This window comes from Mesorhizobium sp. B2-3-13 (assembly GCF_006442195.1).
Taxonomy (GTDB): domain Bacteria; phylum Pseudomonadota; class Alphaproteobacteria; order Rhizobiales; family Rhizobiaceae; genus Mesorhizobium; species Mesorhizobium salmacidum.
Genome location: NZ_VFVQ01000008.1, coordinates 171807 through 229477 on the forward strand (window position 1 = coordinate 171807; position 57671 = coordinate 229477).

General features: G+C 60.8%; 54 protein-coding genes. 35 read left to right on the top strand and 19 right to left on the bottom strand.

The features are described 5' to 3' along the window. The first annotated feature begins 326 nt into the window (after window positions 1-326). Window positions 327-1610: an FAD-binding oxidoreductase gene (locus FJ941_RS12180; protein ID WP_140505796.1), complete on the top strand. Its 1284-nt coding sequence runs from the start codon at window positions 327-329 to the stop codon at window positions 1608-1610. 16 nt (window positions 1611-1626) lie between these two features. Here FJ941_RS12180 and fghA read toward each other — a convergent pair whose 3' ends face one another. Further along, a complete protein-coding gene (gene fghA, locus FJ941_RS12185) occupies window positions 1627-2490 on the bottom strand; it encodes an S-formylglutathione hydrolase (RefSeq protein ID WP_181169768.1) in 864 nt (287 codons plus the stop codon). On the opposite strand from fghA, the gene FJ941_RS29415 reads away from it, so the two are divergent. From FJ941_RS29415 to FJ941_RS12225, 8 genes are all read left to right on the top strand, one after another. Continuing rightward, window positions 2449-3096 carry a hypothetical protein gene (locus FJ941_RS29415; protein ID WP_246673777.1) on the top strand — a complete coding sequence of 216 codons (648 nt, stop codon included), beginning with the start codon at window positions 2449-2451 and terminating at the stop codon, window positions 3094-3096. The two genes, fghA and FJ941_RS29415, sit on opposite strands and share 42 nt — an antisense overlap. Window positions 3097-3174: 78 nt before the next feature. Then, window positions 3175-4146: an SDR family oxidoreductase gene (locus FJ941_RS12195; protein ID WP_140505800.1), complete on the top strand. Its 972-nt coding sequence runs from the start codon at window positions 3175-3177 to the stop codon at window positions 4144-4146. Window positions 4147-4156: 10 nt separating this feature from the next. Next, window positions 4157-5869 (top strand): HAD-IIB family hydrolase, encoded by a 1713-nt coding sequence (locus FJ941_RS12200; RefSeq protein ID WP_140505802.1) that lies wholly within the window; start codon window positions 4157-4159, stop codon window positions 5867-5869. A 109-nt stretch (window positions 5870-5978) separates the two neighbouring features. Further along, on the top strand, window positions 5979-6296 hold the full coding sequence (locus FJ941_RS12205) for a plasmid stabilization protein (protein WP_140505910.1): 318 nt from the start codon (window positions 5979-5981) through the stop codon (window positions 6294-6296). 26 nt (window positions 6297-6322) lie between these two features. Continuing rightward, window positions 6323-6766, top strand: a complete 444-nt coding sequence (locus FJ941_RS12210) for a PPC domain-containing DNA-binding protein (RefSeq protein ID WP_140505803.1) — start codon at window positions 6323-6325, stop codon at window positions 6764-6766. 60 nt (window positions 6767-6826) lie between these two features. Continuing rightward, window positions 6827-7828, top strand: a complete 1002-nt coding sequence (locus tag FJ941_RS12215; RefSeq protein ID WP_140505805.1) for an ATP-dependent DNA ligase — start codon at window positions 6827-6829, stop codon at window positions 7826-7828. 152 nt (window positions 7829-7980) lie between these two features. Beyond that, a complete protein-coding gene (locus FJ941_RS12220; RefSeq protein WP_140505807.1) occupies window positions 7981-8499 on the top strand; it encodes a ferritin-like domain-containing protein in 519 nt (172 codons plus the stop codon). Window positions 8500-8564: 65 nt separating this feature from the next. Continuing rightward, window positions 8565-8858, top strand: a complete 294-nt coding sequence (locus FJ941_RS12225; protein ID WP_140505808.1) for a hypothetical protein — start codon at window positions 8565-8567, stop codon at window positions 8856-8858. A 308-nt stretch (window positions 8859-9166) separates the two neighbouring features. Here the strand turns inward: FJ941_RS12225 and FJ941_RS12235 are convergent, their stop codons facing one another. The 6 genes from FJ941_RS12235 to FJ941_RS12260 all read right to left on the bottom strand — a co-directional run bounded on the left by FJ941_RS12235 (window position 9167) and on the right by FJ941_RS12260 (window position 14018). Beyond that, window positions 9167-9364, bottom strand: coding sequence for a hypothetical protein (locus FJ941_RS12235; protein WP_140505812.1), 198 nt, complete (start codon window positions 9362-9364; stop codon window positions 9167-9169). A 193-nt stretch (window positions 9365-9557) separates the two neighbouring features. Next, window positions 9558-10097, bottom strand: coding sequence for a prepilin peptidase (locus tag FJ941_RS12240; RefSeq protein ID WP_140505813.1), 540 nt, complete (start codon window positions 10095-10097; stop codon window positions 9558-9560). 2 nt (window positions 10098-10099) lie between these two features. Continuing rightward, window positions 10100-10639: a tetratricopeptide repeat protein gene (locus tag FJ941_RS12245; protein ID WP_140505815.1), complete on the bottom strand. Its 540-nt coding sequence runs from the start codon at window positions 10637-10639 to the stop codon at window positions 10100-10102. A gap of 53 nt (window positions 10640-10692) precedes the next feature. After that, complete coding sequence (locus FJ941_RS12250) at window positions 10693-11643, bottom strand: type II secretion system F family protein (RefSeq protein WP_140505816.1); 951 nt, start codon at window positions 11641-11643, stop codon at window positions 10693-10695. Between the two features lie 18 nt (window positions 11644-11661). Continuing rightward, window positions 11662-12630, bottom strand: coding sequence for a type II secretion system F family protein (locus FJ941_RS12255; protein WP_140505818.1), 969 nt, complete (start codon window positions 12628-12630; stop codon window positions 11662-11664). Beyond that, on the bottom strand, window positions 12630-14018 hold the full coding sequence (locus FJ941_RS12260; RefSeq protein ID WP_140505820.1) for a CpaF family protein: 1389 nt from the start codon (window positions 14016-14018) through the stop codon (window positions 12630-12632). The genes FJ941_RS12255 and FJ941_RS12260 overlap by 1 nt, the downstream gene beginning before the upstream one ends. Window positions 14019-14558: 540 nt before the next feature. Between FJ941_RS12260 and FJ941_RS12265 the strand changes: the two genes are divergently transcribed. The 10 genes from FJ941_RS12265 to FJ941_RS12310 all read left to right on the top strand — a co-directional run bounded on the left by FJ941_RS12265 (window position 14559) and on the right by FJ941_RS12310 (window position 22683). Next, window positions 14559-14777 (top strand): Flp family type IVb pilin, encoded by a 219-nt coding sequence (locus tag FJ941_RS12265; RefSeq protein WP_140505822.1) that lies wholly within the window; start codon window positions 14559-14561, stop codon window positions 14775-14777. A 92-nt stretch (window positions 14778-14869) separates the two neighbouring features. Next, entirely contained in the window at window positions 14870-15910 is a 1041-nt protein-coding gene (cpaB, locus tag FJ941_RS12270; RefSeq protein ID WP_140505823.1) for a Flp pilus assembly protein CpaB, read from the top strand. Window positions 15911-15973: 63 nt separating this feature from the next. Then, the gene (locus FJ941_RS12275; protein ID WP_140505825.1) at window positions 15974-17419 is read left to right on the top strand and encodes a type II and III secretion system protein family protein; all 1446 of its coding nucleotides are present in this window, start codon (window positions 15974-15976) and stop codon (window positions 17417-17419) included. 4 nt (window positions 17420-17423) lie between these two features. Beyond that, window positions 17424-17699, top strand: a complete 276-nt coding sequence (locus tag FJ941_RS12280; RefSeq protein WP_246673778.1) for a hypothetical protein — start codon at window positions 17424-17426, stop codon at window positions 17697-17699. Window positions 17700-17770: 71 nt separating this feature from the next. Continuing rightward, window positions 17771-19279 (top strand): pilus assembly protein TadG-related protein, encoded by a 1509-nt coding sequence (locus tag FJ941_RS12285; RefSeq protein ID WP_140505826.1) that lies wholly within the window; start codon window positions 17771-17773, stop codon window positions 19277-19279. A 7-nt stretch (window positions 19280-19286) separates the two neighbouring features. Beyond that, window positions 19287-19781, top strand: a complete 495-nt coding sequence (locus FJ941_RS12290) for a TadE/TadG family type IV pilus assembly protein (RefSeq protein WP_140505828.1) — start codon at window positions 19287-19289, stop codon at window positions 19779-19781. Next, window positions 19775-20410: a TadE/TadG family type IV pilus assembly protein gene (locus FJ941_RS12295; RefSeq protein WP_140505830.1), complete on the top strand. Its 636-nt coding sequence runs from the start codon at window positions 19775-19777 to the stop codon at window positions 20408-20410. Before FJ941_RS12290 ends, FJ941_RS12295 begins: the two co-directional genes overlap by 7 nt. Further along, complete coding sequence (locus FJ941_RS12300; protein ID WP_140505832.1) at window positions 20407-21567, top strand: AAA family ATPase; 1161 nt, start codon at window positions 20407-20409, stop codon at window positions 21565-21567. The genes FJ941_RS12295 and FJ941_RS12300 overlap by 4 nt, the downstream gene beginning before the upstream one ends. Continuing rightward, the gene (locus FJ941_RS12305) at window positions 21557-22126 is read left to right on the top strand and encodes a L,D-transpeptidase (protein WP_140505834.1); all 570 of its coding nucleotides are present in this window, start codon (window positions 21557-21559) and stop codon (window positions 22124-22126) included. The genes FJ941_RS12300 and FJ941_RS12305 overlap by 11 nt, the downstream gene beginning before the upstream one ends. After that, a complete protein-coding gene (locus FJ941_RS12310; RefSeq protein WP_140505835.1) occupies window positions 22123-22683 on the top strand; it encodes a hypothetical protein in 561 nt (186 codons plus the stop codon). The genes FJ941_RS12305 and FJ941_RS12310 overlap by 4 nt, the downstream gene beginning before the upstream one ends. A gap of 22 nt (window positions 22684-22705) precedes the next feature. Here the strand turns inward: FJ941_RS12310 and FJ941_RS12315 are convergent, their stop codons facing one another. From FJ941_RS12315 to FJ941_RS12330, 4 genes are all read right to left on the bottom strand, one after another. Then, a complete protein-coding gene (locus FJ941_RS12315; protein ID WP_246673780.1) occupies window positions 22706-23224 on the bottom strand; it encodes a hypothetical protein in 519 nt (172 codons plus the stop codon). 200 nt (window positions 23225-23424) lie between these two features. Beyond that, complete coding sequence (locus FJ941_RS12320; protein ID WP_140505837.1) at window positions 23425-24234, bottom strand: alpha/beta hydrolase; 810 nt, start codon at window positions 24232-24234, stop codon at window positions 23425-23427. A gap of 9 nt (window positions 24235-24243) precedes the next feature. Beyond that, the gene (locus tag FJ941_RS12325) at window positions 24244-25731 is read right to left on the bottom strand and encodes an NAD-dependent succinate-semialdehyde dehydrogenase (protein WP_140505839.1); all 1488 of its coding nucleotides are present in this window, start codon (window positions 25729-25731) and stop codon (window positions 24244-24246) included. Between the two features lie 17 nt (window positions 25732-25748). After that, window positions 25749-26975 (bottom strand): iron-containing alcohol dehydrogenase, encoded by a 1227-nt coding sequence (locus FJ941_RS12330; protein WP_140505840.1) that lies wholly within the window; start codon window positions 26973-26975, stop codon window positions 25749-25751. 155 nt (window positions 26976-27130) lie between these two features. Here FJ941_RS12330 and FJ941_RS12335 point away from each other — a divergent pair, with 155 nt between their 5' ends. Both FJ941_RS12335 and FJ941_RS12340 read left to right on the top strand, forming a co-directional pair. Beyond that, entirely contained in the window at window positions 27131-27832 is a 702-nt protein-coding gene (locus tag FJ941_RS12335) for a GntR family transcriptional regulator (protein WP_140505842.1), read from the top strand. A gap of 147 nt (window positions 27833-27979) precedes the next feature. Continuing rightward, the gene (locus FJ941_RS12340) at window positions 27980-28573 is read left to right on the top strand and encodes a DJ-1/PfpI family protein (RefSeq protein ID WP_140505914.1); all 594 of its coding nucleotides are present in this window, start codon (window positions 27980-27982) and stop codon (window positions 28571-28573) included. 136 nt (window positions 28574-28709) lie between these two features. Here FJ941_RS12340 and FJ941_RS12345 read toward each other — a convergent pair whose 3' ends face one another. The 5 genes from FJ941_RS12345 to FJ941_RS12365 all read right to left on the bottom strand — a co-directional run bounded on the left by FJ941_RS12345 (window position 28710) and on the right by FJ941_RS12365 (window position 33694). Continuing rightward, window positions 28710-29909 (bottom strand): mandelate racemase/muconate lactonizing enzyme family protein, encoded by a 1200-nt coding sequence (locus FJ941_RS12345; protein ID WP_140505844.1) that lies wholly within the window; start codon window positions 29907-29909, stop codon window positions 28710-28712. 9 nt (window positions 29910-29918) lie between these two features. Continuing rightward, a complete protein-coding gene (locus tag FJ941_RS12350; RefSeq protein ID WP_140505846.1) occupies window positions 29919-30245 on the bottom strand; it encodes an NIPSNAP family protein in 327 nt (108 codons plus the stop codon). Between the two features lie 100 nt (window positions 30246-30345). Further along, window positions 30346-31704, bottom strand: coding sequence for a mandelate racemase/muconate lactonizing enzyme family protein (locus FJ941_RS12355; protein WP_140505848.1), 1359 nt, complete (start codon window positions 31702-31704; stop codon window positions 30346-30348). A 56-nt stretch (window positions 31705-31760) separates the two neighbouring features. Next, on the bottom strand, window positions 31761-32927 hold the full coding sequence (locus tag FJ941_RS12360) for a mandelate racemase/muconate lactonizing enzyme family protein (protein ID WP_140505849.1): 1167 nt from the start codon (window positions 32925-32927) through the stop codon (window positions 31761-31763). Window positions 32928-32983: 56 nt separating this feature from the next. After that, window positions 32984-33694, bottom strand: coding sequence for a GntR family transcriptional regulator (locus tag FJ941_RS12365; RefSeq protein WP_140505851.1), 711 nt, complete (start codon window positions 33692-33694; stop codon window positions 32984-32986). Window positions 33695-33878: 184 nt separating this feature from the next. On the opposite strand from FJ941_RS12365, the gene FJ941_RS12370 reads away from it, so the two are divergent. The 6 genes from FJ941_RS12370 (at window position 33879) to FJ941_RS12395 (ending at window position 40348) form a co-directional block, all read left to right on the top strand. Then, the gene (locus tag FJ941_RS12370; RefSeq protein WP_140505853.1) at window positions 33879-35357 is read left to right on the top strand and encodes a sugar ABC transporter substrate-binding protein; all 1479 of its coding nucleotides are present in this window, start codon (window positions 33879-33881) and stop codon (window positions 35355-35357) included. 77 nt (window positions 35358-35434) lie between these two features. Further along, window positions 35435-36394: a sugar ABC transporter permease gene (locus tag FJ941_RS12375; RefSeq protein WP_140505855.1), complete on the top strand. Its 960-nt coding sequence runs from the start codon at window positions 35435-35437 to the stop codon at window positions 36392-36394. After that, the gene (locus FJ941_RS12380) at window positions 36391-37281 is read left to right on the top strand and encodes a carbohydrate ABC transporter permease (RefSeq protein ID WP_140505857.1); all 891 of its coding nucleotides are present in this window, start codon (window positions 36391-36393) and stop codon (window positions 37279-37281) included. The genes FJ941_RS12375 and FJ941_RS12380 overlap by 4 nt, the downstream gene beginning before the upstream one ends. Before the next feature lie 10 nt (window positions 37282-37291). Beyond that, entirely contained in the window at window positions 37292-38389 is a 1098-nt protein-coding gene (locus FJ941_RS12385; protein ID WP_140505858.1) for an ABC transporter ATP-binding protein, read from the top strand. 31 nt (window positions 38390-38420) lie between these two features. Continuing rightward, window positions 38421-39584, top strand: coding sequence for a mandelate racemase/muconate lactonizing enzyme family protein (locus FJ941_RS12390; protein ID WP_140505860.1), 1164 nt, complete (start codon window positions 38421-38423; stop codon window positions 39582-39584). A gap of 23 nt (window positions 39585-39607) precedes the next feature. Further along, a complete protein-coding gene (locus FJ941_RS12395; RefSeq protein WP_140505861.1) occupies window positions 39608-40348 on the top strand; it encodes a ribonuclease activity regulator RraA in 741 nt (246 codons plus the stop codon). A gap of 138 nt (window positions 40349-40486) precedes the next feature. Here the strand turns inward: FJ941_RS12395 and FJ941_RS12400 are convergent, their stop codons facing one another. The 3 genes from FJ941_RS12400 to FJ941_RS12410 all read right to left on the bottom strand — a co-directional run bounded on the left by FJ941_RS12400 (window position 40487) and on the right by FJ941_RS12410 (window position 43461). Further along, window positions 40487-40921 carry a hypothetical protein gene (locus FJ941_RS12400; RefSeq protein ID WP_140505863.1) on the bottom strand — a complete coding sequence of 145 codons (435 nt, stop codon included), beginning with the start codon at window positions 40919-40921 and terminating at the stop codon, window positions 40487-40489. 723 nt (window positions 40922-41644) lie between these two features. Further along, window positions 41645-42352 (bottom strand): Crp/Fnr family transcriptional regulator, encoded by a 708-nt coding sequence (locus tag FJ941_RS12405; protein WP_140505864.1) that lies wholly within the window; start codon window positions 42350-42352, stop codon window positions 41645-41647. A gap of 518 nt (window positions 42353-42870) precedes the next feature. After that, window positions 42871-43461, bottom strand: coding sequence for a hypothetical protein (locus tag FJ941_RS12410; protein ID WP_140505866.1), 591 nt, complete (start codon window positions 43459-43461; stop codon window positions 42871-42873). A gap of 412 nt (window positions 43462-43873) precedes the next feature. On the opposite strand from FJ941_RS12410, the gene FJ941_RS12415 reads away from it, so the two are divergent. From FJ941_RS12415 to FJ941_RS12450, 8 genes are all read left to right on the top strand, one after another. Beyond that, window positions 43874-45970 carry a polysaccharide biosynthesis tyrosine autokinase gene (locus FJ941_RS12415; RefSeq protein ID WP_140505867.1) on the top strand — a complete coding sequence of 699 codons (2097 nt, stop codon included), beginning with the start codon at window positions 43874-43876 and terminating at the stop codon, window positions 45968-45970. A 14-nt stretch (window positions 45971-45984) separates the two neighbouring features. Then, entirely contained in the window at window positions 45985-46545 is a 561-nt protein-coding gene (locus FJ941_RS12420) for a transcription termination/antitermination NusG family protein (protein ID WP_140505869.1), read from the top strand. Window positions 46546-46930: 385 nt separating this feature from the next. Further along, on the top strand, window positions 46931-48562 hold the full coding sequence (locus FJ941_RS12425) for a hypothetical protein (RefSeq protein WP_140505871.1): 1632 nt from the start codon (window positions 46931-46933) through the stop codon (window positions 48560-48562). 190 nt (window positions 48563-48752) lie between these two features. Further along, a complete protein-coding gene (locus FJ941_RS12430) occupies window positions 48753-49973 on the top strand; it encodes a glycosyltransferase (RefSeq protein WP_140505872.1) in 1221 nt (406 codons plus the stop codon). Between the two features lie 128 nt (window positions 49974-50101). Further along, window positions 50102-51472, top strand: a complete 1371-nt coding sequence (locus FJ941_RS12435; RefSeq protein WP_246673782.1) for a polysaccharide biosynthesis/export family protein — start codon at window positions 50102-50104, stop codon at window positions 51470-51472. 198 nt (window positions 51473-51670) lie between these two features. Next, window positions 51671-52549 (top strand): sulfotransferase, encoded by an 879-nt coding sequence (locus tag FJ941_RS12440; protein WP_140505874.1) that lies wholly within the window; start codon window positions 51671-51673, stop codon window positions 52547-52549. A 250-nt stretch (window positions 52550-52799) separates the two neighbouring features. Then, window positions 52800-54305 (top strand): lipopolysaccharide biosynthesis protein, encoded by a 1506-nt coding sequence (locus FJ941_RS12445; RefSeq protein WP_246673783.1) that lies wholly within the window; start codon window positions 52800-52802, stop codon window positions 54303-54305. A gap of 126 nt (window positions 54306-54431) precedes the next feature. Beyond that, the gene (locus tag FJ941_RS12450; protein WP_181169770.1) at window positions 54432-57488 is read left to right on the top strand and encodes a putative Ig domain-containing protein; all 3057 of its coding nucleotides are present in this window, start codon (window positions 54432-54434) and stop codon (window positions 57486-57488) included. Window positions 57489-57671: the final 183 nt, after the last annotated feature.

The window sequence follows — 57671 nt, forward strand, 5'->3', positions numbered from 1 at the left end:
AGACTATCAGATCGACTTGCATATACAAGCATGTACAAACAGCCTCGAGTGAGATTGAGGGTGACGTTATCCGCCGCACGCGCGATCACAAAGTTAGCTCGTTCATACGAGATGCCACGGGCGGCGATTGTTCGAGGTTTGTCCAAGACGATAATAGGCCGGCGATGGGGGAGACCAACATGTCCAAAGCTGTGATTTCCGAAAGCCCTGCAGAATTGCCTGGCGTATCCGACAAAAAAGTCTGGGTCTGCCGTGCGTGCCGGATATCGGGCAGTTGAAAGCCGGTTGCCCGTCAAGCCCGCCGCCCTATCGTGAGAGCCTGTCATATGCTGGAAAGCAGCCCGCCCAGGAGCCTCTATCGCGAAACGGCTGGCGGCGCCGGCAATTACCCCGCCCTTGCCGGTCCGCAGCAGGCAAGTGTCGCCATCGTTGGCGGTGGCTTCACGGGCCTTTCCACCGCCTTGCATCTGGCGGAAGCCGGCGAAGACGTCTGCGTGATCGAGACCCATCAGCCGGGATGGGGAGCGTCGGGCAGAAATGGCGGCCAGGTCAATCCCGGCCTCAAATACGGTCCGGACACCATCGAGGCGATGTTCGGCCCGGAGCTTGGGCCGCGGATGATCGAGTTCTCCTACGGCGCGCCGGATTTCACCTTCGGTCTCATCAGGCGCCTGTCGATCGATTGCGAGGCCCGGCAGAACGGCACCATACGCGCGGCGATCCGGCCGAAGCCGGCAGCCTCCGTGCGGGCCGCGGCAACGCAATGCGAGCGGCGGGGAATGCCGGTTGAAATGCTCGACGCAAGGGCGATGGCGGCGCGTATCGGCACGGATAGGTATATATCCGGCATGTTCGATGCCCGCGGCGGCGACCTCCATCCCTTGAAATACGCGCTTGGCCTGGCAGCCGCCGCGCAGAAGGCCGGCGCGCGGATCTTCGGCGGCAGCGAGGTGCTCTCGCTGAGCAGGCAGGCCGGACGCTGGGTCCTCGAGACGGCAGGCGGTTCCGTCAGCGCCGAGAACGTCCTGATCGCGACCAACGGCTATACCGGAAACCTGTGGCCGGGCCTGGAGCAGTCGCTCGTCCCGGTGTTCAGCGCCATCGCGGCGACCGAGCCGCTTGCGCCGGCAGCCGCGGCGGCAATTCTCCCCGAAAGGCCCGTCATCTACGAAGCCGGCAACATCACCGTGTACTATCGCATCGACGCCCAGAACCGGCTTCTCATGGGCGGCCGGGGCCCGATGAGCCCGATCGGCGATGCTTCCGCCATCCGCTACCTCACCCACCATGCGCTACGGCTCTGGCCGTCGCTTGCTGGAGCCGGGTGGACACATGGCTGGAACGGCCGGGTCGCGATCACCAAAGACCATCTCCTGCACGTTCACGAGCCGGAAGACGGGATCTTGATCTGTCTTGGCTACAATGGCCGCGGTGTTGCCATGGCCTCGGCGATGGGCGCTGCCCTGGCGCGGCGCCTGCGGGGCGACGAGACATCGCCGTTTCCGATGCCGATATCGCCGCTCAAGCCAATCCGGTTCCATCGCTTTTGGCCGCTTGGCGTCAAGGCGGCGATCCTTTCTGGCCGGATGAAGGACCGGTTCGGGCTTTGATGAGAAGAGCCCGCCGCTATGCTCCGGCCTCAGCGCCGGACAATCTTCGGGCGTGCCATCTCAGATGATCGTCCATGAATGTCGAGATGAAGAAATACGAGTGATCGTAGCCGTCCTGCATGCGCAGCGTCAGCGCAATGCCGGCCTTGGCGCATGCCGCTTCCAAAAGCCAGGGCCTCAGCCCATCATCGAGAAATCCGTCCGATGTCCCTTGGTCGACGAAAAGCTCCGGGAAGCGGTGGCCATCCTCGATGAGCAAGGTGGCATCGTAGCCCCGCCATGATTTCTCGTCCGCACCGAGATATTTTTCGAAGGCCGGCTTCGACCAGCCGGCGGTGCTGGGTTGCACGATCGGCGCGAAGGCCGAGCAGCTCTTGAAGCATTCAGGATTCTTCAGCGCGATGGTCAATGCGCCATGTCCACCCATCGAGTGGCCGAAGATCGCCTGACGCGTCATGTCGGCCGGAAACTCCCGCGCGATCAGCGCTGGTAATTCCTCGGTGACATAGGAATACATGCGATAATTACTGGCATAGGGTTCCTGCGTGGCATCTACGTAGAATCCGGCGCCGCTGCCGAACTGCCAATTGTCCTTCTCGTCGGGAATGCCGGCGCCGCGGGGGCTGGTATCGGGACAGATTACGATCAGGCCAAGCTCGGCCGCCATGCGCCTGTACTCCCCCTTGTCCATGACATTGGCGTGGGTGCAGGTGAGACCGGATAGGTACCATATGACGGGGCAAGGTCTTTCACGGGCCTGTGGCGGCACGAAGACGGCAAAGGTCATGTCGCAGGCGCAGACATCCGAAGCGTGAGAATAGACGCCCTGGACGCCGCCATGCGACTTGGCAGCGGAGATGATTTTCATCCGATCCGACATGTGTTTCTTCTCCGCCAATGTGATTCACCGCCGCTTGTCTACGGCATCGGCCGGGACTACGGCAACCTCGACGGATTGGGCTTTGGATATCGGGCCAGGTCCGATCGGGCGTCGGCCATCGCCATCGAAATCGGCACGCCATCCTTGAAAAAGGAGCATGGCTTGGCGAGCGTGCGGGTTGCGGCCGTCGCACGCGAGGGCCGATGCGACCGCTGGAAAAAGGGACGACCATCACCGTTTGTTCGGAACCTGATCGGCCCGCGGCTGTTTTCCGTTCAGGCAAACACGGAGGCGGCCATGGCACGCGAGAGGACCGAATACGAAACCGGCGCACGGAAATATCCGGCGAGGACCGGCTCGGATCCGAGCGATGATTTCTCGCCCGATGCAGCGGGCAACAAGCCGCCGGCAGGCGGAATGGGGCTCACGCGACCAGCGGATCAGACAAAGGAAGAAACACATCAGTCCGGGGGCCAGCCCGGCAAGGCGACACCCAGCCCGGCAACCGAAAAGACATCCGGCGCGGGCCCGACGATCTCTGAACACTCGAAGGACGCGAAGTCTCCAAGATCGGGCCGCCAACCCGGAGCCTATGTCAAGGACTGACGCGGACGACAAGCTTTGGCATCGCGCAAACCTTTCGGTCCGCCGCGCGTTGAACTTTCTTCAGCCGAGGAGACAACCATGGAGACGAAATCCCAGACCGCCGGTGAAGCCGCCAAGCAACGCCATATCCAGCGCGGCATCGGCGCCAAGGACAAATCGAAGCGCAACGGAAAGGCTGAGCACGCCATGCAGGCAGGCGCGCGCACCTATCCCGAGCCGCCCTTCCCCAAGCAACATCAGGCGAAACCCGGATATGAAGCGGCGATCGAACCTGCCCCGTTCTACGATGCACCCTATTATCTCGGATCAAGGAAACTCGAGGAGAAGGTGGCACTCATCACAGGCGGCGATTCCGGCATCGGTCGCGCGGTGGCGGTATTGTTCGCCCGCGAAGGCGCCGATATCGCGATCGTCTACCTGGCCGAGGACAGGGACGCCGAAGAGACAAAATCCGCCGTCGAAAAAGAAGGTCGACGCTGCATCCTCATAAAGGCCGACGTCAGCGAACGGCAGGATTGCCACGATGCCGTGGCGGCAGCGGTCGAAACATTCGGCCGCATCGACGTGCTGGTCAACAATGCCGCCTTCCAGATCCACTCCAGCGACTTCGGCGACCTGACCGAAGAACATTTCGACACTACGCTCAAGACCAATCTCTACGGCTACTTCCATATGGCACAGGAAGCGGTGCCGCACATGAAGCCGGGCTCGGCGATCGTCAACACCGGCTCGGTTACCGGCATAGACGGCTCCAAGCAACTGGTCGACTATTCGATGACCAAGGGCGGCATCCACGCCTTCACGCGCGCGCTTTCGGGCAACCTCATCGCCAAGGGCATCAGGGTGAACGCGGTCGCGCCTGGCCCGGTGTGGACGCCGCTCAATCCGTCCGACAAGGAAGCCGACGACGTCTCGAAATTCGGCGCGGACACGCCGATGAAACGGCCAGCACAGCCGGAGGAAGTGGCTCCGGCCTATGTGTTCCTCGCCTCCCCGCACTGCTCGAGTTACATCACCGGCGAGATCCTGCCGATCGTCGGCGGCTACTGAGGTCATCGCAATGTATTTCATTGCCTTGGCGACCGACTATGACGGAACGCTCGCACATGACGGAGTTGTCTCCAAGAAAACCCTCGCCGCACTGGAGCGGTTCAAGAAAAGTGGCCGCAAACTGCTTCTGGTCACCGGACGCGAGCTGCCGGACCTCAAGCGCGTGTTTCCCGACATCGGCATGTTCGACAAGGTCGTCGCCGAGAACGGCGCCCTGATCTACACCCCGGCGAGTGAGGAGGAGCGGGCGATCTCGCCATCGCCGGAGCCCAAATTCATCGCCATGCTGAAAAAACAGGGGGTAAAGCCACTTTCGTCGGGACGGTCGATCGTCGCTACCTGGGAGCCACATCAGGCGACTGTGCTCGAGGTCATCAAGAAGATGGGGCTCGAGCTCGAGATCATCTTCAACAAGGGCGCGGTGATGATCCTGCCGAGCGGCGTCAACAAAGCCACCGGGCTGGCGGCCGCACTCGAGGACCTTCACCTGTCGCCGCACAATGTGGTGGGTATCGGCGACGCCGAGAACGATCATGCCTTCCTGCAGGCCTGCGGCTGCAGCGTTGCGGTCGACAATGCCATTCCCGCGGTCAAAGGCACCGCAAACCTGGTCACGCGCGGCGCACGCGGCAAAGGCGTCGAGGAACTGATCGCCAAGCTGATCGAACGCGACCACGGGATCGTGCCGAAACGTCATGACGGCATTGTTCTGGGATCGTCCGGTGGCGACGACATCTATCTGTCGCCGACCGAAAGCGTGCTCATCGCCGGCAGTTCGGGCATCGGCAAATCCACCCTGGCCACCGCGCTGACGGAACGCTTTGTCGAGAGCCGATTTCAGTTTTGCGTCTTCGACCCTGAGGGTGACTATGACGGCCTCGAGGGCGCCGTTCGGCTCGGGGATGGGTCGAGCGCGCCAACAAAGGCGCAGGTGCTGGATCTGATGGCCAAGGCCGACAGCAATATCGTCGTCAATGGCCTGGCGCTTCGTGTCGATGAACGGCCTGACTTCTTTGCCGACCTGCTGCCTGGCCTCGGCAGTTTTCGCCGCCGCACCGCAAGACCGCATTGGCTGGTCATCGACGAAGCGCACCATCTTCTTCCGAAGCGGCGCGACGATACGCGCTCCGTGCTCTCGCTGGAACTGCCGGGCACGATCCTGATCACCGTCCATCCCGAGGCGATTTCGACCGACGCCCTGCGCCTGGTTACGGCCGTCATCGCCCTTGGCCCCAAGGCGAAGGACGTGGTGAAGACCTTCTGCCACGAGACGGGCATCGAGCCGCCGAAAGACATTCCCACGCCCAAGGGCGACCGGGTTCTGTTCTGGCGGCCGCAAGCGCGCAAAAAACTCACGACGGTCAAGGTCATCGAACCTCGTCAGTCTCTCAAGCGCCACAGCCGCAAATATGCCGAGGGCCACCTCGATGAGACCGGCAGCTTCTATTTCCGCGGTCCCGACGACGCGATGAACCTCAGGGCCCATAATCTGATGATCTTTGCCCAGATGGCCGAAGGCATAGACGACAAGACCTGGGAGTTCCATCTGCGCGCGGGCGACTATTCGAAATGGTTCCGCCAGCAGATCAGGGACAAGGATCTCGCCCGCGAAACCACCGAGGCGGAAAAGGACAGGAAGCTTTCGGCGGAGGAGAGCCGCAAACGGGTTCTCGATGCCGTTCGGCGGCGCTACACCGCACCGGCGACGGCGCCTGAGGAATAGCAGCCCGGAGGCGGTCATGAACGATGTCGGGAACGGCCGGTTCGCCGACCGCGATTGGAACTTGGGCGCCGACTTGACGTTCAACCTCTATCGAGAAGGAGAAACGATCATGCCACGAGGCGAGAAATCCAAATACACCGACAAGCAGGAACGAAAGGCCGACCATATTGCCGAAGGCTATGAGAAGCGTGGCGTCTCCGACAAGGAAGCCGAGCGACGCGCATGGGCGACGGTCAACAAGGACGATGGTGGCGGCAAGAAGGAAGGCGGCTCCGGGCGCGGCAAGCACACGGGTCATCCGGCGGCGCACAAGGGCGGCAAGAGCGGCGGAAAGGCGTCCGCTTCCCGATCGGCCGCCAGCCGGTCCGAATCGGCAAGGAAGGCGGCGGCGACCCGCAAGAGGAACGCCGAACACCACGCCCACTGAACGGCCTCGAAGATCGGAACACCGGCATGAAATCGCGACTGGTCAACGAGGCCAACGGCCAACGGACATTTGTCGTGGTGCTCGACCCGGGTGAGGAAGCGTTCGCGGCACTGACCAGCTTCGCGGTCGAGCAGACGATCGGCAGCGCTTCCCTGACGGCGATCGGCGCGTTCCAACGGGCCACTGTCGGCTGGTTCGACCTGGAGGCGAAGTGCTATCGAAAAATCCCGGTCGACGAGCAATGCGAGGTCCTGAGCGCGATCGGTGATGTCGCGACGGGCGATGATGGCAAGCCAAGTCTCCATGTCCACGCGGTGCTTGGCTTGAGCGACGGCACGACCAGGGGCGGCCATCTGCTCGAAGGCACCGTTCGGCCGACATTGGAAGTCACCGTGGTGGAAGCGCCGGGTCACCTGCGTCGCCGCAAGCGCGCCGAGTTCGGTGTGGCTTTGATCGATCTCGGCGGCTGAGGTGTCTTTGCGGGCGCTTCGCCGAGGGGCGCGACGCCCCGGAGAGCGATGATACAGGCAATGACGGACAGGTTTGCCCTTCCCCTGGACACGCCTCCGATGGAGGCCAAAGCGGCCGACGCCCTGCCGGAGGGAGAAGGCCTTTGGCAATACGAGCCCAAATGGGACGGGTTTCGCTGCCTCGCCTTCAAGGGCGACACGGATGTCGACTTGCGCGCCAAATCCGGCAAACCTCTTGGCCGTTACTTCCCGGAACTCGTCGCCATGCTGCAGCAGGTGGAGGCCCGTAACTTCGTCGTCGATGGCGAAATCGTCATCGAGCTCGAAGGCCAGCTTTCCTTCGACGCGCTGCAGATGCGGCTTCACCCGGCCGAAAGCCGCATCCGCAAGCTGAGCGCGCAAACGCCTGCCCGGCTGATCCTGTTCGACATGCCGGCCGCGCCGGGCGGGACGATCCTGCTTGGCGCGCCGTTGTCGCGACGCCGCCGGGCGGTCGAGGACTTCGTTCGCGATTGCGCCAAACCCGGCTTGCGGCTCTCGCCCAGCGCGACCGATCCGGCGGCCGCCAGGCGCTGGCTGGAAGGGGCCGGCCATGGTCCCACCGACGGCGTCGTCGCCAAATTGCTGGCCGACCCCTACCGGCCGGGCGAACGCGCGATGGTCAAGGTCAAACGGTTGCGCACGGCCGACTGCGTGGTTGGCGGATTTCGCTATCTGACCGGAAGCAGGGAGGTCGGCTCGCTGCTGCTCGGCCTTTATGATGAGAGCGGCAAACTCGACCATGTCGGCTTTACCTCGACCATCGGCAGGGATGACCGGGCCCGTGTCACCCGAGAGCTGGAAAAGCTGCGTGGCGGACCCGGCTTCACCGGCAAGGCGCCGGGCGGACCGAGCCGCTGGAGCACGCAGCGCAGCGGCGAATGGGAGCCCCTGCGGCCGGAGCTGGTGGTCGAGGTCCGCTTCGATCATGTCACCGGCGACAGGTTCCGGCATGGCACCAAACTGTTGCGCTGGCGTCCGGACAAGGCGCCGCGCCAGTGCACCATGCGGCAGATCGAGTGACGCAGTTCGCGCCACGGGCGCGCTCGCTGGCCGGAGGCGCCCTCCAGGTCGCCTCTTCGCGAAAGGGCTGGAACAACCGTCCCGATGGCAAGTTGTGTCCCAGCTACACCGCTGGTGGGCTTCACGATAATTGATAATTGGAGATGACAATCATGGCGACTGCGAAGAAAGCGGCACCGAAGGGCCTTGAAGCCCTGTTCCTCGACGGGCTGAAGGACATTTATTATGCCGAGAAGAAAATCCTGAAGGCGCTGCCGAAAATGGCGAAGGGCGCCGAATCCGAAGATGTTTCGGCGGCGTTCGAGAAACATCTGCAGGAGACCGAGAACCAGGTCGACCGCCTCGAACAGATTTTCGAGCTTCTCGACAAGCCGGCCCGAGGCAAGACCTGTCCGGCCATCGACGGCATCATCGAAGAGGGTTCGGAAGTCCTCCAGGAATATAAGGGCGACCCCGCGCTGGATGCTGGGCTGGTCGGGGCGGCGCAGGCCGTCGAACACTACGAGATCGCGCGCTACGGCACGCTCATCGCCTGGGCCGAACAGCTCGGCAAGAGCGACGTGGTCAAACTCCTCAACGAGACCCTTGAGGAAGAGACGGCGACCGACAAGGCACTTTCCAGCCTTGGCGAGGGCGGCGTCAACGAACGTGCCCTGGAACAGGCCGCCTAGCAAGCGAGCTATTGCCCCGGGCGCAAGGCGATCCGGGGCAACTCCCCGGATTTCGGAGAACGACGATGGACCCCCGCAAAACAAAGCAACCCGCAGTGCAGCCCGAAGACGCAGTGCAGGCCGAAGACGCGGCAGAAACCGAAGGTCCCGTGATCGAGCAGCAGGACTGGGACGCGCTCGCAGGCGCGAAAATCCTTCCCGACGACGCCGAGGTGGAAGACGAGGCTGAGGGCGACTTGCCCGAGGAAGATGACGACAATGCCTACCAGGAAAGCGACGAGGCATTGCCCGACGACGTCGAGGAGGCGGCCATCTCACGCGATCCTTCAAGGGAAGGCGGCCACGCCGACGACGAGTGACCGAACGACGTCCGCAATCGGGTCAGCCGACCGCATGCAACGGGGGCTCTTCATTCTCATCAGGATTGGGTAACGGCGCCTCATCGGGCAATCCGTCCGGCTCCGGTTCTCCGATCGGCTTGGGCTTCCAGTTGGGAGCGGGCATGGGCACGTCGCGGTTGGGGTCGGGTTCTCTCGGATCGGGCATCAAATCTGTCTCTCTTTCGGCGGCCTCTCTTTCGCCGGACCGGGCGGGTTGACCGCAGCACCTATCACCATGCAGAGCCCGTCCCGAGCGCTCGGGACGGGCTCGATGCCACAGGGGTTGGCTAGCGATTCTTGTGGCTTTGCTCGCCAGCTCTCACATGCTGTTCATGGGTCCCGCCGCGCATATTGCCGGAGCTGTCGCCTTGCTGGCGCTGGTTGCCACCGGCCGCCTGCTGCTGACGGTTCTTGTCATCCATGTTCTTGTGGCTCTGCTGGCCTGCTTTCACATGTTGCTCATGGCTACCGCCTTTATTGGGCATTCTTCTTCTCCTTTGAGTTACCGAGGCGAACGGCCGCCTCGAGGGCCAAAGAAACTGGCGGCCCGGACGTTCCGTCACATAATATTTCGTGAACCGCGGTGATTCCCGAGCCCGCTTGCTGCGTTCAGGGCAACGACGAGCAGCACGATTGTCAGACCGTTGCGCTGAACAGTATCTACACAGCGACGAGGTGCTAGTTGAGCTGGCCCAGGATTCCAGAGCTGTTGGCCAAGACAAAACTCCAGTAGACTTGGAGCGCTATCGTACAGATCGCGGCCGCGGAGATCGGCACGCCGAAAGGCACCACGCCCCGCTGATCGAGATGCTGGACGTAGACGCGGAAGGCACTTTGAGGCAGCAGGAGCGGGTTCTTCACGACCAGGGCCGTGGCGAGCGCGAAAACCATCAGCAGCAGCGAAAATACCGTCAGGCCACTACCGCCGATCAGAAGCGGCACGACCGCCAGCAGCTTGACATCGCCGGCGCCGATCTTGCGCAGCAACCAGAATGGGAAGAGCGCCAGAAACAGCAACAGCCCTGCAAGCGCGCTCAAACCCATATCCCACCAGGACCCGGCCTTGAGCGACAGAAGCAGCAGCGATCCGAGCCCGAGGCAGAGCAGCAACAGCACGTCGCGGTTGGATATTTTCTGAGTGGTAAAGTCGAGCCAGCCAGTCCGTGCGAGCAGGGCCGCAGCCAGTACCTTCAGCAGTATGGCTTCGATCAGCAGCACGTTCAGCGCTCGATGTTCTGCACGCTGGACGAGAGCAGCTTCAGATTGTTGGCCACGGTAGGATCGTTGGGCGCCAGTTCATAGGCCTTGAGGAAATTGCTGCGCGCGTCCTGCAGCTTGCCGCGCAGCAGATGGGAATAGCCGACATTGTTGTAATATTCGGGCGATGGCCCCATCAGCTTGAACGCGCGGCCATAGGCGCGGTCGGCAAGGTCGAAGCGGTGGATGCGGTCGCAGGAAGCGGCAAGTCCCATCCAGGCACCACCGTCGTTGGGCGCCAGCTGCGTCGCCTTGAAGAACAAGGCGCCGGCATTGCCGTAATTCTCGGCGCGGAACTGGTTCTTGGCTTCGGCAACAGCCTGGTCCGAGGCGTAGTATTCGACGTCGCCGACCGTCTTCAGCCCGTCGAAAGCATCGCCGAATGAGGTCACATCCCCCTTCGACGGCTCGTTGGTACGGACGACACCGTTGGTGGCGTCCGTCTGGCAGCCGGCAAGGACAACCGTCAACAGACAAGCTGCGACAGCGATAACCCTTTTCATATAGTTCCCCTCGAGGATCCCCGACTCACATTAGGACCAAAGCATACATGTAACTAGAAGAAAATGCCCCTCATGCGGATGATCACCGGCAACATAATGACCATCATCACGACAGGGAAGATGCACAACCCCAACGGGATCATCATTTTAACGGGAAGAGAATTGGCCCGTTCCTCGGCACTCAGGATTCGTTGCCCACGCATCTCGGCGCTATAAACACGCAAGGCATCGGTGAGGCTGGTGCCGAGTTCTTCCGATTGACGGAACAGGACGGCCAGTGCCCGCGCCTCGTCAAGTCCGATGCGATCTGAAAGTTCGCGTAGCGCTTCCCGCAACGGCTTGCCAGCACGCAACTGCAAATTCATGATCGACAGCTGTATTCCCAGCCATTTGTGGGTGGCGGCCATTTCATGGCTGACGCGTTCGACTGCCCCCTCCAGGCTCATGCCCGCGTCGGCGCAGGTGATCATCATGTCCATGAAGTCGGGGAAGGCTCGACGATAGATCTGTTTCTGGCCGTTCTCGAAACGGTCGAGCAGAATGGCGGGAATCACGATGCAGGCCAACCCGAACAGGGCAGAACCAGCAAGGGTGATGAAACCTGGCAGGTGCGGCGGCAGAACCCGCGACAGGAGTGCATACATTGCCAGAAAACCGACGCAGACCGCGACAAGGCGGGACAGCGTATAAATCAGTGGTGCGCTTGATTGATAAAAGCCGGCGCGAAACAGCTTTGCCTCCAGGGCATTTGGCTCATCGCGCTCTCTCTCGACCGACTTGAAGTAGGCATCGACCGGCCGTTGCGCCGCAAGCTTGGCAAGCTGGTCTTGTCCGAGCATCGATCGGCGGTCTGTAATTCCTTCGCCCATCAGGCTCTGCGCGACGAGCTTTCGTGTCTGCAGAGCCGGCAGGAAGACAAGCGCACCGAACAGGAAGAAGGACACGGCCGCCACAAAGACGGCAATAGACACCAAGAAGCCCAGGTCCTGAATGTTCGAAAACAATTTCTTTCGTCGCCCCAGTCAGAAATCGAAAGTAACCATCCGGTACATGATGAAGTCGCCAAGCAGTGCCCACAACCCGAAAAGCAGAAATATCTGGAAGACGAGCGGGTTGCCCCAGACGCCGCCGTAATAGCCTGGGGCAAGGATTTGAAGTGTGAAGAACATCACAATAGGAAACAAGGAGATGATCCACGCGGAGACACGGCCTTCGGCCGAAAGCGCCCTGATTTTCATTCGCAGTTTCTGCCGTTCACGCAGAACCGAGGAAAGATTGGCCAGAATTTCGGTCAAATTGCCGCCCGTCTTGGACTGGATCGACAGCGATACCGACAGCAGCTGAAGGCCCTCGAAGCCGACACGCTGCGAAAGCTTTCGCACGGCCTGCTCGATGCTGAGGCCAAAGGTGATTTCATCGGAGACGATGCCGAACTCGGTGCCGAGCGGATCCGGCATTTCGCGCGCGACCAGACCGATCGCGACCGAAGCCGGGTGTCCGGCGCGCAGCGAGCGAACAATCATGTCCAGCGCATCCGGCAGCTGTTTGGCGAATTTCCGGATTCGCTTGTTGCGGGCACGCCGGAGGACGAGAAGCGGCAGGACAAGCCCTATGACCAGAAAGACAATGAGCGATGCCAAAGCGGAAAAATTGAAGAGTACCAGCAGCAACGCCATCGCCAGCCCTGCAAGTTGAAATGTTGCGGCGAAGGTCAACGGATTTCCGGTGATACCGGACTGGGTATAGAGCCTGTTCAACCAGACCATACCGAAAAGAAAATCGCCCGAGTCCGTGAGCCCGCGCTCTCGCAGCAATCCCTGTAACGTTTGTTCGGCCGGGGCGTCGCCAGCGAGCCGCTTCAATCGGCGATTAACTGCTAGAGACCGGGAGCGGCGACCGGCAAATGAAAGATACAGGGCTTCACCGGCGAGAATGACCGAAGCTGCCGCCAGCATGTAGATGAAGTACAGCAGAGCTTGACCGGTCGGCATTAGAGGGCGACCTGCGGGTTGAAGGCGTCCTTGGCAAAATGGTGCCCCAGGGTTGCGGCCTCCGGAGCGAACCGCGGACGGACGCCGGTTGCGCGAAAGTCTCCGATGACCTTGCCCTCGGCTGTGACCTCACGGCGGACGAAATGATAGATTTCCTGAAGCTGGACGACATTACCCTCCATGCCAGTCAGCTCCGATATGGAGGTGACACGCCGGCCGCCGTCCGAAAGACGCTGTGTCTGGACGATGATGTCAATGGCGGAGGCAATCTGCGCCCGGATTGAATCATGCGTCATCGGCATGCCGGCCATGCCGACCATCTGTTCGAGCCGCGAGATCGCGTCGCGCGGCGTGTTGGCATGGATTGTGGTCATCGAGCCTTCGTGGCCAGTGTTCATCGCCTGCAGCATGTCGAAAGCTTCCTCGCCGCGCACCTCGCCGACGATGATGCGGTCCGGCCGCATGCGCAACGCGTTCTTCAGCAATTCGCGCTGGCGCACCTCGCCCTTGCCCTCGACATTGGGTGGGCGCGTTTCAAGCCTGCCGACATGAGGCTGCTGCAACTGCAGTTCGGCCGCATCCTCGATGGTGATCAGGCGCTCTTTCGAGGGGATGTAGCTCGACAGCGCGTTGAGCAGCGTAGTCTTGCCACTGCCGGTGCCGCCCGAAACGAGGATCGATTTGCGCGCCTGCACCGCGATGCGCAGCAGATCGACCATCGGCTGGCGAATGGAGTTGAACGCCATCAACCGTTCGAGCGAATACGGGTTCCTGGAGAACTTCCGGATCGATACCAGAGGACCATCGACCGAGATCGGTCGCACCGCGATGTTGACGCGTGAGCCGTCATCCAGGCGGGCATCGACCATCGGCGAGGATTCATCGACACGCCTGCCGATCGCCGAAACGATCTTGTTGATGACGCGCAGCAGATGCGCCTCATCCCGAAACCGGATTGCCGTTTCTTCGACGATGCCACGCCGCTCTATGAAAACGCGCTTGTGGGTGTTGATCAAAATATCCGTAATAGAATCGTCCTTGAGCAGCGGTTCGATCGGCCCGAGACCCAGCATCTCGTCGGCGGTGTCGCTGGTCAATTGATCGAGTTCGCGCGCGTTCAACGGCACGTTCCGATTTCGAACGAACTCGCGCACGATCGGACGGATCTCGTTCAGGATCTCATCCTTGGAAGCACTTTCAAGCGCCGTCAGGTTGAACCGATCGATAAGATGGCGATGAATCTCGACCTTGAGCGTCAGAAAATTGTCGCCATGCGATTCAATATCAGCGGCGGTCGAAAGGGGCTGGGCAACAGGCGAAACCGCCGGCGGCTCGACCTTTGTCACTGCCTGCTGTTCGCTTGCCCCCTTGATGAACCGCCCCAGCATAATCGCCTATGCTCCCCTAACCCTGCATTAGCGGAAACTAAACGTTAACCAAACAGGGCACAAGCGCCGTGGTGCCTCGCGCCTGGTCAATACTCTCAACATAGTTAAGGAGCGCACCAGAAAAATATCGTTTTTATTTCCGGTCTCCATACTCTCAAACATGAGTGCTGCACTAAGCTTTGCAGCGGCCCTGCCCCCTTGCGTGCTCCGCCGTGGAAGCCACTCCATATCTGGCTATAACCCATTAGATATAAAGGAATATGCCATATGGCTAAAGTAGTTATCACTCCATTAGTGGGTAGGCATAATTGTGAACGAATGGTTAAGGACGCTTGAAAAATTAGGCGAATCAAGCTCTTGCTGAAAATCAAAGCCGCGCTCAAATCGAAAGTTCATGTATTGGAAAGTTAAGGAACCGTTAATCCCATTTGACTCTGCAATTTCTCGGGACCTAGGATTGAGATGACGGGGGATGCTTGGGTATGGAGTTCATCCTTGGCTCTGTCTCGTCGGGTTCAAACCTCCAAGGGAGAAATTGACATGAAGAAGCTCATGACGATGACCCGGCAGTTCCGCGACGATGAAAACGGCGCTGCCATGGTCGAGTATTCCATCCTTATCGGCATTATCGCCGTTGCATCGATCATGACTGTCCTCGCCATCGGCGGATGGGTGAACGGTCGTTTCTCGGGGCTCTGCACCGCCCTCGAAGCAGCGACAGTTGGTTCGTGTAACGCGACGACTGGCATCGGCACCTGATCGCCTGACTACACTCAGGCCCGGATCGCTCGAGCCGGGCCTGAATCCGATCGCAGCGGGCGAATCCCGCATTGGGGCTTGGGGCTTGGGGCATGCGCGCCAATACGCTTATCATGATCGTTCTCGCCGGCGTGTTCGGCGTTCTGGCAGTTGTGCTGGTCAATATTTGGCTGGCCGGCCAGCGTAGCGCCATGGCGCAAACGGGCCTCGTTCAAGGCAGCACAGTCGTCGTAGCGGCAATGCCGCTGAAGTTCGGCGACGCGCTCACCGCAGATAAATTGCGCGAAGTCGCGTGGCCGGCAGGCGCGGTTCCAACCGGCGCCTTCAAGACAACGAAAGATGCGCTGGCCGGCGAAGGTACAAGGCAGGCGCTGCAGACCATTAGCGCTAACGAGCCTGTACTCGCCAGCAAGATCACTGGGCCAGGCCAGCGTGCCACGCTTTCGGCGGTGCTCGGCGAAGGCATGAAGGCCGTTTCCATCAGGGTCAACGACGTGCTGGGCGTCGCGGGATTCGTCTTCCCGGGCGACCGGGTCGATGTGTTGCTGACGCGCTCGGTGCGTACCGACGATGGCGCGGACAAAAGTTTTGTCGACGTGCTGCTACAGGGCATGAAGGTGCTGGCCATCGACCAGGTGGCCGATGTGAGCAAGGACAGCCCAACCGTGGTCAAGTCCGTTACGCTGGAAGCCAGCACGAAAGATGCGCAAAAGCTGACACTGGCGGCAGGTGCCGGGCAATTGTCGCTGGCGCTTCGCCAGGCCGCCGCCAGCAAAGGCGAAACCACCGAACGGGTAACACTTTCCGATCTGACCGGCGAAACGCCGGCCGATGTCGCCGCTCGACAGGCAGAACTCGACAAGAAGGCTGCAGCGGAAGCCTTGGCGGCAGCTGAGCGCAAGCGGGCCGACGACAAGCTGGCCGGGCTGGCTCAGGCGGTGGAGCGGGTGGGAAGCCGGCTTGACGAGATGGGCAAGGTCAAACCCGCTCCGGCCGTGACATCTGCGCCTGAAGTGCGCGAGGTCGTCAAGGAAGTGGTCAAATACGTGCAGCCGGAACCGCCGAAGAACGTGACCGTGGGCGTATTTCGTGGCGTGAAGCTCGAGACATATGACGTACCGCGACAACCATGATAATAGTGCGGCATAATACCGCGCAACACGGTGGCTGTCTCAAGCAGCATTTAGGAGACGGGGATGCAGGGGTCTTGGTTAAGGATGGCGGCGGCCGCGCTGCCCTGTCTGGCGGCGCTGTTGCTGTCGGGCTTTGGCGCCAATGCCGCCGACCGCTTCATCGACGTGTCGAACCCGAGCGTCCATCGTATCTTCCTGCCGATGTCGCAATCGGTGACGCTCCAGGTGAATGCCAATCTCGGTGACATCGTCGTTGGCGACGAGAAGATCGCCGATGCGCAGCCAATGACTGACCGCACGCTCTACGTCATCGGCAAGGGCGCCGGCACCACCACGGTCAACCTGTTCTCGCCCGACAAGCGTTCGCTCGGCGTTATCCAGATCGAGGTCGGCGTCGACGTCAGCGATATGGCGGCGGCGATCCGGCAGGTTTCGCCAAGGTCGCGCATAGAAATCGGCTCGGTCAACGGCAGGGTGCGGCTTGGCGGTCATGTCAAGGACGGCGCCACTCTGGCGGCCATCATGGAAGTCGCCCAGCAATATGGTCCCGACGCCATCATCAATGCAGTCACTGTCGACGACAGCCAGCAAGTCAATCTCGAAGTGCGCGTGCTGGAAGCCAAGCGCAACGCCGGCCGCGATCTCGGCGTGTCCATCCGGAGCACGAACAACAGAGGCACAACCCGGACTGGAACAGGTATTGCCACGGTCGATGCGGACGGAGCAGTGCTCGGTACGGGTGATCTGGTCAGTGGCCTGTTGTCGAACAGCAATCCCTTCGCAGCCTTGATCACTCGCGTCATCGACAGCAACATCAAGGTCGATCTGATCATCGAGGCGCTGGAGGCCAAGGGCGTCGTGCGCACGCTGGCCGAGCCAAACCTCACCACGCTTTCCGGCGAACCGGCCAGCTTCAACGCGGGCGGCCAGGTTCCGATCCGCAGCGTCGACAAGAACGGCGAGGTCCAGATCGAGTACAAGCAATTCGGCGTCAATCTTCTGTTCACGCCGGTCGTGCTCGCCGACGACAAGATCCACATCCAGCTGGCGCCGGAGGTCAGCGACCTGACCGGCTTCACCACCGCCGGCGACCCGATCTTCACCAACCGCAAGCTGGAAACCGTGGTCGAACTGCGCGACGGCCAGAGCTTCGCGGTCGGCGGGCTGCTGTCGAGCAAAACCACCAAGCTGCAGAACCAGGTGCCGTGGCTGGCCCAGGTGCCTGTCATCGGCACACTGTTCCGCAATTCGAGCAGCCAGAAGGAAGAGACCGAACTGGTCGTCGTCGTCACGCCGCATATCGTGCGGCCGGTGAAGCCCGGCGAGCAGCTGGCGACGCCGTTCGACAAGACGCGGCCCGCGAACGATCCGGAGTTCTTCGTGCTCGGTCAGCTCGAAGTGAACAAGGACATGATCCGCAAGTATGAAACGGGCGACGGCGTCACCGGCCCCTATGGCCACATGCTGGACTTCAAATCGAAGGACAAGATGCTCTATGTCAAGAAATAGCGCCTTGATCCTCATTCTGTGCGCCGGATCGCTTTCGGGCTGTGCCGCGGACTATTTGAACCATTACGACTCGGTGACCTTGGCCGCCGGCGACACCCAGAAATACAATTCGCTGCTGCAGACGGTCGACCCGCTCAACCCGGCCTCCAGGAACACGCATATCGAGGGCGACGGCACGCGCGCCGCACTTGTTGCGCACAATTACAAATATCCGCCACCACCGCCGCCACCGCCAGCCATCACGGTCAATGTCGGCGGGTCGGGAGTGACGACACCGTGAACTGAACGGAAGGATGCGGAGGGCGCCGGGCATGCGAGGGGCCCTTGCGCAAGAGAGCAGAGAGTAAGGTCATGTTGGGGACCATTCGTGCCTTCTGGAACGATCAACGCGGCGTAGCGATGATCCTCGTCGCGATCATGCTGCCGGTCCTTATCGGCTTCGCCTTGCTGGCCATCGATATGAGTCGGGCTAACGGACTGCATAACGATCTGCAGAAAGGTGTCGATGCGCTTGCGCTTGCGACGGCCGCGGAACTGGATGGCAGATCGGATTCGATCACCCGAGCCGAACTGGCCAAGACGACACTTCTCACCAACAAAACAAAGTTTTCAACGTCAGGCGATCATACACTCGCCTTGGCTGATGTGACCGTTAAATATTTGACTGGGATACCTGCCGACGACAGCATCCGGTTAAATGCCGCCGGTGTCGACACTAATGGCCATGACTGGTCAAGCACCGATCCCAAAGCCGTGACATTCTCCCTAGTGACAGTAAACCCGTCCGGTGACGCGGATGGTGCCGGTGCTTTCGCGGCAATTTTTCCGGCAAGCTTTCTAGGCGGCAGCGACACCATGGATTTAAGGCCACAGGCTGTGGCCGGATTTGTCCAGTCGATCTGCGAAACGGTGCCAATCTTCATGTGCAATCCGTTCGAGACGACCGACCCGTTGACCAGCAAAACCATCCAGCAGGCGTTCGCTGCCGGGCTCACCTATAGCCGCGAATACCGTATCCTCAAGGTTGACTCGAACCCCGGCCCAGGCAATTTCGGACTGATCGACAACAATCTCACGTCACTGCGGGACGCGCTCGCTATCGGAACCGCCGGCACCTGCTATCAACGCGATAAGCTCACCACTAAGACCGGCGTCACCCTGGGCCAGGTCAACGCTGGTCTCAATGTACGCTTCGACATCTACAGCACTTCGCTGAAGAGCCATGACACCGATTGGCAATATCGGCCGGCGAGCAATGTTCGCAAGGGGGTAGATAAAACCTCTAACTGTAATAAATACACACCCAATACGGACGGGACGGCCATGGCGCTGCCGCCGGGCAATAGCTTCGATTCCGCCACGGGGATGACGAATTCGACCTGGGATCGCAGCAATTACTGGCTGATCAACCACGGTGCCGCATACCCCTCCGTCCCGAGCACCACAAACCCGACCGGCGCCGCTGTGCCGGCGTCGAGATATGACGTCTATAAGTACGAGATTGCGAACGGGCTCGTCGGGGACAAGTCCAAGGCGCCGACAAAGGAAACCGGCGTTCCGGCCTGCTTCAAAGGCACGACGCCGACAGCTGACCCCGATCGGCGGTTGCTCAACATGGCGATCGTCGACTGCATCGCCAACCAAGCCAAGATCAATGGCCATGTCCAGCTCAAGCCTGATGGCTATGCCAGCGTCTTTATAAACAGCCCCATCCAGAAGCAGGATAACACCAAAGACCCCGAAGATCCTTCGGCTGGCGAAAAGCCGATCAGCCTTGAGATCGTCGACGTCGATGGAGGGTTTGCGAACAACACCCTTCTAGACAAAGCATTCCGCAACGAAGCCCAACTGTATCGGTAGAGTCGACATGACCAGATTCGGCAAAATCATCGGGCGGTTTCAAGGCGACGAAAGTGGCGCCGCTTTGGTGGAAGCCGCGATCACTATACCACTCGTGTTGTTGTTATCGGCTGGTGTGTTTGAGTTCTCCAACATCCTGAACACGCGCCTGCTTCTCGAAGCCGGCGTTGAGGATGCGGGTCGCTACATGGCACGATGCAGCAGTGACTGGGAGACCTGCAAGGGGCGGGCTCAAAACCTTGCTGCCAATGGGGCGGTCGCCAACGGCAGCGCCAGGGTGACCGGATGGCTGCCGGCGGCAGTTGACATCACCATGGCGCGCTCGCTGGACGCGGTTGATGTGGCCACGGGCACGCAGCTTTATCTTAGCAGCAAGAGCACTGTCGATGTCGTGGACGTCAGTACCACCTATTCTTATTCCGACGTCGGCTTCTGGTCGTCTCTCGGCTTTGGTGCTCTCACGCTGAGCGTGTCCCATCAGGAACGAGTCATTGGATGGTGACGGAGCGCATCAAGTTTTGGGCCAACCAGTCCGGAGCGACTATGGTCGAAATGGCCATAGTGATGCCGCTACTGTTGACGCTTCTGCTTGGCTTCGTCGATTTCGGCTACGCCTTTTACCAATGGAATGCAGGGAACAAAGCGGTGCAAGCCGGCGCAAGGTTGGCGCAGATTTCTACACCTGTCGCCAGCGGGCTCCTGGTGGAGACGATAACGCAGAGCGATGTAACCAAAGTCGGCACCGCGGTGGCTGCAAACACCTACAACTATATCTGCACTGCCAATACCGCGGGAAGCGTCACTTGCACTTGTGGCGTGGGCGCTACGTGTCAGAACCTCAATGTAAGCCAAGCCGCTTTTGATTTCATTTTCAGCGGCAACAGCAGCCGGGCCGGAATGCAGACTTTCCTGCCAATGCTGGCGAAGTCCGAGGTGCGGATCCAATATCAGGCCTCCGGCCTCGGCTACTGGACGCGCCCCAGCGGCCCGGTGCCAACGATCACCGTCAGCATCACCAATCATCCCTTCCAGTTCTTTTTTCTGGGCGGATTGCTCGGGTTCGGAAACATCACCATGCCCTCCATGCTGAGCACGGTCACGGGCGAAGACATGAAGAGTACCTGGCCATGAACGCCATCAACACCAAGGTTTTGCCGACCAAGCGAAAGCAGATCGCGCTGTTTTCCTCCGATCCGAATTTCAAGCGCGATGTGGCGACGCGGCTCGATGCGCTGGCGATCTATGATGTGCGGGTTGCCGAGACGGGTGATTTTCTCAAGGGGCCGCCCGCCGATACGCGCCCGGGCATCGTCATCCTCGATCTCGGCAATGGTGAATTGCTTGGCAATCCGGGCATCGTCGAGGCGCGCGCGCTGTGGGCGACCGTGCCGCTGATCGCGGTTTCCGACGAGCTGACCTCGGAGCAGACGCGCGTTCTGGTGCGCATGAATGCCTCGGACTGGCTGCACAAGCCGCTCGACGGCAAGGAGCTGCTCAACGCCGTCACCTTCCACGACAGCGGCAACCAGGGCGCCAAAAGCCGCATCATCACCTTCATCAGCGCCAGCGGCGGCGCCGGCGCCACGACGCTGGCGCTGTCGGCGGCCGAGTTCCTGGCCTCGAAATCGACCGAGCGCGCGGCCTCGACCTGCCTGGTCGACCTCGACTTCCAGAGCGCCAATTGCGGCGCCTATCTCAACCTGTTCAACCAGTTCGACCTTGCCGGCATCATCGGCCAGCCGGAACGGCTCGATGTCGAATTGATGGATGTCATCAAGCTGTCGCGGCCGTCCGGCCTGACGCTCTATGCCTTCGAGCGGCCGCAATTGCCGTTCGAGCCGCATGGCGCCGATTTCGTCTTCCGGCTGCTCGACCTCGTCGCCTACCGTTTCGACGACATCGTCATCGACCTGCCGAACATCGAAACGCCCTGGCACAATTCCGTGCTGTCGACGAGCGACGAGATCTTCATCGTCTTCGAGCTCAACGTCGCCTCGCTGCGGCAAGGCAAACGGCTCTACAAGAAGATCCGTGAGCTGCGCGGCAATGCCGTCTCAATCACACTGGTGGCCAACAAGCACAAGCGCAAATGGTTCGGCAACCACTTCTCGCGTAGCGAGCTGGAGAAGATCTTCAAGGCGCCGCACATCAAGTCGGTCGGCCTCGACAACGCCCTGCTGGCCGACGCGCTGAACCGCGCCATGCTGCCGTCGGAAGTGGATGGGCGGGCGCGCTTCAACAAGGATCTGAAGAAGATGTTCCGCGAGCGGCTCGACGATGCGCGCTAGCGGCCATCGCTTGCGGCTGACAGCCGCCTGCCTCCTCGGCCTGGCGCTGGCGCCCGCGGCCGGACAGACCGCATTGGCTGACAGCCGCCCGCCTCTGCCAGCCATGGGGCCCAGCCTGCGCAAGACAGTGGCGTTTTCCACCGCCGAGAAGGTTGGGACCATCATCATCCGCAAGCAGGAAAAAGCGCTTTACCTGGTGACCGGCAAGGGCGAGGCCCTGCGCTACCGGATCAGTGTCGGACGCGATGGATTTGGCTGGACGGGTACGGTCCAGGTGGGGGCGAAGACGGAGTGGCCGGCGTGGCGCCCACCCCGGGAAATGCGCGCCCGGCGGCCGGAATTGCCTGACATGGTTCCCTCGGGGCCGTACAACCCGCTCGGCGCAAGGGCGCTCTATCTGCTTCGGGACGGTCGCGACACGCTCTATCGAATCCATGGCACCAACGACCCTTCGGGCGTGGGTTTCGACGGCACGTCGGGCTGTTTTCGGCTGACCAATACCGATGTCATCGATCTTTTCAGGCGCGTGCCTGTCGGCACCAAGGTGGTGGTCCAATGACGACGATCAGCGACCCCGACGAACTGGTGGCGGCGGCCGAACCGCTATTGCTCGATAAGGAGAAGAGCCGGTTCAGATTAGCCGTTGCCGTCTGTGTCGGCCTGACGCTGTTTGCCCTTCTGAATGCCACCGCGGCCGTCTATCTCTACCGTGGCATCAACGACCTGCGCGCGATCGAGGCGCGACTGGAAGACCTTGGCCAGTTCGAGCAGCGAATGAGCGCGCGGCTGGACACCGTCAACAATGGATTCCAAAGCCGGTTCGAGGCGCTGGACGACCGGCTGCGGGCGAGCTTCGGCGAGGTCAACGCCACCCTCGCCCGGCAGGCACCGGACATGTCGGGAAATCACGGTGGCGACATGCCGCGCGTCGTGGAACTCCCCTCGCCCGCCGAAGATACGGCAGCGGTTGCCAGCGCCGCCGACGAGTCTGCCGTCGAGGAAATGCCGCGCGTGACGCGAAGGAGGTCGGCTCCGGCAGCGCCTCCCGCGCCAAGCTCCAACTACCAGCGGAGCGTATCCCCGGAAGGCAAGGTCACCTATCACAAGATAAACTAGCTCTGGCCTCGGGCGCGCTGCGCTAGAAAACTCGCTGCAGTGCCATCATCAGGACACGCCGCGATTCAACACGCATGCCGAGTTCACGGATATAGGCAAAATGGCAATAGGTGCACGCCGTCACCCCGATGACCGCCAGCATGCAGTTCAGCCAGGTGAAGTCCATCATTAGTGAGAACTGAAAGCCGCTCGGCGCCGTGAACGCGGCAATGGTGCTGGCGGTCTGCGGGCGGCCGCCGATCAAAATCATCGACGCCGCGAGGATCAGTGTGCCATGGTTGGCAAGAAAGAAAGCGGCCGACCTTCTGGCCTGACATGCCATCCAGCAGATACCCAGTGCTGCGCCTAGCAACGCGAAATCCAGGACCATCGACCCTCCCAGATAGACATCGACCTGCTGCCAGACCATCCCGGACGAGGGGTGCAAGGCGAGCCAGATCTTCCACATGTCGGGGCTTGCGGGATAGGTTCCGAGCAGGATGGTGGCCATTCGCTCCGCCGCCAGGATCAGCAGGACAAAGGCCGGGAAGGCGAAAAGCAAGAGTGGTTTGCGCTTCATGGTGCCTCGCAATCTGGCGGGCAGACTAGGCCGCATAGATTGCGCGAAGCTTAACGGGGCGTTTTTGCGTCTGCCCATCGGGACCAGTGTCGGATTACACCCGTGTCGCGATGAGTCGAGGCCTGAACTCTCGAGCCGATGAGACAAGCATCGTGCGGCCGCCGTACCGAAGCGGGTCGAATCTATCCGGCCACGACGACGTCGTGAAGCCAGTCGCCCGCGACTGTCCCGCGCAGTCCCAAATCACGTACGCTATCCATGTGGTTGCGATCCTTGAGCACGCCTTTCGACACACTTAGGCCCTGTCCCGTCAGGCGGTCAGCAAACAAGCTGGCCTGCTGGTGAAAAGGTTCCGTCTCCCGCTCGCCGACCAACACCGTGACTTTCGTCCGGGGAGAGTGGGATTTGCTCAGCGGCGAAAATGCCTCAACTTCCGTGTCGGTGAGACCTATCAAAGGCTCGAGGAAGGAATGCTGAAGGGGCTTCAAATCGTAAAGCCCGCCGAGCAGGAGTGCCGCCGAAGGGGCCGAACCCTCGTTGAACAAAAAGGTCGCCAGATGCGCCCCGGCGGAATGGCCGCTGACGCTTAGCCGGCCGGGATCGCCGCCATGGCCGGCGATATTATCCAGCACCCATTGCCTCGCGCGCCGGACCTGGTCGACGATTGCCGCCATCCTGACGGCAGGCATCAGCGCATAGTCGATCACGACCGCGATTGCCCCCGCGCTCGTCACCGTTTCGGCAATGTAGGAATAGTCGTTTCTGGTGAACATGCGCCAGTAGCCGCCATGGATGAAGATGTGCACAGGAAGGTCCTTACGCGGTCCCTCCGGAAAGAACAGGTCGAGGCGCTCGGCGTCGTGCGGGCCATAGGCGACATCCGCCAGCATGGGCAGCGCTGCCCGCGTCGCGGCGCTGCGGGCGACGATCTCGGCCACGATGTCATCGAAATCGGCAACGTGGTCGCGGGTGCGAAAAGGATCCTTCGACATGGTGTCCGCTCAGAAGCTTACAGCGATGTATTTGGCCTCCATGAACTCGGCGATGCCGTGATGCTGGCCCCCTTCCCGCCCGAGGCCGCTCTGCTTTACCCCGCCGAAGGGCGCGGCGGGATCCGACATCAAGCCGCGGTTGAGGCCGATCATGCCGGCCTCGATCTCCGAGGCCACCCGCATGCCGCGGGCCACATCGCGCGTGTAGAGATAGGCGGCGAGGCCGTATTCGGTGTTGTTGGCGTGGAGGATGGCTTGCGCCTCGCTTTCGAAGCGGGTGATGGGCGCCACCGGGCCGAAGATCTCCTCATGCGCCATATCGGCGTCCGGCGAGACTTCGGACAGGACGGTCGGAGGATAGAAAAAGCCATCTCCTTCAAGCACCGAGCCGCCGCACAACACTTTGGCACCCCGATTGACCGCATCCTTGACCAGCCGGTCGATCTTGTCGACCGCCTTCCTGGTGATCATTGGTCCACATTCCGTCTCTGCCCTGGTGCCGGCGCCGATCTTGAGCGCGGCCATGCGCCGGGATAGGCCGCCGGCGAACGCATCGTGGATGCCCGACTGGACGTAAATGCGGTTGGCGGCGGTACAGGCTTCGCCGGCATTGCGCATTTTGGCGATCATGGCGCCATCGAGGGCCGCATCGAGATCGGCGTCGTCGAAGACGATGAAGGGCGCGTTGCCGCCAAGCTCCATGGAACAGGAGATCACATGCTTGGCGGCCTCGGCGAGCAAGGCCCGGCCGATCCCGGTCGAGCCGGTGAAGGAGAGCTTCCTGACGCGCGGATCGGCCAGCATGGCCGACGTCAGGGGGCCGGGTGTCGACGTCGTCAGCACGTTCACGACGCCGTCCGGGACGCCGGCTTCGCTGTAGAGCGCGGCGAGTGCATAGGCGGTCAGCGGCGTCTCGCTGGCCGGCTTCAGAATGACCGTGCAGCCTGCCGCGAGGGCCGGTGCGATCTTGCGTGTTGCCATCGCGGCGGGGAAATTCCACGGCGTGATGAGGACGCAGATGCCGATCGGCTGATAGTCGACCACGATCCGGTTGGTTCCGGATGGAGCGATGCCGAACTCGCCGGTGATGCGAACAGCTTCCTCGGCGTTCCAGCGGAAGAATTCGGCTGCATAGGCGACCTCGCCGCGCGCGTCGCGCAGGGCCTTGCCGTTCTCCAGCGAGATCAGCATGGCAAGCGTCTCCGACCGCTCGACCATCAGCTCGAAACAGCGCCTGAGAATTTCCGAGCGCTTGCGCGGCGCTGTCTCGCGCCACCCCTTGGCGGCCTTGGCCGCTGCCCCGACCGCGGCGGCGGCATCCTCCAGGGTCGCATCGGGGACCGCCGCGATCACCGCGCCGGAGGATGGATCGGTGACCTCAATGAGCCCGCCGTCGGACGACGGCAGCCATTGTCCGCCAATGTAGAGCCGGTGCGGGAAACCCCGCACATCGTAGAGGTCCTGGTCGAGCTGGAAGGCATTGTGGGGAAGGTTCATCGTCTTGGTCCTGACATTCACATGGCGCAAGCGGTGAGATCGCCGTCATAGGCCGCCTGGACAAGGCGGCGCATGGCGGCGAGGTCGAACGGGCGCGGGTTGTTCTTGATCAGGCGATCGATGCCGAGCGCCTGCTCGGCGGTCCAGTCGAGCTTGTCGGCCGGAAGCCCCAGACCGGCCAGCGTCGGAGTGATGCCGACCGCCGCGAACAAGCGCCTAATCTCCTCGATGGTCGCGCCGGCCATTTCGTCGATGCCACGACCGTTCGGCTCGAGGCCAAGAGCAATCCCTATCTCGGCGATCTCAGCCGCGGCCACACGCCTGTTGTAGCTCATGACATAAGGCATCATCGTCGCCACCCCTAGCCCATGCGGCGTTTGTGTGAGCGCGCCGGCCGGGTATTGCACCGCGTGCGCCGCCGCGGTGCCGGCGGTGCCGAACGCGCAACCCGCCGCCAGCGCGCCCATCATCACGTCAGAGCGCGCCTCGGGATCGCCGCCGTCAGTGCACGCCTTCTCCAGGCCCCGGCTGAGAAGTTTGACGGCAAGCAGCGCGAAATGGTCGGTCAGCGGCGTCTTGCCGATGAACACGTGGCGCTGCGGCAGGCTGAAATCCCCGTCCCGGCGCATGGCCGTGAAGGCCTCGATCGCATGCGTGAGCGCGTCGGCACCGGCAATCGCGGTCAGGCCCGGCGGACAAGTCATTGTCAATTCGGGGTCGCAGACGGCAACGGCAGCGATAAGATAGGGGCTCGATATGCCGACTTTGAGCGTCCGGTCCGGATCCGATATCACCGCGACGGGCGTCACCTCTGATCCTGTGCCAGCCGTGGTCGGCACGGCGATCAAAGGCAGCGTCGGCCCCGGGACCTTGAACTCGCCGTAGTAGTCCCGCAGCTCGCCGCCGTGGCTGATCAGCAAGGCTGCGCATTTGGCGAAATCGAGACAGCTGCCGCCGCCGATGCCGATCACCATATCGGGCCCAAAGCCCCGCGCTTGCTCGACGCACACCGCCACGGAGTCGCGCGGCACATCCGGCAGGACATCGTCATGGACCAGCACTTCGATCGACGCTGCCTGCAAGGATGCCATGATTTCGGCGAACACGGCCGTACCGGCGAAACGCTCGTCGGTGCAGACCAGGGCGCGTCGGCCGTAGCGAGCGGCCACGACTGGCAGTGCATGGCGTTGCCCCTTCCCGAATAGAATTTCGCGTGGGAGCCGGAGGGCTGTGAGAAGGCTCATGACAGGCTGCATCCTTGAGGGGTGTCGGAGAACTCGCATTGCAAAATCCGCACCGAAGATCCTGAACTGAACGGCGCTGAAAAAATCGTATAGGATATAGTATTGCATCGGTCAAACCCTCGTGTTAGCAGTCTCCCCTGTCGAGAGGCGAAAGAATGCAACCTGTCATTTTGAGCAATAATGGTGAAGCACCCACGGGAGCGGGTCGCATCCAGCGCGCGAGCAGCCTGGCCGAGGACGTCTACGAGGCCATTTTCGCGCAGCTGATGTCGCTGAAGATCGCGCCCGGTTCACGCATCACCGTCGACAATCTGGTCAAGGAGTTCGACGTTTCCCATACGCCGATCCGCGAAGCGCTCGGGCGTCTGGAAGGCGAAGGCCTGGTTCTGAAGACGCATCTGATCGGATACCGCGCCGCACCGCAGATCAGCCGGCGCCGTTTCGACGAATTGTACGAAATGCGTCTCCTGCTCGAACCGCACGGCGCGGCGAAGGCCGCTGCCGCGATGGACGAGGCCAAACTCGGCACGCTGCTGGAGGCAGCAGGCGTGATGTCGCGCCGCGAGGGCAAGGACGAGCGTCTGCGCTACTCAAACTTCGCCCGGCAGGACGCGATCTTCCACGACAAGATCATGGAATATGCCGAAAACGAACTCATTCGCGAGACGCTGGGTTATCAACACACCCACTTCCACATTTTTCGCCTGATGTACCACTCCCGCGTGACCGAGGAGGCGCTGGACGAGCATGAGGCGATCCTTGCCGCGTTCGGTTCGGCCGATCCCGATGCGGCCGCGAAAGCAATGCGCGCCCACATCGAGCACTCGCGCGATCGCCTGCTGCCGGCCTTCGATTGAGGCTAAACCGATGTCCGCGCCGCTGACCACCAACGACAACGCCGAGGGATACTACTTCCCCAAGTCACCATTCTGAGGACGGACAAAGCCAATGCGGGGTGCTGCATGGATCGCCCGGCTTTTTTTCACACGACAGAGGAACCGACTATGTCAGGCAAGAAAATATTGATGCTCACCGGCGAGTTCACCGAGGAGTACGAGATCTTCGTCTACCAGCAGGCGATGGAAGCCGTCGGTCACACCGTCCACGTGGTCTGCCCGGACAAGAAGGCCGGAGATCTCATCAAGACCTCCCTGCACGACTTTGAGGGCGACCAGACCTACACCGAGAAGCTCGGCCATTTTCAGGTGATCAACAAGACGTTTGCCGAGGCGGAAAAGCAGCTCGATCAATACCACGCCGTATACTGCGCTGGCGGCCGCGGCCCGGAATACATCCGCACGGATAAGCGTGTGCAAGCCATGGTGCGCCACTTCCACGACACCCGGAAGCCGATTTTCACGATCTGCCATGGGGTCCAGATTCTGATTGCCGTGGACGGCGTCGTGCGCGGCAAGAAGGTCGGCGCGCTCGCCGCCTGCGAACCGGAAGTGACGTTGGCAGGCGGAACCTATGTCGACCTCTCGCCGACGGAGGCCTACGTCGACGGCACAATGGTGTCGGCCAAGGGTTGGACAGCCCTCGCTGCCTTCATCCGCGAATGCCTGAAGGTGCTCGGGACCGAGATCCGCCATAACTAAACAAGGCCGGCGCACGTCAACAATGCGCCGATTTCCGTTGTTGCAAGGTGTGCAGGCCACGCTCCAATGGTAGCCGCTCGCATCCGCACCTTGAAGTATGCCCTCGGTCGATGAGATCGAGGGCCACCGGCGCCAATCAATCGAAGAAGCCGGCATCCTCCGCCAGCAAATACTTCCTGGCGCCTTCGACGTCGATGTCGAGACCTAGCCCCGGGGCTTCCAGCAGATCCACCATGCTGTCCTTCACGATCTGCTTGGGCAGGCCGATGACGATGTCGTTCCACCAGGGGTCCGAGGCGCTGGGATATTCGAACGCGACGTAGTTGGCGGGCAAGGTGGCGCAGACATTGATCAGCGCGCCTAGGCCCAGCAGGCCGTTCGCGGTGCCGTGCGGCGCCATCAGGATTGAGTGCATATAGGCGTGCTCGGCGACCCATTTTAGCTCGGCAATGCCGCCAATGTCGGCAGGATCGGGGCCGATGACGCGCACCGCCTGTGTCTCGATCAGCTCCTTGAAATTGTGCCTGAGGTAAATCTGCTCGCCGGTATGGATCGGCGTCGAGGTGGAGCTGGTCAGCTCCCGGTAGGCCTGCGGATTGACCCACGGTACATAGTCGCCGGTCAGCATGTCCTCGAGCCACATCAAATTGTATTTCTCGACCGCGCGAGCGAACTTGATCGCATCGGGCAGCATCCAGCCCGGGCCGCAGTCGAGTGCCAGGCTGACCTTGTCCCCCAGCACTTCCTTCATCGCGATCACGCAGTCGAGCATGTGGTTGAAACCACGTTCGCTGATCACGCCCTGATCCATCGCACCATGATAGCCGGCCTTCTTCTGCGTCACGCCGTAATGGAAGTCCTCGATGGTGTCCTTCATGTTGGAATGGAACGAGATTCCTTGCTTGACCATGAAGAAGTTCTGCGGCTGCTCCACCATCCATTTGACGTCGGCGGCGTAGTCCTCCGGCCGGTCGCCCGTGCGCTTCTGGCGGATCGAGCCGTTGTAGACGCGCACCTTGTCGCGCACCTTGCCGCCTAGCAGCTTGTAGGCCGGCACGCCGGCGGCCTTGCCGGCTATGTCCCACAGCGCATGTTCGATGGCGCTGACCGCCGCGCCATAGGGCTTGAAAGAGCCGCGTTGGCGAATCTTCAACATGACCCGCTCGACGTCGGTCGGATCCTCGCCGATCAGGGCCTCGCGGAAATGCAGCACCCATGGCTTGAGATAAGGCTTGGTGTACTCGACCTCGCCAAGGCCGTAGAGACCTTCGTCGGTGACGATACGGACGATGGGATGTTTGCCGATTACGGCGCACCGCAGGTCGGTGATCTTCATGGCGCAGTCCTATTTCACAGACGAGAAAGCTGTCGGCGTGAGCAGTTGGCTGCTGATATTGGCAATGATCTGCCCGTCGCGCTCAGACTCGTCCCGGGCCCTGTGCCATGCCGGATCGGTGACGAAAGCCGCCCATTTCGCCTCACGCTCGGCCAGCGATTCCCAGGCGAGGAAATAGGTGAGGCGATTGCTGTTTTCGCCGATCGCCGTGGTGAAAAACCCGGCTTGGCGGATGCCATGCCTCTCCCAGATGGCCAGCGTTTGGTCGGAAAAGCGCTTGAGCAAAGTCGGCAGTCTGCCCGGCAGGCAGTCATAGATACGCAGTTCGTAGATCATGGATTCGTCCGTTTCTTTCTTCGCCTCTCCCTTGGGAGCAGTCGACACGAATGGTCGGTGTTGGCCCTGTGAGCCTGGGAATGAGGGCAAGGGGTCTGGGCTAACTCCAGGTCCGGTCCCAGCTATTTTCATTGTCCCAATGCTCGGTGGATTGCCATATCCCCGTGACACCGGGCTGCAGATGCTGGGTGATCACCTCGTCGACCACATCGTCTATGCCCAGGCCCGGCTTGTCGGACACGGTGATGAAGCCGTCCTTGACAAGCGGCTTGGGCAGGCCGGTGACGATATCGTCCCACCAGCCGACATCGGCGGAGTGGTATTCGAGCGCCATGAAGTTCTCGGTCGCGGTGGCGACATGCGCGGCGGCCATCGCGGCGATCGGACTTTCGGCCATATGGATCGCCATGGCGACACCGTGATCCTGCGCCATATCGCCGATCTTCTTGGTCTCGAGAATGCCCCCACTGGTGAGCAGGTCGGGGTGGATGACCGAGAGGCCGCCGCTCTTGAGCAGCGGCTCGAAGCCTTCCTTGAGGTAGATGTCCTCGCCGGTGCAGATCGGCACCGTGGTAGCCTGCTGCAATTGCCGGTACTGCTCGGTGTATTGCCAGGGGATCACGTCCTCCAGCCATGCCGGAACGTATTTCTCGATACGGCGCGACAGGCGTATGCCATCCTGCAGCGAGATGTGGCCGACATGGTCGATGGCAAGCGGGATCTCGTATCCGATGACCTCGCGAACCTCGTGGATATACTGCTCGAGCAGGTCTATCCCCTTTTCGGTGAAATGCAGGCCTGTGAACGGGTGCTGCACGTTCTGCGCGTCATAAGCGAGATTGCGGGCCTTTCGCTCCTCGAACGAGCCACCGCGGCCGCGCGGGTTGCCGTGAAACCCTTCGAGCGCGCCGGCGGGTGCGACCACGGTGCCCGGGACATGGGCGATCTGCATCAAGCCCAGGTCCATCTTCAAGAAGGTGAACCCGCGGCCCATCCGTTCCTTGAGGCGCTTGCCGGTTTCGGTGCCGCTGGGTTTCTCGGCGTCGGTATCGCAATAGACGCGCACGTGATCGCGAAACTTGCCGCCCAGCATCTGGTAGATCGGCACGCCATAGGCCTTGCCGGCGAGGTCCCACAAAGCGATTTCGACCGCCGAGACGCCGCCGCCCTGCCGGCCGTGCCCACCGAACTGCTTGATCCGGCGAAACAGGCGGTCGATGTCGCACGGGTTCTCACCAAGTAGCCGGCTCTTCAGCATCAGCGCGTAGGTGGCGCTGGCGCCATCGCGCACCTCGCCAAGCCCGACGATGCCCTGGTTGGTGTAGATCTTGAGCAGCGCCGAGGTGAACGGCGCGCCGACGATTTCGGCCACCCGCATGTCGGTGATGCGAAGCTCGGACGGCTTCGAGTTGGTGTTGACCCGGTTGAGGGCCTCGTCGGCTCCATCCGTCTTTGGCATGACTTATCCCCGTTCTGATTTGCAGGCTTGTCGCCCGCATGCTGCCGACAACGTTGCTAGCCCAGTTCGATCTCATGGGCTTGCAGGTAATCGCGGTTCATCTCGATGCCGAGACCCGGCCTCAACGAAAGCTTGAGGCTGCCGTTCGAAACGTCGAGCGGCCTGTCGATGAGATGATCGTACTTGCCCAAGTTCCACTCCGACGTTTCGAGCTTGTAGAAGTTCGGAACGGTCATCATCACCTGTGCTCCCGCGACCACGTTGATCGGCCCGGCGGCGTCATGTGGCGAGACCGGGATGTAATAGGCTTCGCAAAGAGCGGATATCTTCTTGAGTTCGGTAATGCCGCCGGTCCAGGTGACGTCGGGCATGATGTAGTCGGCGAGCTTGTTCTCGAGAACCGGCACGAAATCCCACTTCGTGTGGCCGCGCTCGCCCCACGAGATGGCCGCACTGACCTTCTCGCGCACCTGCTTGAGGGCGTTAAGGCTTTCGGGCGGGCACGGCTCCTCGAACCAGTCGATCTGGCCGGCTTCCTCCAGGCTGCGACAGAGGCGAATGGCGGTCGGAACGTCGAACCGCCCATGCGCATCGATGAGGATGTCGACATCGGGTCCCGCCGTTTCGCGGACCAGAGCCGTGAGTTCGGCGGCCTCGCGCTCATCCTTGCGGGTCATGCCGCCATCGAGATAGCCGTCCCGCTGTTCGCGGGACACGCCGCCGGCACCGCGACCCTGGTGGGGGAAAGGGTCGAACTTGAGAGCAGTGTGTCCGGATTCGACGATGTCCAGGATTTCGCGGACCACAGCATCCTTGCTGGTGAATTTGGCCTGGTTGGGGTGGGTGTAGAGCGCGATTTCATCACGGACTGGCCCGCCCAACAACTCGTAGATCGGCTTGCCGAGAGCTTTGCCCCTGAGATCCCAGAGGGCTATGTCGATCGCGCTCACGCATTCGACCGCGGCGCCACGACTGCCCATGTAGGTGAAGCTGCGGAAGATCTTGTGCCAGAGATACTCGATGCGCGCCGGATCCTCGCCCGTCACCGCGGCTCCGATCTGTCGAAGGATCGTGCAGAGGGCGCGGTTGGCGAGCTTGGTGGTGGTGGTGATCTCTCCCCAGCCGCTCAGCCCCTCGTCTGTCGTCACCTCGACGAACAGGAATTCCCCCCAATAAGAAGCATCGGACTTGATCAGCCACGGCCGAACGCTCGTGATTTTCATTTCAACTACCTTTGCCAGTGAGGGTCAGCCACGATGTTCCAGACCTGACCTTCGTCCTATCCGGCCCGAGCGGCGTTGCGCGCACGCATGTGTTCGAGAACATGCCGGCCGGAACCCTCGACATGACGGGAGATGAGTTCGGCTGCCTTGTCTGCCTCTCCCGCCTTGATGAGCGCAATGAGTTCGCGGTGCTCGCGAATGATCGCGGCACGCCGCGCGAGCGTGAAATTGAAGCGTCGGCTCACCGCTCGCAGCACTTCGCGATGCTTCCACCAGAGCTCGGCGGCATGGCGGTTATAGTGCCGCTGGTACATCACGGTGTGAAAGGCGGTATCCAGCTCACTGTGCCTGAATGTGTCGGCAAAGTTGTTCTCTTCAATCAGCCCTTGGATACGTTCCAGTTGGGCGATGTCCTCGCCGGTGGCCATGCCCACAAACCATCGCGTCAAGGCTGGTTCGATCAGAACACCGATCTCGTAGATGTCGCGGACAAAGTCCTGATCAATGGGCCTTACACGCGCGCCGCGATTGGGAGAAAAGATGACGAACCCCTCGCCCCGCAACAGTTGCAGGGCCTCGCGCACGGGGTTGGTCGAAGTGCCGTGGCGGCGCGCGAGATCGGTGACAACAAGCCGTTCGTTGGCGGCGAGCCGTCCCTCGATGATGTCTTCCCTTATTAGTTCGTAAAGGGAGGCGCCCTCGTTGGAGGCTCCGATGGCATCGATCCCCGGAGGTGGCTTTGCTTTGAAATCGTCTGTTTCGGCCAAGGGCCGGCTCCCCAGATTGATACACAGTCTGTCCGATATCACGCACGGTTCCCATAAACAATGTACGATCCTGTGCGTTGACAGGCAATCTATGTTCTGAAAACGTACTAAGCGGTCGAGAGGATACACCGTACTGAAAGAACCATCCTCGCGATCGCAGGGCGGAGAACCAGGGAGGATACCTATGACGAGGATCATGCTCGGCAGTGCGGTCCTGCGCGGCACTGTCGCCGGTATTTTGACGGCATCACTTATGTCCAGCTCAGCGCTGGGTGCGCCACCGGTCGACCTGAGCAAATGGTCGCCTGAATATGTGCGCTCCATCGCGGGAACACAGGATTTCGACACGGCCGGCGATTGCGCCAAGGTCACGCCGCTGGATTACAAGGGGCGACTGACTTTCTGGTATCAGGGCGTGTTCGAGGGCGATCCCGACCTGCTGCGCCAGTACTACAAGGATTTCTTCGAGACTTTCCGCAAGACCTATCCGAACATCAAGCTCGAGGAACAGGCCCTCACCTATAACGACCTTCTCGACAAATTCCGCACCGCGCTCCTGGGCAATGCCGCGCCGATGGCGGTCCGCCTGCAAATCCTGGGTGGTACCGAATTCGCCTCGAAGGGCTATCTGCAGCCGCTCAAACCAGAGGATGTCGGCTATTCGACCGAGGATTTCTGGCCGGGCGCCATGAAGGCCGTGACCTGGGATGGGGTGACCTACGGCATACCGACGAACAACGAGACGATGGCGTTCATCTGGAACGCCGACATCTTCAAGCGTGCGGGCCTCGATCCGGACAAGGCTCCGGCAACATGGGACGATGTCGTCAAATATTCCAAGCAGATCCATGACAAGCTCGGCATTGCCGGCTACGGCCTCGTGGCTCGCAAGAATGCCGGCAATACGCCCTATCGCTTCATGCCGCAGCTGTGGGCCTATGGTGGCGGCGTCTTCGACGAAGCCACCGCGAACCCGACTTACAAGGAGGTGGAGCTCGACAGCCCGCAGAGCAAGGCGGCGCTGCAAGCCTCATACGACATGTATGTCCGCGACAAGTCGGTTCCGGTCTCGGCACTTACCAACCAGCAGGCCGACAACCAGCCTCTGTTCGTCGCCGGCCAGTTGGGCATGATGATCTCGCACCCATCCGACTACAACGTCATGCTCGATCTGCAGGCAAAGGCAACGGGCACCGACAAGCAGAAGGCGCAGACCGTCATCGACAATATGCGCTACGGCCTGATCCCGACCGGCCCCGACGGCAAGCGCGCCGTCGTGTTCGGCGGCTCGAACATTCACATCCTGAAGCCCGAATACGTCGAGGGCGGCAAGGTGGACGAGCCGGCCGCGAAGGCGATCATCTGCATGTGGACGAGCCCGGAATGGTCGCTGAAGATGGCCTATGCCGGCTCGAACCCGGGCAACCTCAACGGCTTCAAGACCAAATGGATGAAGGAACGTCTGGACCACATCAAGTTCCTCGATGTCACGACCTCGATGCTGCCGTATGGCATCCCGTTCCCGGCGCTGCCGGAGTCGCCCGAGATCATGAACATCATCGTCCCGGACATGCTGCAGAATGCCCTGACCGGAGCGATGACCGTCGACCAGGCAGCGGACGACGCGGCCAAGAAGGTGAAAGACCTGATGGGCGGACTCTAGTCCGGACCTGACCTCCGATCTGGCCGGCTGCACCGAGAGTGCAGCCGGTTCATCCCGAAGAACAAGGGCACGCCACAGTGACGATCGTGACCGGCAAGGCCGAGGCTCGCCGAAAATCGCAACCCGGCAGGTCCGGCGCGTTGCGGAACATCTGGGAGCATCGCGCCGACTACGCATACGTGCTCCCCGCGATCGCCGTGATGCTCGTCGTCATCGCCTATCCGATCTACTACACGATCGAGCTGTCGTTCTATAAGACGCCGCCCGGCCTGCAGCTCCGCGACAAGACCTTCATCGGCTTCGACAACTACACCACCATCCTCACCAGTGAGGTGTTCTGGAAAGTCACCTGGAACACCCTGATCTGGACATTCGGGTCGACTTTCATCTCCTTTGTCCTGGGGTTTGCCACGGCGCTGGCGCTGCACCGCGACTTTGTCGGCCGTGGCATCCTGCGTGCCATCCTGATCATTCCCTGGGTGATCAGCGCGGTCGCCGCCTCCTATATCTGGAAGTGGATCTACCATTCGGATTTCGGCATCATCGGCGCGGTGCTGGTGGGCCTTGGATTGACCGACCGGCCGCCGAATTTCATCGACAACGTCAGCACGGTGCTCCCCGCCCTGATCGTCGTCAATATCTGGCGCGAGTTTCCATTTGCCATGATCATGATGATGGCCGGCCTGCAGACTGTACCCGACCAGTTGTTGCGCGCCGCGAAAGTCGACGGGGCCAATGCATGGCAGCGTTTCTGGCACGTCACCTTCCCGCACTTGCGCAACGTCTCGGTGGTGACGATCCTGCTGCTTGCGGTGGCCAACTTCAATTCCTTCATCATCCCCTGGATCATGACCGCGGGTGGACCATCGAACGCATCGCATATCTGGATAACCCATATTTACGAGCTCGCCTTCGGCCGGCAACGCTGGGGCGTGGCATCGGCCTATTCGGTGCTCCTGTTCCTCATCCTGATGATGCTGGGCTACTTCTACGTCCGTGCGCTGAGCGGCAATGAGCGGAAAGAGGGTGGCGCATGAGCACGATCGCCGAGACAGCCTCTCGAGGCCAGACCCGTCGCCGCATGCGCGTCGACGGATGGCGGTGGGCCGGGCGCATCTTCCTCCTGTTCATGCTGCTTTACACAGCGCTGCCGATGATCTGGATGCTGATCACCTCGATCAAGTCGGGCTTCGCGGCGACGCAATTCCCGCCGCAATGGTGGCCGGACGAGCCCACGCTTGCCAGCTACCAGAAGCTGCTCGATCCGCAGAACAGTGTCGGCCAGGACTTCCTGCGCTTCTTCTGGAACAGCCTGTTCGTGTCGACCGTGACGACAATCCTTTCGGTGATCGTGGCTGTTCCCGCGGCCTATGCGTTTTCGCGCTTCACTTTCCCGGGCCGGAACTTCCTGTTCTTCGCCGTGCTGCTGCGCAACATGTTCCCGGCAGTGATCTTTCTCGTGCCGCTCTTCATCCTGATGCGCGCGATCGGGCTGGTGAACACGCATGGCTCGCTGATCCTGACCTACCTCACCTTCGGCCTCCCCCTGGCGATCTGGCTGCTCAAGGGTTTCTACGACAATATCCCGGTGCAGCTCGAGCAGGCGGCGCGCATCGACGGGGCAACGCGGCTCCAGGCCTTCATCATGATCGTGATGCCGCTCTCGACACCGGGGATCATCGCCACCGCGATCTATTCCTTCATCGGCGCGTGGAACGAGTACATCTACGCCTACACCTTCCTCTCCAAGAACGACCAGTTGACGCTGCCGGTCGGCATCCAGCGCTTCTTCTCGGAAAACACGACGGACTTTCCGGGCCTGATGGCGGCGAGCTTCATGATGAGCGTGCCCGTCGTGGTGCTGTTCCTCGTCTTGCAACGATACTTCGTACGCGCCCTGACAGAAGGCGCGGTCAAGCATTAGGGAGTTGCCGATGGCCCACGTGGTCCTCAAAGATCTCGTCAAGACCTACGGCAACTTCAAGGCCGTCAACGACGTTTCGCTGACGGTCAATGACGGCGAGTTCGTTGCGCTTGTCGGCCCTTCAGGCTGCGGCAAGACAACCACGCTCAATCTCATCGCGGGGCTGACCCCGATCACATCGGGCGACATCGTCATCGGGGAACGGGTGGTCAACGATCTCGACCCCAAGGACAGGGACATCGCAATGGTGTTCCAGAACTACGCGCTCTATCCGCAAAAGTCGGTCTATATGAATCTCGCCTTCCCGCTGCAGATGCGCAGACTGCCCAAGGACGAGATCGACAAGAAGGTCAAGGAAGCGGCGCGCGTGCTCGACATGACGCACCTGCTCGAGCGCAAGCCGCGTGAACTTTCGGGCGGCCAGCAGCAGCGCGTGGCCTTGGGCCGCGCCCTTGTGCGCGACCCCGCCGTGTTTCTCATGGACGAGCCGCTCTCCAACCTCGACGCCAAACTGCGCGTACAGATGCGGTCGGAGATCAAGCGCTTTCATCAGGACCTCAAGGCGACGATCATCTATGTGACGCACGACCAGCTCGAAGCCGTGACGATGGCCGACAAGATGGCGGTGATGAACGGCGGCTTCCTGCAGCAATACGATTCACCGGCGCAGGTCTTTGCCCATCCGGTGAACATGTTCGTCGCCAGCTTCATCGGCAGCCCGGCGATGAGCCTTATTCCGCTGGAGGCATCGACGGCACCGGGCGGTACCGTGTTGACCAGCGCGGAGGGCTGGAGCCTCGGGCTCTCGCCGCGCAACGTTCAGAAGGTCGCGCGGGCGACAACCCGGAAAATCGTGCTCGGCGCACGTCACTCCACGATCAAGCTGCACAAGAGTGCGGTGCCAGGCAGCATCCCGGCCAAGGTCTACACAGTGGAACCAACCGGAGACGTCACCTTCGTGCAGGCGTTCTTGTCCGGCGCCGTCGTCAACGTCAGCGTGCCGCCGAACATTGCCGTCGCGCCCGACGAGCGGATCTGGCTCGAGTTCGACCAGGAGCGGATGCATCTGTTCGACGGCGAAACTGAAATGGCCCTCGAGGCCAGCTGAGCAGGCGGATGCGTGTGGAACGTGGGCGTGGATGACTACGAAGCTTAAGATCACCGCGATCAAGCCTTATCCGGCATGGGTGGGAACGCGCAACCAGATGCTGGTCAAGGTCGAGACCGACCAAGGCATATTCGGCTGGGGCGAGAGCGGCCTGAGCGGACGCGAGAAGGCCGTGGCCGGCGCGGTCGAGCACTATCGCGAGTTCCTGGTCGGCCGCGACCCCATGCAGATCGGGCGCATCTGGCAAGAGGTTTATCGCAGCCAGTATTTCGAAGGCGGGCGGGTTCTGCAGGCGGCGATATCCGCCATCGACATCGCCCTTCACGACATCAAGGGCAAGGCGCTGGGGGTGCCGGTCTACGAGTTGCTGGGCGGTAAACAGCGTGACCGGATCCCCACCTTCGCCTCGACCGGAGACGAGGCCGAGGGCGACATTGCCATCGAGCGGGCCCGCGAACTGCGCGCACAGGGCTGGCAGGCAATCCGCTTCTTTCCCGTCGGGCAAAACAGCAGGGACATCTTCGAGCCACGCCAGTCGATCGGCGCTACCGCGAGCATGCTGAATAAGGCGCGCCGGGCGCTGGGCGACGATGTCGTCCTCGGCATCGACTATCACCACCGGCTGTCGGTGGCGGAGACAGCGAGCTTCTGCAACAAGCTCGACCGCGGCGTGCTCGATTTCCTCGAGGAGCCGATACGCGACGAGACGCCGGAGACCTACGAGTCCCTGCGCACCATGACCGACATCCCCTTTGCCATCGGCGAGGAATTTGCGAGCAAGTGGCAGTTCCTGCCCTACATCGAGCGCGGTATCCACCAGTTCAACCGGCTCGATATCTGCAATGTCGGCGGGTTCACCGAAGCGATGAAAGTCGCCGGCTGGAGCGAGGCGCATTATGTGGACCTGATGCCACACAATCCGCTTGGTCCAGTCTGCACGGCCGCGACCGTGCATTTGGCCGCCGCGGTACCCAACTTTTCGTGGCTCGAGACCAGGGCGCCCGAAGCAAAGCTTGGCTTCGACAATTCCGAATTCTTCCCGGTGCAACCACGGCTCGACGGCCCCGATTATCCCGTCAGCGATCTGCCGGGGCTCGGCGTCGAGGTCAACGAAGAGGCGGTCCAGGCGCAGAGCTTCCGTTTCTGGGAAGCGCCCCACCTCAAGCGCCGCGATGGTTCTGTCACGAACTGGTAGTTCCCTTTCAATCGGAGTCCACAATGACGCATACTTCCGACATCACGCGGCCGCCCAAGGATCTGATCGACGCGCTAAGGGAGATCGGCGCCGCGACGGTTGCCGGCACGCTTGGCCATATGGGCTTCCGCAATCCGCACATGGTCGGCCCGGTGGCGCAGAACCACGGCAAGTCGATCGTCGGGCCGGCGCTGACGCTGCAGTTCATGCCGCAGCGACCGGACCTCTTCACCGAGGGAGAATATGCCGATCCGGAGACGCAACTGCACCGGCACGTGCTCTACCACGCACAGGAGGGGGATGTGGTCGTGGTCGACGCGCGCGGCGACATGAGCTCGGGCGTCTTCGGCGATATGATGTCGACGTATTTCAAGGGCAGAGGCGGCGCGGGTATCGTGATCGACGGGTGCATGCGCGACCGGCCCAATGTCGAAAAGCTCGATCTGGCGCTATGGCTGCGTGGCTGGACGCCCAACTACCATGTGCAAACCAGCATCTATCCCAACGCCGTCAACGTTCCGATTGCCTGCGGCGGTGTCACGGTGATCCCCGGCGACATCATCGTCGCCGATGATGACGGGGTGGTCGTGCTGCCCGTCGCAATGGCCGCAAAGGTGATCGAGGAATCCCAAAAGCATCACGACTGGGAGGAATTCTCGCGCATGAAGCTCATGGAGGGCGGGTCGTTACAACGCTATTATCCGCTGCACCCAAGTGCGAACGACGAGTATGAAGCTTGGCGGACAACCAACCCGAAATTTTGAGGGACTGACGAGGTCATGGGATGCCCTTCCAATGCAGGCAGCCGCACGTCGCCAGAACATTGTCGGCGCGATCCAGTAGGTCATGTCCGCCGCCTTCTCGGCGATCATGACTGGGAGCGTGCGTTGGCTGCTGTACGGCTACCCGCGCTCGACCAGCCAAACAGATGCCAGCCGGGTGAGTGGGCCGATGATTACGCCAGCCCAGGTGGTGTCTCGCGCTCGTCGATCTTTGTATTCTTTGCGGATTATTTTTTGTACTTCAGAACAGCCCACCGCCGTAAGTATCCAGCTGTTTAGCTGAGACGATTTCCTCCACATTGGGCTGTCGCCATCCGGGGGGCCGATCGACAGATTGAGACGCTCCGCCTTCCGGACGAGCCGCCGCGTTTTTATCTCTGCAATCTGTTCATAGTACAGTAACGTTTCCCAATAATGTCGGTACTGAGCCTTTTCCCGCTCCACAGGCGTGCAAGCATTTGCCAGGTCGACGTCATAGGCGTGGTCGAGCGTCTTGATGGTTCGCCGGTACGCCTCGATTTCCAACAACTCTCTGATTTGTAACGGTATGGTCATACGACCTCTCAACCCCCGCAGCCAAAAAGAATGTTACGGCCCGGTATGGCGTCCAGTCCATTCGACTACTTGGATGAGGTCACAACGCAAAAGAACTACACGCGCCTAGTTGACCGATTGAGACGGAGGCGTGTTCGCTGTGTATGCGACGGTTGGAATGCGCAGGGGTATCATGATCGATGTTGTGGCCTCCGACGACAGGCCTGGTTTGAGGCGATCGCGGCAGCATGACGGCTACGCCCAAGTCGACGACCTGCGTATGGCGGTGGCAGGAAGGGTTCACGGCCGAGGCGTCGACGATCTGCGGCGCCCCTAGCCAGGGACAGCGACCGACAAGCGAGCCGGAGCTTCCGCAACCATATCGTCAGACGGGGGCACTGATAGCGCACGCCTCCCGATAGGAAATGTGCCATCGACCGAAGTATCAGACACCACAAATCGCTCTAGAAACGAGGCTCGCCAAGACGGAGGGCGTACGATCCCGTCTGTATTTCCCTGACCTGGACACCACCGATTGGCGTAATTGCCTGGTTGCAAGTATGCGTTAGATTGACCAGTACGGGTGCGTAGCGTTAAGCCCGCCGCAGTGGCCGGTGCGGTCTTCACGTCCCCGGAAGGCTGCCCCTCCGCACCGGCCATTTCCTTTACGGCTCTGCATCGCCTACGGCTCGGTCGTTGAGCCTCGGCGAAGGTCGGTGCGCAGTTGAGACCGGTTTTGCGCCATCAACTCGAAATGTAAGACCGATCAAATCCGGCTATTTTGATAAGTCCCGCGTGGTCATGCAACTCGACCACACCATTGCGGAACGAAACCAATCCGTTTTCTCGCAAATCCTTCAACACGCGACTTACATGCACAGCAGACAGCCCCAACGCGTCGGCCAGCTGGGCCTGGGTCAGCGGGCATTCAAAGCGCTGCGGATAACCTGTGACCGATCTATGTGCGCGGCAGCCCAGTTCGAGGAGAAGGTGAGCCGTGCGTTCAATAGGTCCTCTTCTACTGACTCCCGCCAGATGTTCGGTAACCCTTGAGTACCGCCGTGCCTCAGCCAGCATGATGGCCTCGCAAATGGACGGCGGATAGCGCGAAAAACATGTATGGACCGGACCCGTCAATTCGATCGCGGTCACGTCCGAGAGAGCCGTTACCGTCTCGCTCCCGTCTCCGCAGAACTCGATGAAGGCAATTTCGTGAGGGAGCGCAAAATCGACGATGAGACGAGAGCCATTCCGCAGCGTTTTGGCGAATGCGGCCCACCCCGCGGTCATAACTAGGATAAAGGATCTAGCCTGATACTCCCGTGCAATCGTCGTGTTCGCCGGATAAAGGCGCCGGACAGCGCCAGGCAGTACAGAGATTCCCATTTCTGAAATTGGTTCAGCAAGGGTAGGCTCCCTCGCCAATCCAAGAGCCTGCTTTGATAAGCTCATTTTGTGTGATTACCCCAGCCGTGATCGTCCCTCAGGTCCAAACTACCAGCTACATATAAAGTTCCATTTATAGTTTCATCCGAATGGAGGCGCAACCTACCACCGTTGGGCACTATCTTACCACCTTCGGAGGATATCGGCATGCAGCAAAGGTCATAAAGAGCCGCAATGCCTGCTGGGGCCACTCATGCCGGTACAGCGCTGAAAGCCAAGAGCGTCGGGCGCACTGGGCCAGTCGGGGGTCACGATTTTCATTGTTTTGGCCGCGGCACCTTTATTCCGCTCGGCAGCGGTGCGGTCCATCGGCAAGGATTTGTGACGAACCAGCTGCCGTGCATCTCCGCCGAAGCCGGCTCTTATGATCTCTACCGGATCGGCTTCTGCAAGTAGCCCGTGGCCCGCCAGCAGCAACCCGGTCGCCCGCAGTCGACCTTTTCCTTTGGACTGCGCGCAGCCGGGGCATCAGCACTAGCTGGCGGTCACTTCACTTGGCCGAAACTACCGCAAGGCAGACCTACTCAACTTGACACCAGTCTTGTTCGACGTTTTTCTTCTGAAAGAACATCGGATCCTGTTGGCGGAGTTAATGCCGAAACCGCCGATCCCACTGTCGGATCTAGCGGTTGGAACTCTTGCCAAGGAGGCCCAGAGATCACCTGCGTCCCACTTTCGAGATCCTCTGTCATGCCCCCCGCAACGACCGGCTCCATTGTTCTAGCTGCCGGTTTCCGGCGAAGCCGCGAGGTCGACGGATGCTTGGCCTTGTAGGTCTGCCGTCTTTCCTCGGCAACTTCCAGGTCATCGAGCACCGATATGGCCGATGCAAGGCGATTTTCGATTTCGGCAAGTCGCTTGGTGGTGGAAATCAGGGCAACTGAAACCAGCAAACTGTAGGCGAGCACGACAATGGCTGCTCCTGCGGGGCTTTCGATGCCGAACACGATCAAGGCCCCAACTCCGATAAAAAAGGCAAGGGCACCATAGCCCAGCAACCGGCCCTTACTTAGAAGAAGCATCAACGGCCAGGTTGCGGACAGCATCAGAATGGCTAACGGTCTGTTGACCGCCCAATCTACAAGTCCCGGAACAATGTCGCTGTAAGTGTCCATATCAACCTCGAAACAAACGGGGCCGGCCGGCCTCTTCGTCGTATGGGAGCGTAGGCCGTCCCGCGCGCCGGCTCGGTGGTCGCGTCATAGAGCACCCGGACGAGCGATAGATGTCCCTGCGAACGTCCTAAGGTCTGAAAGGCTCATCGGGTAGACCAGATCGACCTTTAGCCGAATTACTACTCAATAATGGTAATGGCGGCGGTGTGCGCGAAGCTGTTATGTTTTCGGCTGACCGGCGACGTGATCGTTGGTGGGCGGAAGCGATTTGGACATGCCGGTGGCGGGGTGCAAACCCTGTCAGCAGTCTCATCGCGCCTAACAGGCAACTGCCCAAACAATTTTGAAGTGAAGCACATTCAGCCGACGCTGAAGGGTGGGCGTTGTTCTGTTGATCGCTAAGGATTCGGCAATGGCAAGTTCAATTGACAGTCCGACCATGACCAGAGAATTACTGCCGCTCGACGTGCGGGAGATTCTTGATTTCTTTCTCCGCCGCTGGAAGCTGGTGTGCAGCATTGCTGTAATCACCTTCGCCCTATTTGTCGCCGCCGCCTATCTCCTTCCACCATCCTACACGGGCGTCGCACAAGTCTTACTCGATTCCCCGGTCGACTATATGACCCCGCAGGATTATTCCAATTCTGATTTTGCCGACAATTCGACATTTATCGAAAGTCAGATTGCAGTTCTGAGATCCGCCTCGCTCCTTCAGAAGGTCGTCGACAGCGAAAAACTGACGGAAGACCCGAAGATCGGGCCGGGGGCATTAATATGGCTACAGGGCGCCCTTGGGGTTTCGCGTGTCGGATTGGCGGATGTTATTGAGATCTCGGTGACCGCCTACGACCCGGGGAAAGCAGCATCGCTGGCGAACGCAATCTCCCAGGCCTACCTCGCTGATCGAGTAAGGTCCCGTTACGAAGGGGCCAGGAAAGCCTCCACATGGCTCAGTGAGCGGGCTGCATCTCTGCGAGCGGAACTGAGCCTTTCGGAACAAGCTGTCCAGAAGTTTCGGATCGATCACAATCTATTGGCGACGCCAGCAGGCAGTTTGACTGATCAGCAGCTGTCTGAATTGAATGTCGCACTAATCACCGCACGCGCCGAATTGTCGGAGAAACGGGCACAATATCAACAAGTTGACAAATTGCTGACTAGCGGAGGCGACATCCAGTCGATGCCGGACGTCTTGCAGTCCGTGGTTATCAGCGCGCTTCGGGCCCAGATCGCTGGAGTGACACGGCGGGAAGCCGACCTTAAATTGAAATATGGCGATAGGCATCCGGAGGTCCTGGCGGCGCAAGCCGAGCGCCGCGACATCGAGGGGCAGATTACCGCCGAAGTCCAGCGTCTCATCGGCAATCTGAAGAATGAAGTGGACGCTGCCGAGGCCCGGGAAGCTTCTCTCAGCCGAGCCTTGAATTCGGTATCCAACCGATCCGAAGTCGAAGGTCAGGTTGGCGTGCAGTTGCGCGACCTAGAAAGGATTGCCGCCGCGAACAAGGAGCTGTTTGAGACATTCCTTTCACGCGCCAAGCTCACCGAGGAGAAGTCTACCCTGCTGAACAGCGGCGTGCGCGTGATAACCGATGCGGTTATTCCGGGTTCGCCAAGCTTTCCGAACAGGCCTCTATTCGCGGCGTTGGGACTTGTGCTCGGCTTCTTCGTCGGGGGCGCAGGCGCCGTTCTTCGTGAACTTTTCGCTTCCGGCTTCTTGGCAAAGAAGCAGATAGAGGAAGAGCTGTCCGTTCCGGTTCTTGCATCCATCCCACGGATGGCGGGCTGGTCGAGAGACGCCCAGTCCCAAGCCCAACCTGTGGCTTATCTCGAGCGCAGACCGCTATCTAGGTTTAGCGAGGCCGTGCGGCGGCTCCGCCTGGGCATTGATGCGACGCCCGAACAGGCCCGCTTGCCGCGCCTTATGCTGGTGACATCGGCGATGCCCGGCGAAGGAAAGACAACCCTGGTATTGAGCTTGGCCTGCTCCGCAGCGGCCGACGGCGAACGGGTTCTGGTCGTCGATGCGGACTTGCGGCTTTCGGCCACCACGGCCTTCTTCGGCATGGCAGACAAGGTCGGGCTGGTCGACCTTCTGACGTTGCCGGTGAAGGCAGCAAACGCAATTCATCTGGACGAACGCTCGGGGATATCCCTGCTCCCTGCGGGCGCAAGGACCCGGAACCCGCCTGCCCTTCTTGCTTCGGCACGGATGCGCTCGGTTCTCGAAGAGCTTCGCGGAAAGTTCGATACGGTGATCGTTGACGCACCACCTGTTGGAGCTGCGGCCGACGCCACGATCCTGGCGCGGTATGTCGACAAGGTCCTCTTTGTCGTGAAGTGGCGCGAAACCGCGCGCGAGGCCGTTGCAGAAGGAATTCGACACCTTGGCGGTCGGTCGAAGATTGCCGGCATCGCCCTGACAATGGTGGACGAACCAAAGCTGCCAAAATATGGCCGATACACGTCCCTCGAAAGTAGTGTCTCGGACAGTTACTATCTCAACTAGAGAAATGTTTCGCCATGCAGCACGCTGAATTATACCACGATCGCTACCCGGAGCCGGTTGGCAAGACTTACGGCGGGGACCTTGCGCGTTGGTACGTGGTCCAGACGCACCAACATTCCGAGAGCTTGGCGGAGCGGCACCTGCTATCGCAAACCTTCCGAACATACCTGCCCAAGCGAAGGCGAACCGTTCGCCACGCTCGCGTCGTCAGAACCGTCGCCAGTGCGTATTTCGAGTGCTATCTGTTCGTCTCGCTGGCTGCTCAGCAGAGTTGGTACCCGATCAACTCAACCGTCGGCGTGCGAAGACTTGTCATGAGCAAAGGAATGCCGGTCCCGGCGCCATACGGCGTGATCGAGTCCTTGATAGCCGCAACCGACGACGACGGAATTTTGCACCCCGATATCTTATTGAGGCCAGGTCAAAGAATCCGAATCATAGATGGACCGTTTTCGGAACAGCTTGGCGTTCTTGATCATGTTGGAAGTGCTGGAGCAGTCAAAATTCTTCTTGATATAATGAACCGCTCGATTCCAATCACGATCGACCGAGATAAACTTTCGGTTATATGCTGAATTCTATACGTTAGTTTTCGTATAATATCTTTTTTTTCTCGAAAGACGCCGAAACCACCCGGCAAAGGAAGGATGAGTTGGCACCCAATTCACCCTCGATGCGGCAGCTTGCAAGGCGACATCCAAGGCTGCAGGCCGGCGTTGAAACCATTGGGTGCTGCGTCTCAACGAAATCAGCGCCAATAGGTTGGTTGGATATACCTCGCCGATACGATGACCGGCGACGATGAGCGAATGACGCTCGACGCGATCAACCAGGGGAAACCCCTTGCAACCTTCACGTAAATCCAAACCCGGAAGCTACCGTCCGACGGATCCCGGAGAGTCTCGGGACGGCCTGCAGCCGCAACAATATCGTCGCTGGGTTCCAAAAGGCAAGGCAAGCATGCTGGTCGAAGCGTTGACGCCGGGGGTGAATGTTCCAGCGCCAGCCAGGGCGGTTGGGGCGAGCCCGTCGATCAACAAAGCAGATGCCGGTGTTTCCCAAACCGACGCAAGCGCCTCCTTGCTGCCCCTCGAAACAGTCCCGGCCCTCCCGATCGCTATCGAACTGTTTCGAGCATTCAATGAGAGCGGCCTGAAGTACGGAATAATTCAGGATCTCGCATCCCTGCAAAGCGGACTTGCGGGCCGCGATGACCTGGATCTCCTTCTGGACAAGCACGACTACCCGGTCTTCTGCTCGATCGTGAGCAAGCTGCACGGCTGTCGCAGCGTGAGCCTGTCTTGCTACGACAATGTCTGTGCCGGCCGGGAGGACTGGTTCCTGCCTGACTTTCCAAATGGCCGCTATCTCCACCTCGACATGCATATCGGGATCCGTGTCGGCTGGGAATTTCGCAAGCGATATCCGGTATTCGACTATGCGGCGATTACACGATGGGAGTCGATTTGTGTGGATGGGGTGTCGATTCCAGTCGTCTCACCCGAGGACGAGATTCGAATAACCATTGCCCGCTTCGCCTTCCGGACCTGGGCATTGCCTTGGCGACAGTGGATCACCGTCGGTGGTGGTTGGAGGGACCAATTTGCACGCCCGCCACTTCCGTCAGGCCAGCAAGGCTTGGGTGTCGCGGAATACACGCTCGGCGGCGGCAGACTGGCGAGTTGCAGGTTTCTGCAAAGCGCAGACGGTTTGATGGCAAACCGCAGAGATCTTGCCAGACTCCGGCGTTCAATCCGTGAAGCCTGCGGTTTTATAGGAGGTTACGGGATCGCCGATGCCGGCGTTCATCTGGCCCGCAAGACCTCATATCTGGCGTTGAGGTCCTTTCAGCGCCTGATGCCCGGCACATTCCCACCAAAGAGGCGGCCTGCGGCTGGCGGCTTTGTAGTGGCGCTCGTCGGCCCTGATGGCATGGGAAAGAGCACTCAAGCTGATCGGCTGACACGGATATTTCGATGGAAATTCGGGTGTGCGCAAGCATATGTCGGAATCGGAGACGGCAATGGGTGGTGGCTCCGCAAGGCGTTGCAGACTCTGGTTTTTCCCTACAGACGCCGCCTAAAGTCGTTGGCCCAGCACGATGGCAACAATTCCTTCAGCCGAAATTGGTCGAAGGGAGGACTCGCCGCTGCCGCGCTGGCATTCTGGGCAGTCTTGATCGCGTTAGAGCGATACGCTGTCGTGAAACGTGCGCATCGATGGGCTACGCGCGGCCTGATCGTCATTTGTGACAGGTGGCCGCAGGCGCTGTGTAGCGGATATCTGGACGGGCCAACCGTCCCACCGCACCTCTTCTCCGTCCCCGGCCTGTCGGTTCTCGCCCGCCTCGAGCAAAGGCTCTATCAAAAGATGGCAGAATGCCAGCCACAGCTCACTTTGCATCTCGTTTCAGATTTTGCCGTCTCCGAGCAGCGCAAGCCGGGAGAGATCAGGAAAGAAGCGTTCGATGCGCGGCTATCGCTGATGGCGGAGTTGAGAGACAGGGACAAGAACATCCGAACCATTGACGCGAGCGCCGGCATAGAGGCGGTCGGCCAGGAACTGTTCAGGCATATCTGGTTGTCCTTCTGAGAACAGCTGGCCGCCAAACGCCGGCATTCACCACAGCAGACGCGCTGGCCAGCTTGCCGCGATCGCGCCAAGCAACAGCCGACCACGCCGCGCCAGGGAAGCCCGCCGAGGAGCCCTCAACGCTCCGCCTCCAGGCGCTCGCTCACCCGGATGCGCCGCCCCGGATTCATGTCCCCTGAGGTATAAGCAAATGAAGATTGTTCATGTGCTCACCAGATTGCTTCGGGCAGGCTCCGAAGAGAATACATTGGCCTGCTGTCTCGCTCAGGCGCGGCATGGCCACGAAGTGCTTTTGGTTCACGGCCAAGAATACGATGCTGGATTACGGGCGTCGGTCGCCGGAGCCATCAGGGTGGTGACGCTGGAAAAACTGATCAACTCGATTTCGCCATCCCGTGACATTTCCGCATTCGGGCAACTCACTCGCCTTATACGCGATTGGCAACCTGACATCGTGCACACACATCAAAGCAAAGCCGGGATCGTCGGTCGCCTTGCCGCCAAGGAAGCCAATGTCCGTTGCATCGTACATGGCGTGCACATTTTACCTTTCGTGCATGTGGGCAACGCGCAGAGGCTCATGTTCCTGGCTGCCGAACGCCTGGCCGCGAAAGTCACGCGCGCTTTCATCGACGTCAGCCAGGCCATGCGCGACATTTGCATCGCCAATCATTTGGGCAGTCCCGATCAGCACCACGTCGTCCATTCCGGTTTCGATCTGACACGCTTCGCGAACGCGCAATGGCCGCAGGAGCCGCATCTGCTCCTGGGAACGGCCGCCGGAGAGCCTAAGCCGCCGGTAATCCTTATGCTGGCCGCACTGGAACCGAGAAAACGCCATGTAGAGTTCATTGAAGCATTTGGGCAAGTCGTCGACCGAATCCCAAACGTGCGACTGATCCTAGCCGGTGAAGGGCCGACCCGGTCCGCTGTTGAAGCGGCGATTGAACGATCCCCGTTCGCCAACAACGTTCGCATGATCGGCTACCATTGCGAGCCTGAACGACTAATCAGCCTGGCCGATGTATGTGTTCTGACGTCCATGCGAGAAGGACTGCCTCGGGTCGTAATGCAGTATCTGGCGGGTGGTCGAGCCAGCGTGGTCTCGCACCTGCCGGGCGTGGAAGAAGTGGTGAAGCATGGCGTGAACGGAATCGTGACGCCAGCAGAAGATGTTGGCGCCGCAGCGGCGGCGATCGCCGACCTTCTGCAAAATGAGCGCTATCGCGCTCAACTGGCTGCCAGCGCGAAATTCACCGACCTTTCGTCATGGGGGATGGATGCCATGTGCGACAGGGTCGAGTCGATTTATCAGTCCGTTCTTGAGTCGGCTCTCTCAGCCGCAAGGCCGAATGACCCGCGAATTCGCGATGGCCTCGCCAAGCAGACCGTAGGACTGCACGGATTTTGATCCCTTTTGCTCCTTCGACGGAGCCCGGATTTCCAAGGCTTAATTCTCGACAACGAATACCCTGCCGTGACGTTCCGCCGATGAATGTCGACTGGTCCTGACGGCAGCATGACAACGGGAGTACGACGATGCGTTTGCGTGCCAACCAGCAATTTCCATCCAAGCCTTCGCTGCAGGATTGGTGCCGATGGCTATTTCCAAGATCCGGACCCGTGGCCGGCCGCATGCTCGCAATGATTGGTGGCCTCGCCATTGCCGTTGTTCTGCTCGCGGCAGACGCTTCCCGTGCCGATGGCTACACATTCGACACCGGCGACGTCCTGCGAGTATCCGTGATTGGCGAGACAGCCTATCCTCTGGAAGTCGTGGTCGATGATCGGGGCTCGATATCACTTCCCATGTTGGGTGATGTCCAAGCCCGCGGCCTCAGCAGCGTTGCCCTTTCGCAGGCCATTCAGCGTGCATTCCAGCAGCAGAAGCTCATCCTCGAGCCCTACGTGAAAGTGGAGATCGGCCAGTACCGGCCATTCTTTATTTCCGGGACGGTTGCTCATCCAGGATCGTACCCGTTTCAACCCGGCATTACGGTTCGCCATGCACTCGCCATAGCAGGCGGGTTTCGGGCTACGACCGCGGGAAACACGGAGCCGGCCCTGCAAATAGCGGATCTACGCAGTGCGCGCGCAGGTCTGGCGATCGAGGAATACCGTCTGAAGGTTCGGCTTGCCCGGCTCCAGGCGGAAAGCCGACAGGACAAATCCTTCGTTGCCCCGCCGGATCCGCCGGTCGAGTTTGGCGTCCACTTGATTGACGACATCGTAGCATCCGAACAAGCGCAGTTGGACGCCCGCCTTGCCGCATATCGGGACGACATTTCCTACCTTGATGTCTCGTTGGAGCGGGCCAGGAAGGAAGCGGATATGGTCGCGGCCACTCGAAAGGAACGGGAAAAGACCGCGGACATTCAACTCGAGGAACTGCAGTCTGCCCGGTCATTGCGGGAAAAAGGCCTGGTCACCAATTCGAATGTCATGACGGCCGAACGAGCACATACCAGCTATCGCGCCGAACTTTCGCAGACCGAGCTGCAGCAGGAGCAGGCGCAGCAGGCGATGCTGACCGCTGAAAGCGAGCTGCGAAAAAAGAAGCAGAGTTATGAAATGGACTTGATCTCGCAGACCCAAGACACGCAGGTCGAGCTGGGGAAAATTCAAAGTCAAATAAGGTATGTCGCCGACAAGCTTCTCTTTATATTTACATATGGCGAACAGAGGACCTTCGACGACTTGCAAGGCTCAGTGAAGATTTCGATCTTCAGGCGCGACCAGAAAGCCGCCCACGACATCGTCGCGGATGAAAACACGGAAGTCAGAGCTGGCGACGTCATCGAAGTCTCGATTGTGGCCAACAAAGGGTTCTACGCCCCGGAAACTTCCGGAACAACGGCGATCCCGAATGCGAAAGGCCCGGCGCTTCAGCCAAGCCTTATCGGTCAATAGCAAGAACACATGCCCGCTTCCTCGGTCACGGCTTCACTTCAGGCTGCGGCCTCGCTCCGCAACGATCGTGGGTTCGTTGGGCCATGATCGGGCGGACCTTTGAGGGACCAGATCATGCGTGCGTTCAGTAGCGGCGCGGCGGAGCTTTTCATGCCGGTCGGCGCGATCCTGGCTAATCTTTAGAGACGGAGACCTGTCATGACAGCAACAGAGCTGAAACCTCCGATTTTCCTGATCGGCAACTATCGGTCTGGAACCACAATCGCACAAAAATTAATCGGGCTGCACCCCGACATCGTCACCTGGTACGAGCCGAAAACAGTGTGGCTATACGCCGATCCGGCGCGGCGTCATGACGAATTCGTCGAAACCGACGCTACTGATAGGGTCGCTCGCTACATTCGCGGCAGATTCCTTGAATATCAGTCGCAACACGGCGACAGACAGATCATGGAAAATACGCCTGCCAATGTCCTGCGGGTGCCGTTTGTTCACAAAATATTTCCAGACGCGATATTTCTCTATATAACGAGAAATCCTTTTTCTTACATAAGCTCGATGGAACTTAAATGGCAGCGAGCTAAATCTTTAAAAGGTCTAATACGCCTCTTGAAGATGACGCCCGTGTCACAGATTCATTATTATGCAAGGGACGTTCTGAAGCAGGTGGTCACAAAAAGGCTGCTGGGGAAGAAATACACATCGATCTATGGGCCACGTTACAACGGGATAGATCGGGATTTGAAGGAGAACGAGAAACTGACGGTGATCGCGCGCCAATGGGCGCGCGGCAATCGAAAGGCTCGCGAAGATCTCGCCAGGCTGGGCAATGGCCGCGTGCTCTCTTTCCGCTACGAGGATTTGATACAGGACCCCGAGTTGGTCTTGCGGCGAATCTATGAGCATTGCGGGCTGAACTGTACTGACGATATCGTCCACAAGGCCAAGGAGATGATCGATCCCGGCCGCCAGCAGAAGTGGCTCCGCCTCGAAAAGAAGGATTTGACGGCGATCATACCGGAGATCCGGGATGAGATGGAGTTCTATCGCTACGAAATCCCCCCGCTCCTTCAATAGGGAAGGCGCGCAGGGCGGGCAAGCGAGACCGCTGCCGAGCGCCCTTGATGACCTCATGCGATCGCGCAACTGTAAAATAGGTGCGGTGAAGCTGAGTGTCGAAGGGCACGAATGACCCTTACGCCGGCATCCCGGCAATGACGAAATGACCATGGCGCCGATGATCGCGGGGCGCATCGCCTGCGGCCCGGCGGATCCAGGATGGACGCAGTGGTCGCCTTTTTAAACGGGCCGACGAGTGGAGAGAGATGTGAGCAACAACCGGCGGGGGTTGGCAAAACAGAGTGTCGTGGGCATGTTCTGGACGGCCCTGTCGATGGGCGCCCTCGCGGTCGCCGAGCTTGTCGCACTTCTCGTCCTGGCCCGATTGCTCTCGCCCAATGAGTTCGGCCTCTACTCCGCAGCGCTGATCGTCATCAAGTTTTCGGCGATCTTCCAGGGACTTGGCATTAGCCCCGCAATCGTCCAGCGCCCGGTCCTGGAAGAACGACATCTTCGGGTAGGGTTCACCTTGTCGTGCCTCCTCGGCCTTGTTGTGTCCGCCCTGGTATGGGCGATGGCACCGGCAATTGGCGGTCTGCTTCGGCTCCCCGATCTTGCTCCGATCGTTCGTGCCATCTGCTTTGTGTTCCTTTTCCAAGGCGCTTCCATGGTGGCATTGGCCGCAGCGCAGCGCGCGCTGCGGTTCCGCTGGCTGGCGCTCGTCGACGCCTGCGCCTTCGCCGCTGGCTACGTCGTTGCCGGTCCAGTGCTGGCTTGGCTCGGCTTCGGTATCTGGGCCCTTGTCGGCGCGCTCCTGATCCAGCAATTCATCCGCATGGTCGTGCTGCTCGCCGGCCAGCCGCATCCGATGCTACCTTTGCTGGAACGCCGCGCCACCGTCGAGCTGCTTTATTTCGGAAGCGGTTTCACCATTGCCCGGATATGCAATTACCTCGCCACCCAGGCGGACAGGCTTGTCGTGGGCCGCTGGCTCGGGGCAGACGCGCTTGGCCTGTATGGCCTGTCGTCACAGCTGATGACGACGCCGGCGGTCATCGTCGGCCAGGTTCTCGATCGAGTGCTGTTCCCGACCATGGCTCTGGTCCAGGAGCAGCCGGCGCGGCTTGCTCGTGCCTATCGCAGCGCGGTCGCGGGTTGCGCTCTGCTGGTCCTGCCGGCCAGTGTGGTCGTAGCGATCGTCGCGCCGGAGTTAGTTGCTGTCATTCTCGGGCGGGGATGGGTGGGAGTAGTCGCGCCGCTCCAGATACTAGCGTTCAGCATGCTGTTCCGCACGAGCTACAAGCTTAGCGATTCCGTCTCGCGCGCAACAGGGACGGTCTACGCCCGTGCCTGGCGGCAGGCGGTTTTCACCATCGGCGTCTTCGCCGGTTCCCTCATAGGGCAATTCTGGGGCATAGAAGGCGTGGCGTTCGGCGTCGGCGCGGCCTTCGGGATCAACTTCTTCCTCATGGCACAGTTGAGCCTCCGCGTGACCGGCATGACATGGGGGGATTTCCTTGCGGCGCACCTGCCCGGGCTCGCGCTCGCGGGTGTTGTCGGGACTGGCGTCTGGGCAGTCGTGGACTGGCTGCGCGAGTTCCATCTATCTCCTCTTCCCCTGCTCATCGATACGGCATTGCTGGCGTCTGCCGGAGGCTTGCTGCTGTGCTGGATCCTGCCGTCGCTGTTCCTTGGACGGGACGGCCTATCACTGCTGCGCCTGCTCGCGGCCGTGGCGCCTGCCTGGCCCAGGATGAAGAAGGCAACAGACTGACCAGCAGGACATTCGGGCCGCGGCTTTCTCCTGTCGGGCGCGTCGCGATGCCGGTTTTAATCACAGGAAATTGGGGAAGGGAAATCCAACATGACCAAACTGACTGAGGTTGGCGCGAAATTCCTGATGACTGAATTCGGCAGCGACGCAGGCATTGGCGGCGACTGGCTGAACATTGACGATTGGACCCAGCCAAGCGGAAAAGAAAGCGGTAACGAGACGGGTCATGTGCTCTCCGATCTTGGCGAGGGGCTTGCTGCCGAAACCGGCCAGGGCGGCCACACTCCGAACTTGGAACCAGCCGCGAGCAAGCTCGATCTCATTTCCGACCATGGGATCATCCCGCCATCGGTAGACGATGGCGGATTGAAATTCACCGGACAGGCCGAGGTGCCGGCTGGACTTGCCATCCATCTGGACAGCACCTTTGTCGACAGCGCCCGGAATCATGCGGACAGAAGCGTCACCTACACCGCCGCTGCCCTTGCAGACACCGGCACGGTCTCGACAGGGGGCGCTGTCGCCACCAGCAGCCTTCTCGCCGCCAGCTCAAGTGCGATCGACCCGATTTTCGAGACCAGGGTGGCGACCGCAGGCGACGACGTCGAGGAGAAAGGCTCCGGTACGATTGGGACCAACATCAACGATCTGGAGCTGGGTTATGACGGCAGCACCCGCCAGACCGTCGGCCTTCGCTTCACCGGCATCGACATCCCTAAGGGTGCCATCATCACCAGCGCCTACATCCAGTTCCAGGCCAACGAGGTGAAAACCGGCGCGGCCTCGCTGCTGATCCAGGGCGACAACACCGACGACGCCAGCCCCTTCACCAGCGCCGCCTTCAATGTCTCCTCGCTTCCCCGGACGACGGCATCAACCGCCTGGACACCGGATCCGTGGACCATCGTGGGCGAACATGGCCTTGCCGAGCGCACGCCGGACCTTACGGCTATCGTCCAGGAGGTCGTCAACCGCTCCGGCTGGGTGGCGCTCAACGACATGGCCTTCGTGGTCACCGGCACCGGCACGCGCACGGCCGATTCCTACGAATACAATCCGGCCAGCGCACCGCTGCTGCACATTGAATATCTGCTGCCTGGATCCAGCAATCCGGTGGCCTTCAACACTCCGGCCGACGCCAATGCCGCCCCCAACCAGATCGCCGAGCTTGCCGCGGCAGGCGCACCCACCGGGATCACCGCCTCGGCGACGGATCCAGATGCCGGTTCGACCGTCACCTACAGCATCAATGACTCGCGCTTCGCCATCGATTCCAGCAGCGGCGTCATCACGCGCTCAGCCACCGGCACGCTCGACTTCGAGACCCAGCCGTCCATCAACCTGACGGTGACGGCGACCTCGTCGGACGGCAGCACCGCTAACCAAGCCTTCACCCTCGCCGTCCTGAACAGCCCGGAGCCGGTGGCCTTCAACGCGGTGCCTGATGCCAACCCTGCCGCCAATCAGATCGCCCAGAACGCCGCCGCAGGCACGACCATCGGCATCACCGCGTCAGCCACGGATCCCGATGCCGGCTCGACGGTCAGCTACAGCATCGGCGACTCGCGCTTCGCCATCAATGCCAGCACGGGTGTCATCACGCGCTCGAGTACCGGCACGCTCAACGCCCAGTCCGAGCCGTCGGTCGCCCTCACCGTCACGGCCACCTCGTCCGATGGCAGCATCGATACCCATGCTTTCAACGTCAATGTCACGGCCAGCCAGATGCCGGTGGCCTTCAACACTCCGGCCGACGCCAATGCCGCCGCCAACCAGATCGCCGAGCTTGCCGCGGCAGGCGCACCCACCGGGATCACCGCCTCGGCCACCGATCCCGATGCCGGCTCGACCGTCACCTACAGCATCAACGATGCGCGCTTCGCCATCAATTCCAGCACCGGTGTCATCACGCGCTCGGCCGTCGGCACGCTCGACTTCGAGACCCAGCCGTCCATCAACCTGACGGTGACGGCGACCTCTTCCGACGGCAGCACCGCCAACAAGAGCTTCACTCTCGCCGTCCTCGACAGCCCGGAATCAGTCGCATTCAACGCTCCGCCCGATGCCAACACCGCGGCCAACCAGATTCTGCAGAGTGCTGCGGCCGGTACTGCCGTCGGCATCACCGCTTCGGCCTCGGATCCTGATGCCGGCTCGACGGTCACCTACACGATCGACGACTCGCGCTTCGCCATCAATGCCAGCACCGGGGTCGTCACGCGATCGAGCACCGGCACGCTCAACGCCCAGTCCGAACCGACAATCAATTTCCACGTCAAAGCCACCTCGTCCGACGGCAGCTTCGATACTCACACCTTCACTGTTGACGTCACCAGCCAGCTGCCGACATCGGTGACCCTGGCCCATACCATCCTGACCTCGCAGTGGTCGCCGCCGAGCCCCGATCCTACGGATATCGTCTATATTTCTCACCTTGGCACGCTGCTGGTTGCCGACAGTGAAGTCGATGAAATGCCCATTTTTACCGGCAAGAATCTCTACCAAATGAACCTGGCCGGCAATCTTATGGGAACGCTCACTACCATCAACTTCTCGGACGAGCCGGCCGGGGTCACTTATAATCCTGCTAACCACCATCTCTTCTTCGCGGACGACACTGGCACGAAGAGCGTCTACGAGTTGAACCCAGGCAAGGATGGGCTTTACAACACGTCCGACGATATCGTGACCTCATTCAAGACCGCCGCGTTCGGCAGTAAGGATTCGGAGGCTCTTGCCTACGACACAAAACGCGGAGTGCTGTATCTCGAGGATGGCTCAAACCATAACATTTACACCATCGCTCCGGGCCAGAACGGCAAATTCGACGGCGTCCCAAGCACGGGTGGCGATGATGTCGTGACGAGTTTTTCTGTACAATCGCTCGGATCCCCTGCTGACGGGGGCCTCGCGTATGATGCGGTCCACGACCTGCTTTACGTCATCGTGTCACGCACCTCGGTGGCAATGATAACGCCAACCGGGGATCTGCTGGGCACGCTCGATATCTCGGCGGCCGACGCACATAAACCGGCCGGATTGGCGCTGGCGCCGAGCAGCGACGATCCGAGCCACCAAATGAGCCTCTATATCGTCGATCGGGGCGTGGACAATAACACGGATCCAAACGAGAACGACGGCAAGATCTATGAATTCCATTTGAACGATTGGGTAATCGCCTGATCCGGTACGGCTTCGCCTCTTCAAGTCGGTCGTAGGGCGTCCGGCAATCCGCAAGCTGCCGGTCGGCTAGTCTCAGCGGCGCCAGTAGCCGTTCAGGCGACTACAGCATGTCGCGGCGAATAGGATTCGCCCAACCTGCTGTAAGCTTCTGATCTTATGCATGTCGTTATTCCGGAACCGAGG

Coding starts and splice junctions, on each gene's coding strand:
- FJ941_RS12330 (WP_140505840.1), bottom strand. CDS start 26,975: ATGAGCCTTCTCACAGCCCTCCGGCTCCCACGCGAAATTCTATTCGGG.
- FJ941_RS12360 (WP_140505849.1), bottom strand. CDS start 32,927: ATGAAAATCACGAGCGTTCGGCCGTGGCTGATCAAGTCCGATGCTTCT.
- FJ941_RS12380 (WP_140505857.1), top strand. CDS start 36,391: ATGAGCACGATCGCCGAGACAGCCTCTCGAGGCCAGACCCGTCGCCGC.
- FJ941_RS12215 (WP_140505805.1), top strand. CDS start 6,827: ATGACGGACAGGTTTGCCCTTCCCCTGGACACGCCTCCGATGGAGGCC.
- FJ941_RS12370 (WP_140505853.1), top strand. CDS start 33,879: ATGACGAGGATCATGCTCGGCAGTGCGGTCCTGCGCGGCACTGTCGCC.
- FJ941_RS12390 (WP_140505860.1), top strand. CDS start 38,421: ATGACTACGAAGCTTAAGATCACCGCGATCAAGCCTTATCCGGCATGG.
- FJ941_RS12235 (WP_140505812.1), bottom strand. CDS start 9,364: ATGCCCAATAAAGGCGGTAGCCATGAGCAACATGTGAAAGCAGGCCAG.
- FJ941_RS12205 (WP_140505910.1), top strand. CDS start 5,979: ATGCCACGAGGCGAGAAATCCAAATACACCGACAAGCAGGAACGAAAG.
- FJ941_RS12345 (WP_140505844.1), bottom strand. CDS start 29,909: ATGAAGATCACCGACCTGCGGTGCGCCGTAATCGGCAAACATCCCATC.
- FJ941_RS12260 (WP_140505820.1), bottom strand. CDS start 14,018: ATGCTGGGGCGGTTCATCAAGGGGGCAAGCGAACAGCAGGCAGTGACA.
- FJ941_RS12265 (WP_140505822.1), top strand. CDS start 14,559: ATGAAGAAGCTCATGACGATGACCCGGCAGTTCCGCGACGATGAAAAC.
- FJ941_RS12245 (WP_140505815.1), bottom strand. CDS start 10,639: ATGAAAAGGGTTATCGCTGTCGCAGCTTGTCTGTTGACGGTTGTCCTT.
- FJ941_RS12395 (WP_140505861.1), top strand. CDS start 39,608: ATGACGCATACTTCCGACATCACGCGGCCGCCCAAGGATCTGATCGAC.
- FJ941_RS12325 (WP_140505839.1), bottom strand. CDS start 25,731: ATGAACCTTCCCCACAATGCCTTCCAGCTCGACCAGGACCTCTACGAT.
- cpaB (WP_140505823.1), top strand. CDS start 14,870: ATGCGCGCCAATACGCTTATCATGATCGTTCTCGCCGGCGTGTTCGGC.
- FJ941_RS29415 (WP_246673777.1), top strand. CDS start 2,449: ATGCGACTTGGCAGCGGAGATGATTTTCATCCGATCCGACATGTGTTT.
- FJ941_RS12340 (WP_140505914.1), top strand. CDS start 27,980: ATGTCAGGCAAGAAAATATTGATGCTCACCGGCGAGTTCACCGAGGAG.
- FJ941_RS12400 (WP_140505863.1), bottom strand. CDS start 40,921: ATGACCATACCGTTACAAATCAGAGAGTTGTTGGAAATCGAGGCGTAC.
- FJ941_RS12295 (WP_140505830.1), top strand. CDS start 19,775: ATGGTGACGGAGCGCATCAAGTTTTGGGCCAACCAGTCCGGAGCGACT.
- FJ941_RS12410 (WP_140505866.1), bottom strand. CDS start 43,461: ATGGACACTTACAGCGACATTGTTCCGGGACTTGTAGATTGGGCGGTC.
- FJ941_RS12300 (WP_140505832.1), top strand. CDS start 20,407: ATGAACGCCATCAACACCAAGGTTTTGCCGACCAAGCGAAAGCAGATC.
- FJ941_RS12290 (WP_140505828.1), top strand. CDS start 19,287: ATGACCAGATTCGGCAAAATCATCGGGCGGTTTCAAGGCGACGAAAGT.
- FJ941_RS12350 (WP_140505846.1), bottom strand. CDS start 30,245: ATGATCTACGAACTGCGTATCTATGACTGCCTGCCGGGCAGACTGCCG.
- FJ941_RS12310 (WP_140505835.1), top strand. CDS start 22,123: ATGACGACGATCAGCGACCCCGACGAACTGGTGGCGGCGGCCGAACCG.
- FJ941_RS12405 (WP_140505864.1), bottom strand. CDS start 42,352: ATGAGCTTATCAAAGCAGGCTCTTGGATTGGCGAGGGAGCCTACCCTT.
- FJ941_RS12305 (WP_140505834.1), top strand. CDS start 21,557: ATGCGCGCTAGCGGCCATCGCTTGCGGCTGACAGCCGCCTGCCTCCTC.
- FJ941_RS12440 (WP_140505874.1), top strand. CDS start 51,671: ATGACAGCAACAGAGCTGAAACCTCCGATTTTCCTGATCGGCAACTAT.
- FJ941_RS12210 (WP_140505803.1), top strand. CDS start 6,323: ATGAAATCGCGACTGGTCAACGAGGCCAACGGCCAACGGACATTTGTC.
- FJ941_RS12420 (WP_140505869.1), top strand. CDS start 45,985: ATGCAGCACGCTGAATTATACCACGATCGCTACCCGGAGCCGGTTGGC.
- fghA (WP_181169768.1), bottom strand. CDS start 2,490: ATGTCGGATCGGATGAAAATCATCTCCGCTGCCAAGTCGCATGGCGGC.
- FJ941_RS12415 (WP_140505867.1), top strand. CDS start 43,874: ATGGCAAGTTCAATTGACAGTCCGACCATGACCAGAGAATTACTGCCG.
- FJ941_RS12335 (WP_140505842.1), top strand. CDS start 27,131: ATGCAACCTGTCATTTTGAGCAATAATGGTGAAGCACCCACGGGAGCG.
- FJ941_RS12275 (WP_140505825.1), top strand. CDS start 15,974: ATGCAGGGGTCTTGGTTAAGGATGGCGGCGGCCGCGCTGCCCTGTCTG.
- FJ941_RS12320 (WP_140505837.1), bottom strand. CDS start 24,234: ATGTCGAAGGATCCTTTTCGCACCCGCGACCACGTTGCCGATTTCGAT.
- FJ941_RS12430 (WP_140505872.1), top strand. CDS start 48,753: ATGAAGATTGTTCATGTGCTCACCAGATTGCTTCGGGCAGGCTCCGAA.
- FJ941_RS12225 (WP_140505808.1), top strand. CDS start 8,565: ATGGACCCCCGCAAAACAAAGCAACCCGCAGTGCAGCCCGAAGACGCA.
- FJ941_RS12200 (WP_140505802.1), top strand. CDS start 4,157: ATGTATTTCATTGCCTTGGCGACCGACTATGACGGAACGCTCGCACAT.
- FJ941_RS12385 (WP_140505858.1), top strand. CDS start 37,292: ATGGCCCACGTGGTCCTCAAAGATCTCGTCAAGACCTACGGCAACTTC.
- FJ941_RS12195 (WP_140505800.1), top strand. CDS start 3,175: ATGGAGACGAAATCCCAGACCGCCGGTGAAGCCGCCAAGCAACGCCAT.
- FJ941_RS12180 (WP_140505796.1), top strand. CDS start 327: ATGCTGGAAAGCAGCCCGCCCAGGAGCCTCTATCGCGAAACGGCTGGC.
- FJ941_RS12435 (WP_246673782.1), top strand. CDS start 50,102: ATGCGTTTGCGTGCCAACCAGCAATTTCCATCCAAGCCTTCGCTGCAG.
- FJ941_RS12425 (WP_140505871.1), top strand. CDS start 46,931: ATGCTGGTCGAAGCGTTGACGCCGGGGGTGAATGTTCCAGCGCCAGCC.
- FJ941_RS12255 (WP_140505818.1), bottom strand. CDS start 12,630: ATGCCGACCGGTCAAGCTCTGCTGTACTTCATCTACATGCTGGCGGCA.
- FJ941_RS12220 (WP_140505807.1), top strand. CDS start 7,981: ATGGCGACTGCGAAGAAAGCGGCACCGAAGGGCCTTGAAGCCCTGTTC.
- FJ941_RS12285 (WP_140505826.1), top strand. CDS start 17,771: ATGTTGGGGACCATTCGTGCCTTCTGGAACGATCAACGCGGCGTAGCG.
- FJ941_RS12450 (WP_181169770.1), top strand. CDS start 54,432: ATGACTGAATTCGGCAGCGACGCAGGCATTGGCGGCGACTGGCTGAAC.
- FJ941_RS12355 (WP_140505848.1), bottom strand. CDS start 31,704: ATGCCAAAGACGGATGGAGCCGACGAGGCCCTCAACCGGGTCAACACC.